65 protein-coding genes and 4 pseudogenes (2 of these 69 running past the window's edge) are annotated in these 55,661 nt (G+C 58.0%); 52 read left to right on the forward strand and 17 right to left on the reverse strand.

Annotated elements, in window-relative coordinates:
* The 4 genes from AWB69_RS13440 to AWB69_RS13455 all read left to right on the forward strand — a co-directional run.
* Positions 1–266 carry the 3' portion of an alcohol dehydrogenase gene (locus AWB69_RS13440; RefSeq protein WP_062085398.1) on the forward strand. Its footprint begins 796 nt before the window's first position, so the window shows 266 of its 1,062 coding nt (coding positions 797–1,062); the start codon falls outside the window, past its left edge; it ends in the stop codon at positions 264–266.
* A gap of 69 nt (positions 267–335) precedes the next feature.
* Positions 336–1,730 carry an OmpP1/FadL family transporter gene (locus tag AWB69_RS13445; RefSeq protein ID WP_062085367.1) on the forward strand — a complete coding sequence of 465 codons (1,395 nt, stop codon included), beginning with the start codon at positions 336–338 and terminating at the stop codon, positions 1,728–1,730.
* A 254-nt stretch (positions 1,731–1,984) separates the two neighbouring features.
* Positions 1,985–2,815: an alpha/beta fold hydrolase gene (locus AWB69_RS13450; protein WP_062085399.1), complete on the forward strand. Its 831-nt coding sequence runs from the start codon at positions 1,985–1,987 to the stop codon at positions 2,813–2,815.
* Between the two features lie 164 nt (positions 2,816–2,979).
* A complete protein-coding gene (locus tag AWB69_RS13455; protein ID WP_075643908.1) occupies positions 2,980–4,803 on the forward strand; it encodes a sigma-54-dependent Fis family transcriptional regulator in 1,824 nt (607 codons plus the stop codon).
* A 107-nt stretch (positions 4,804–4,910) separates the two neighbouring features.
* Here the strand turns inward: AWB69_RS13455 and AWB69_RS48655 are convergent, their stop codons facing one another.
* The 5 genes and pseudogenes from AWB69_RS48655 to AWB69_RS13475 all read right to left on the reverse strand — a co-directional run.
* Entirely contained in the window at positions 4,911–5,300 is a 390-nt protein-coding gene (locus AWB69_RS48655; RefSeq protein ID WP_197500226.1) for a hypothetical protein, read from the reverse strand.
* Positions 5,297–5,752: a hypothetical protein gene (locus tag AWB69_RS48660; RefSeq protein ID WP_062085400.1), complete on the reverse strand. Its 456-nt coding sequence runs from the start codon at positions 5,750–5,752 to the stop codon at positions 5,297–5,299. Before AWB69_RS48660 ends, AWB69_RS48655 begins: the two co-directional genes overlap by 4 nt.
* Positions 5,753–5,785: 33 nt before the next feature.
* Positions 5,786–7,564 (reverse strand): annotated as a pseudogene (locus tag AWB69_RS13465) (Tn3 family transposase); the annotation flags it as partial.
* A 9-nt stretch (positions 7,565–7,573) separates the two neighbouring features.
* Positions 7,574–8,659, reverse strand: coding sequence for an IS630-like element ISBmu8 family transposase (locus AWB69_RS13470; protein ID WP_062085401.1), 1,086 nt, complete (start codon positions 8,657–8,659; stop codon positions 7,574–7,576).
* A gap of 69 nt (positions 8,660–8,728) precedes the next feature.
* A pseudogene (locus AWB69_RS13475) lies at positions 8,729–9,922 on the reverse strand (DUF4158 domain-containing protein); the annotation flags it as partial.
* 150 nt (positions 9,923–10,072) lie between these two features.
* On the opposite strand from AWB69_RS13475, the pseudogene AWB69_RS13480 reads away from it, so the two are divergent.
* Positions 10,073–11,614, forward strand: a pseudogene (locus tag AWB69_RS13480) (phage integrase family protein); the annotation flags it as partial.
* A gap of 114 nt (positions 11,615–11,728) precedes the next feature.
* On the opposite strand, the gene AWB69_RS45720 reads toward AWB69_RS13480, so the two are convergent.
* From AWB69_RS45720 to AWB69_RS13495, 3 genes are all read right to left on the reverse strand, one after another.
* The gene (locus tag AWB69_RS45720; protein WP_331712671.1) at positions 11,729–12,640 is read right to left on the reverse strand and encodes a site-specific integrase; all 912 of its coding nucleotides are present in this window, start codon (positions 12,638–12,640) and stop codon (positions 11,729–11,731) included.
* An 83-nt stretch (positions 12,641–12,723) separates the two neighbouring features.
* Positions 12,724–13,668, reverse strand: coding sequence for a tyrosine-type recombinase/integrase (locus AWB69_RS13490; protein ID WP_062085404.1), 945 nt, complete (start codon positions 13,666–13,668; stop codon positions 12,724–12,726).
* A complete protein-coding gene (locus tag AWB69_RS13495) occupies positions 13,665–14,906 on the reverse strand; it encodes a site-specific integrase (protein ID WP_062085543.1) in 1,242 nt (413 codons plus the stop codon). The genes AWB69_RS13490 and AWB69_RS13495 overlap by 4 nt, the downstream gene beginning before the upstream one ends.
* Positions 14,907–15,061: 155 nt before the next feature.
* Between AWB69_RS13495 and AWB69_RS45725 the strand changes: the two are divergent.
* Positions 15,062–15,229: pseudogene (locus AWB69_RS45725) on the forward strand (tyrosine-type recombinase/integrase); the annotation flags it as partial.
* Positions 15,230–15,760: 531 nt separating this feature from the next.
* On the opposite strand, the gene AWB69_RS13500 reads toward AWB69_RS45725, so the two are convergent.
* The 4 genes from AWB69_RS13500 to AWB69_RS13515 all read right to left on the reverse strand — a co-directional run bounded on the left by AWB69_RS13500 (position 15,761) and on the right by AWB69_RS13515 (position 20,051).
* Positions 15,761–17,554, reverse strand: a complete 1,794-nt coding sequence (locus tag AWB69_RS13500; protein ID WP_062085406.1) for an ATP-binding protein — start codon at positions 17,552–17,554, stop codon at positions 15,761–15,763.
* The gene (locus tag AWB69_RS13505) at positions 17,551–18,744 is read right to left on the reverse strand and encodes an SIR2 family protein (protein WP_062085407.1); all 1,194 of its coding nucleotides are present in this window, start codon (positions 18,742–18,744) and stop codon (positions 17,551–17,553) included. Before AWB69_RS13505 ends, AWB69_RS13500 begins: the two co-directional genes overlap by 4 nt.
* A 647-nt stretch (positions 18,745–19,391) precedes the next feature.
* Positions 19,392–19,754, reverse strand: a complete 363-nt coding sequence (locus AWB69_RS50775) for a topoisomerase DNA-binding C4 zinc finger domain-containing protein (RefSeq protein WP_082913383.1) — start codon at positions 19,752–19,754, stop codon at positions 19,392–19,394.
* Between the two features lie 42 nt (positions 19,755–19,796).
* Positions 19,797–20,051, reverse strand: a complete 255-nt coding sequence (locus tag AWB69_RS13515; protein ID WP_062085409.1) for a hypothetical protein — start codon at positions 20,049–20,051, stop codon at positions 19,797–19,799.
* Positions 20,052–20,352: 301 nt separating this feature from the next.
* On the opposite strand from AWB69_RS13515, the gene AWB69_RS13520 reads away from it, so the two are divergent.
* The 9 genes from AWB69_RS13520 (at position 20,353) to AWB69_RS13560 (ending at position 26,843) form a co-directional block, all read left to right on the forward strand.
* The gene (locus tag AWB69_RS13520; RefSeq protein WP_062085410.1) at positions 20,353–20,640 is read left to right on the forward strand and encodes an HU family DNA-binding protein; all 288 of its coding nucleotides are present in this window, start codon (positions 20,353–20,355) and stop codon (positions 20,638–20,640) included.
* A gap of 183 nt (positions 20,641–20,823) precedes the next feature.
* Positions 20,824–21,654 (forward strand): hypothetical protein, encoded by an 831-nt coding sequence (locus AWB69_RS13525; RefSeq protein WP_062085411.1) that lies wholly within the window; start codon positions 20,824–20,826, stop codon positions 21,652–21,654.
* 371 nt (positions 21,655–22,025) lie between these two features.
* Positions 22,026–22,556 carry a hypothetical protein gene (locus AWB69_RS13530; RefSeq protein WP_062085412.1) on the forward strand — a complete coding sequence of 177 codons (531 nt, stop codon included), beginning with the start codon at positions 22,026–22,028 and terminating at the stop codon, positions 22,554–22,556.
* Between the two features lie 310 nt (positions 22,557–22,866).
* Positions 22,867–24,114, forward strand: coding sequence for a hypothetical protein (locus AWB69_RS13535; protein WP_156528837.1), 1,248 nt, complete (start codon positions 22,867–22,869; stop codon positions 24,112–24,114).
* Between the two features lie 107 nt (positions 24,115–24,221).
* Positions 24,222–24,638 carry a PAAR domain-containing protein gene (locus AWB69_RS13540; RefSeq protein WP_062085414.1) on the forward strand — a complete coding sequence of 139 codons (417 nt, stop codon included), beginning with the start codon at positions 24,222–24,224 and terminating at the stop codon, positions 24,636–24,638.
* Positions 24,639–24,641: 3 nt separating this feature from the next.
* The gene (locus AWB69_RS13545; RefSeq protein WP_062085415.1) at positions 24,642–25,145 is read left to right on the forward strand and encodes a DUF4123 domain-containing protein; all 504 of its coding nucleotides are present in this window, start codon (positions 24,642–24,644) and stop codon (positions 25,143–25,145) included.
* Entirely contained in the window at positions 25,138–25,605 is a 468-nt protein-coding gene (locus AWB69_RS13550; RefSeq protein WP_062085416.1) for a hypothetical protein, read from the forward strand. The genes AWB69_RS13545 and AWB69_RS13550 overlap by 8 nt, the downstream gene beginning before the upstream one ends.
* On the forward strand, positions 25,493–26,092 hold the full coding sequence (locus AWB69_RS13555; RefSeq protein ID WP_075643910.1) for a restriction endonuclease fold toxin 5 domain-containing protein: 600 nt from the start codon (positions 25,493–25,495) through the stop codon (positions 26,090–26,092). The genes AWB69_RS13550 and AWB69_RS13555 overlap by 113 nt, the downstream gene beginning before the upstream one ends.
* Before the next feature lie 94 nt (positions 26,093–26,186).
* The gene (locus tag AWB69_RS13560; protein ID WP_231937090.1) at positions 26,187–26,843 is read left to right on the forward strand and encodes an immunity 52 family protein; all 657 of its coding nucleotides are present in this window, start codon (positions 26,187–26,189) and stop codon (positions 26,841–26,843) included.
* A gap of 168 nt (positions 26,844–27,011) precedes the next feature.
* Here the strand turns inward: AWB69_RS13560 and AWB69_RS13565 are convergent, their stop codons facing one another.
* On the reverse strand, positions 27,012–27,323 hold the full coding sequence (locus tag AWB69_RS13565) for a hypothetical protein (protein ID WP_231937091.1): 312 nt from the start codon (positions 27,321–27,323) through the stop codon (positions 27,012–27,014).
* A gap of 138 nt (positions 27,324–27,461) precedes the next feature.
* On the opposite strand from AWB69_RS13565, the gene AWB69_RS13570 reads away from it, so the two are divergent.
* The 7 genes from AWB69_RS13570 to AWB69_RS13600 all read left to right on the forward strand — a co-directional run bounded on the left by AWB69_RS13570 (position 27,462) and on the right by AWB69_RS13600 (position 31,698).
* Positions 27,462–27,995 carry an antitoxin Xre-like helix-turn-helix domain-containing protein gene (locus AWB69_RS13570; RefSeq protein WP_062085423.1) on the forward strand — a complete coding sequence of 178 codons (534 nt, stop codon included), beginning with the start codon at positions 27,462–27,464 and terminating at the stop codon, positions 27,993–27,995.
* Entirely contained in the window at positions 27,992–28,471 is a 480-nt protein-coding gene (locus tag AWB69_RS13575; RefSeq protein ID WP_062085425.1) for an RES family NAD+ phosphorylase, read from the forward strand. Before AWB69_RS13570 ends, AWB69_RS13575 begins: the two co-directional genes overlap by 4 nt.
* Before the next feature lie 73 nt (positions 28,472–28,544).
* On the forward strand, positions 28,545–28,892 hold the full coding sequence (locus tag AWB69_RS13580) for a hypothetical protein (RefSeq protein ID WP_046565160.1): 348 nt from the start codon (positions 28,545–28,547) through the stop codon (positions 28,890–28,892).
* Positions 28,893–29,091: 199 nt separating this feature from the next.
* Positions 29,092–29,391 carry a hypothetical protein gene (locus AWB69_RS13585; protein WP_046565162.1) on the forward strand — a complete coding sequence of 100 codons (300 nt, stop codon included), beginning with the start codon at positions 29,092–29,094 and terminating at the stop codon, positions 29,389–29,391.
* Between the two features lie 26 nt (positions 29,392–29,417).
* A complete protein-coding gene (locus tag AWB69_RS13590; RefSeq protein WP_062085427.1) occupies positions 29,418–30,110 on the forward strand; it encodes an SOS response-associated peptidase in 693 nt (230 codons plus the stop codon).
* A 149-nt stretch (positions 30,111–30,259) separates the two neighbouring features.
* Complete coding sequence (locus tag AWB69_RS13595; protein ID WP_231937093.1) at positions 30,260–31,225, forward strand: hypothetical protein; 966 nt, start codon at positions 30,260–30,262, stop codon at positions 31,223–31,225.
* A gap of 2 nt (positions 31,226–31,227) precedes the next feature.
* On the forward strand, positions 31,228–31,698 hold the full coding sequence (locus AWB69_RS13600; RefSeq protein WP_231937094.1) for a hypothetical protein: 471 nt from the start codon (positions 31,228–31,230) through the stop codon (positions 31,696–31,698).
* Between the two features lie 257 nt (positions 31,699–31,955).
* Here the strand turns inward: AWB69_RS13600 and imuA are convergent, their stop codons facing one another.
* Positions 31,956–32,654, reverse strand: a complete 699-nt coding sequence (gene imuA / locus AWB69_RS13605) for a translesion DNA synthesis-associated protein ImuA (protein WP_062085432.1) — start codon at positions 32,652–32,654, stop codon at positions 31,956–31,958.
* A gap of 199 nt (positions 32,655–32,853) precedes the next feature.
* On the opposite strand from imuA, the gene AWB69_RS50325 reads away from it, so the two are divergent.
* From AWB69_RS50325 to AWB69_RS13675, 14 genes are all read left to right on the forward strand, one after another.
* Entirely contained in the window at positions 32,854–32,979 is a 126-nt protein-coding gene (locus tag AWB69_RS50325; RefSeq protein WP_269447479.1) for a hypothetical protein, read from the forward strand.
* A 286-nt stretch (positions 32,980–33,265) separates the two neighbouring features.
* Positions 33,266–33,865: a hypothetical protein gene (locus tag AWB69_RS13610; RefSeq protein ID WP_062085434.1), complete on the forward strand. Its 600-nt coding sequence runs from the start codon at positions 33,266–33,268 to the stop codon at positions 33,863–33,865.
* A gap of 30 nt (positions 33,866–33,895) precedes the next feature.
* Positions 33,896–34,090, forward strand: coding sequence for a hypothetical protein (locus AWB69_RS47665; protein ID WP_156528838.1), 195 nt, complete (start codon positions 33,896–33,898; stop codon positions 34,088–34,090).
* Positions 34,091–34,383: 293 nt separating this feature from the next.
* The gene (locus AWB69_RS13620; protein WP_062085438.1) at positions 34,384–34,590 is read left to right on the forward strand and encodes a hypothetical protein; all 207 of its coding nucleotides are present in this window, start codon (positions 34,384–34,386) and stop codon (positions 34,588–34,590) included.
* 4 nt (positions 34,591–34,594) lie between these two features.
* On the forward strand, positions 34,595–34,789 hold the full coding sequence (locus AWB69_RS13625) for a hypothetical protein (protein WP_062085440.1): 195 nt from the start codon (positions 34,595–34,597) through the stop codon (positions 34,787–34,789).
* Positions 34,790–35,305: 516 nt separating this feature from the next.
* Positions 35,306–35,560 (forward strand): hypothetical protein, encoded by a 255-nt coding sequence (locus AWB69_RS13635; protein ID WP_062085444.1) that lies wholly within the window; start codon positions 35,306–35,308, stop codon positions 35,558–35,560.
* 2 nt (positions 35,561–35,562) lie between these two features.
* Complete coding sequence (locus tag AWB69_RS13640; RefSeq protein ID WP_062085446.1) at positions 35,563–36,249, forward strand: hypothetical protein; 687 nt, start codon at positions 35,563–35,565, stop codon at positions 36,247–36,249.
* 408 nt (positions 36,250–36,657) lie between these two features.
* On the forward strand, positions 36,658–37,212 hold the full coding sequence (locus tag AWB69_RS13645; protein ID WP_062085448.1) for a hypothetical protein: 555 nt from the start codon (positions 36,658–36,660) through the stop codon (positions 37,210–37,212).
* Positions 37,213–37,260: 48 nt separating this feature from the next.
* Positions 37,261–37,752 carry a hypothetical protein gene (locus AWB69_RS13650; RefSeq protein ID WP_062085450.1) on the forward strand — a complete coding sequence of 164 codons (492 nt, stop codon included), beginning with the start codon at positions 37,261–37,263 and terminating at the stop codon, positions 37,750–37,752.
* Complete coding sequence (locus tag AWB69_RS13655; protein ID WP_062085452.1) at positions 37,749–37,976, forward strand: hypothetical protein; 228 nt, start codon at positions 37,749–37,751, stop codon at positions 37,974–37,976. Before AWB69_RS13650 ends, AWB69_RS13655 begins: the two co-directional genes overlap by 4 nt.
* Before the next feature lie 17 nt (positions 37,977–37,993).
* Positions 37,994–38,320 (forward strand): hypothetical protein, encoded by a 327-nt coding sequence (locus AWB69_RS13660; RefSeq protein ID WP_062085454.1) that lies wholly within the window; start codon positions 37,994–37,996, stop codon positions 38,318–38,320.
* A 14-nt stretch (positions 38,321–38,334) separates the two neighbouring features.
* Positions 38,335–38,619 (forward strand): hypothetical protein, encoded by a 285-nt coding sequence (locus tag AWB69_RS13665; RefSeq protein ID WP_062085456.1) that lies wholly within the window; start codon positions 38,335–38,337, stop codon positions 38,617–38,619.
* The gene (locus tag AWB69_RS13670; RefSeq protein WP_062085458.1) at positions 38,619–38,843 is read left to right on the forward strand and encodes a hypothetical protein; all 225 of its coding nucleotides are present in this window, start codon (positions 38,619–38,621) and stop codon (positions 38,841–38,843) included. Before AWB69_RS13665 ends, AWB69_RS13670 begins: the two co-directional genes overlap by 1 nt.
* A gap of 190 nt (positions 38,844–39,033) precedes the next feature.
* On the forward strand, positions 39,034–40,266 hold the full coding sequence (locus AWB69_RS13675) for an SGNH/GDSL hydrolase family protein (protein ID WP_062085460.1): 1,233 nt from the start codon (positions 39,034–39,036) through the stop codon (positions 40,264–40,266).
* Between the two features lie 89 nt (positions 40,267–40,355).
* Here AWB69_RS13675 and AWB69_RS49310 read toward each other — a convergent pair whose 3' ends face one another.
* From AWB69_RS49310 to AWB69_RS13690, 3 genes are all read right to left on the reverse strand, one after another.
* On the reverse strand, positions 40,356–40,889 hold the full coding sequence (locus tag AWB69_RS49310) for a hypothetical protein (RefSeq protein ID WP_062085463.1): 534 nt from the start codon (positions 40,887–40,889) through the stop codon (positions 40,356–40,358).
* Between the two features lie 79 nt (positions 40,890–40,968).
* Entirely contained in the window at positions 40,969–42,180 is a 1,212-nt protein-coding gene (locus tag AWB69_RS13685) for a DUF1173 domain-containing protein (protein WP_062085465.1), read from the reverse strand.
* Positions 42,181–42,250: 70 nt separating this feature from the next.
* The gene (locus AWB69_RS13690) at positions 42,251–43,519 is read right to left on the reverse strand and encodes a KfrB domain-containing protein (RefSeq protein WP_137954111.1); all 1,269 of its coding nucleotides are present in this window, start codon (positions 43,517–43,519) and stop codon (positions 42,251–42,253) included.
* A gap of 410 nt (positions 43,520–43,929) precedes the next feature.
* On the opposite strand from AWB69_RS13690, the gene AWB69_RS13695 reads away from it, so the two are divergent.
* The 16 genes from AWB69_RS13695 to AWB69_RS13770 form a co-directional block, all read left to right on the forward strand.
* Entirely contained in the window at positions 43,930–44,262 is a 333-nt protein-coding gene (locus AWB69_RS13695) for a DUF5658 family protein (protein ID WP_062085467.1), read from the forward strand.
* A gap of 147 nt (positions 44,263–44,409) precedes the next feature.
* Positions 44,410–44,670 carry a hypothetical protein gene (locus AWB69_RS13700; RefSeq protein WP_062085469.1) on the forward strand — a complete coding sequence of 87 codons (261 nt, stop codon included), beginning with the start codon at positions 44,410–44,412 and terminating at the stop codon, positions 44,668–44,670.
* A 7-nt stretch (positions 44,671–44,677) separates the two neighbouring features.
* Positions 44,678–45,454 (forward strand): DsbC family protein, encoded by a 777-nt coding sequence (locus AWB69_RS13705; protein ID WP_062085471.1) that lies wholly within the window; start codon positions 44,678–44,680, stop codon positions 45,452–45,454.
* Entirely contained in the window at positions 45,451–45,708 is a 258-nt protein-coding gene (locus tag AWB69_RS13710) for a hypothetical protein (RefSeq protein WP_062085472.1), read from the forward strand. Before AWB69_RS13705 ends, AWB69_RS13710 begins: the two co-directional genes overlap by 4 nt.
* On the forward strand, positions 45,708–46,229 hold the full coding sequence (locus tag AWB69_RS13715) for a lytic transglycosylase domain-containing protein (protein WP_062085473.1): 522 nt from the start codon (positions 45,708–45,710) through the stop codon (positions 46,227–46,229). Before AWB69_RS13710 ends, AWB69_RS13715 begins: the two co-directional genes overlap by 1 nt.
* The gene (locus AWB69_RS13720; protein WP_062085474.1) at positions 46,226–46,894 is read left to right on the forward strand and encodes a hypothetical protein; all 669 of its coding nucleotides are present in this window, start codon (positions 46,226–46,228) and stop codon (positions 46,892–46,894) included. The genes AWB69_RS13715 and AWB69_RS13720 overlap by 4 nt, the downstream gene beginning before the upstream one ends.
* The gene (locus tag AWB69_RS13725) at positions 46,891–47,916 is read left to right on the forward strand and encodes a TraU family protein (RefSeq protein ID WP_231937095.1); all 1,026 of its coding nucleotides are present in this window, start codon (positions 46,891–46,893) and stop codon (positions 47,914–47,916) included. The genes AWB69_RS13720 and AWB69_RS13725 overlap by 4 nt, the downstream gene beginning before the upstream one ends.
* Positions 47,917–47,926: 10 nt before the next feature.
* Positions 47,927–48,427, forward strand: coding sequence for a TrbC family F-type conjugative pilus assembly protein (locus AWB69_RS13730; protein WP_062085475.1), 501 nt, complete (start codon positions 47,927–47,929; stop codon positions 48,425–48,427).
* A 35-nt stretch (positions 48,428–48,462) separates the two neighbouring features.
* Entirely contained in the window at positions 48,463–48,933 is a 471-nt protein-coding gene (locus AWB69_RS13735; protein ID WP_062085476.1) for a hypothetical protein, read from the forward strand.
* Complete coding sequence (locus tag AWB69_RS13740) at positions 48,923–49,285, forward strand: hypothetical protein (RefSeq protein ID WP_062085477.1); 363 nt, start codon at positions 48,923–48,925, stop codon at positions 49,283–49,285. Before AWB69_RS13735 ends, AWB69_RS13740 begins: the two co-directional genes overlap by 11 nt.
* A gap of 12 nt (positions 49,286–49,297) precedes the next feature.
* Positions 49,298–49,897 (forward strand): TraE/TraK family type IV conjugative transfer system protein, encoded by a 600-nt coding sequence (locus AWB69_RS13745; RefSeq protein ID WP_062085478.1) that lies wholly within the window; start codon positions 49,298–49,300, stop codon positions 49,895–49,897.
* Entirely contained in the window at positions 49,894–50,844 is a 951-nt protein-coding gene (locus tag AWB69_RS13750; RefSeq protein ID WP_231937096.1) for a TraK domain-containing protein, read from the forward strand. Before AWB69_RS13745 ends, AWB69_RS13750 begins: the two co-directional genes overlap by 4 nt.
* Positions 50,845–50,846: 2 nt before the next feature.
* Positions 50,847–52,184 carry a TraB/VirB10 family protein gene (locus AWB69_RS13755; protein WP_062085480.1) on the forward strand — a complete coding sequence of 446 codons (1,338 nt, stop codon included), beginning with the start codon at positions 50,847–50,849 and terminating at the stop codon, positions 52,182–52,184.
* Positions 52,181–52,864: a TraV family lipoprotein gene (locus AWB69_RS13760; protein WP_062085482.1), complete on the forward strand. Its 684-nt coding sequence runs from the start codon at positions 52,181–52,183 to the stop codon at positions 52,862–52,864. Before AWB69_RS13755 ends, AWB69_RS13760 begins: the two co-directional genes overlap by 4 nt.
* Before the next feature lie 15 nt (positions 52,865–52,879).
* Positions 52,880–53,272 (forward strand): hypothetical protein, encoded by a 393-nt coding sequence (locus AWB69_RS13765; RefSeq protein ID WP_062085483.1) that lies wholly within the window; start codon positions 52,880–52,882, stop codon positions 53,270–53,272.
* 94 nt (positions 53,273–53,366) lie between these two features.
* Positions 53,367–55,661, forward strand: partial view of a TraC family protein gene (locus AWB69_RS13770; protein ID WP_062085485.1) — the 5' portion only. It continues 285 nt past the right edge of the window; 2,295 of the gene's 2,580 nt are visible here — the first part of the coding sequence; its start codon is at positions 53,367–53,369; its stop codon lies off the right edge, out of view.

A 55,661-nucleotide genomic window follows, 5' to 3' on the forward strand; every position in this document is an offset into this window, starting at 1 on the left:
GCACCGTAGCCGCTATAGGCGTTTTCTGCGACGCTACATTCAACCTTAATCTGGCCGATGTGTTCTTGCGCAACATTAGCCTGCACATGAACGGATTTGCTAGTGTTCGGCCATACATGTGGGAGGCCATGCGCATGATCGAACAAGGCGTGATCACTCCCGCTGCGTATTTTTCCCATACTTTCGAGCTGACGTCAGTAGATAAGGCGTTCTCTTTGTTTGATGAGAAGAAGGACGGCGTATCGAAAGTTCTGATTCGACCGTGAAGTAGTCCAACGCAGAGTGATTAGACTGCCGAGCGCTCGACACACAAAAAAATCCGACAGGAGACAAAGATGAAAAGCAACAACGTTTTTGCGGCTGTAAGGGGCTTGATGGGACTGTCGGTCGCGTTATCGACGATGACTAATGCCAACGCGACTGACGTTTTTAATCTCGAAGGCTATGGTCCGATCTCCCGTGCGATGGGGGGCACCGGGGTCGCCTACAATGTGGGAACGGCAGCAATGATGGAAAACCCCGCAACTCTGGGTTTGATGGAAGAAGGAAGTTATTTTGAACTGGGTGCTGACGTAATTAACCCGGATATCAGAGCTATCGATAAAAACACGGGCGAATCTGTTTTATCCAAAAATCATGGAAACAACAATGGTCCGTACTTTGCTCCTGAATTAGCGTACGTCTACCGCCACAAAGACTACGCATTTGGAATTGGCGCGTTTGCCGGAGGGGGCCTGGGTACTCAATTCGGTGGAAGTAGTTTTCTCTCGCGAACCACAACCAACGATATTGATACGGGACTCGATAATTTCTCGAGATTGCTAGTGCTTCGTATTCCTTTTTCAATCGCTTATAAAGTCACTGATAAATTGACGCTGGGCGGCTCGGTTGAAGCGGTATGGACGTCACTAAATTTGGGACTACTGCTCGACACGTCGCAGATTGGCAATCTCGCGTCCCAGGGTCGAATTAACGGATCGCTGGTTCCGACACTATTGGGCGTACCCGGACTATCTGGCGGTTATTTTAACTTCTCTCACAGTGGCATCGTCGGAGGCGGAGCAAGCGCTTGGGGCATCGGAGGCAAGCTGGGCTTGACCTATCAAATTGCACCGGACACCCGGCTCGGAGTTGCTTATAATTTCAAGGCGGATGTTGGGGATCTGTCTGGCGGCGCCAATCTGACAGCAGTGAGTTCAGTTGCCGGGAACATTCCATTGAGCGGCCGCATCGTCGTCCGAGATTTTCAGATGCCAGCGCAATTGTCGATCGGAATTAATCATAAATTCAGCGACCAGCTTTCGGTTTCCCTAGAGTATCAGCGTGTCTTTTGGGCCGATGCCTTCAAAAACATAAATGTTGGTTTTGTACAAAACGGAACCGGAGCTAACCTTAACGTACTGCTTCCCCAAAATTATCGAGATATCAACGTCTTCGCGCTTGGTGCAGAATACCGTTATAACGATAAGTGGACCTTCCGCGGGGGTGCCCAATATGCTCAGGAAGCTATACCAAATAACACGCTCTTAACTATAGCACCAGCAATACCCACGACGCATCTTAGCGGCGGCGTCTCTTATGCCTTTAATAAAGATAACGTTCTCGCTTTTGCAATGTCAGTAGGATTGCAGAAGACAGTGTCTAACGATAGCCAACCGAATACCGCAGTTCCGATTAAAGTAACGCACTCTCAGGTGAATTTGCTGCTGAACTATCAACGACGGTTTTAGATCGCAAGTTATTTTACGCAGATACTGTTCGGTTCCTCTAAGCAGCGTATCAACCGTCATTAATTACAATTTTATTTAATGGAGAATGCCGGTGCACTGAAACCGTGAGCGGTAGTTCGATGACTGAGATTGATCAGGTCGCAGCAATGCAGATGAGAATATCTTTGGCAATAAGTCGAGAAGCTTTTGTTGGGAATTTTGGTCCGAAAGCTGTGGCGCGATTTTTAACAAATAGGTATGCTGAAAGGAGTTCTATGTCTGAGTCAGTAGAGATTGCGAACAATATTAATGCAGACGGCATTAATACCAACTACCACGACTGCGGCTCTGGAGTGCCCGTCCTCTTGATTCACGGATCAGGCCCGGGCGTTACTGCGTGGGCGAACTGGCGACTTACTATACCCGATCTTTCGACACGATTTCGGGTGATTGCTCCGGACATGGTTGGCTTCGGCTACACGGAGCGACCGCCGGGCATCCGTTATGACATGGGTACTTGGGTGAAACATGCTCTCGGACTGTTAGACGCGTTGGAGATCGACAAAGTGCATGTCGTCGGCAACTCTTTCGGCGGCGCACTCGCTCTTGCAATGGCAATCAGTGCTCCCGATCGCGTGCGTAGACTCGTACTAATGGGTAGCGTGGGCGTAAGCTTTCCCATCACGGATGGGCTAGATCGAGTGTGGGGGTATACGCCATCGATTGAAAATATGCGCGGGCTGCTCGACGTGTTTGCTTACGACCGCAACCTGGTGAACGACGAACTTGCGCGACTGCGGTATGAAGCAAGCATACGTCCGAACTTTCAAGAGGCGTTCTCGAGCATGTTTCCTGCACCGCGTCAGCGATGGGTGGATGCGATGGCAAGCCGGGAGGAGGATATCCGTTCATTACCTCACGAAACCCTTATCGTACACGGGCGCGAAGATAGGGTTATTCCGCTGTCGAACTCTGAGAAGTTGTTCGAGATGATTCCGCATGCTCAGTTTCATGCATTCGGTGGTTGTGGGCATTGGACGCAAATTGAGCACGGGCGGCGTTTTAACCGCCTGGTCGGCGACTTTTTCGATGAGGGTGCAACTTAGTCCGTCTGACGAAGCAAATTGCGGTTGAAGTTTAGGGAGGTATGGGGCGCCTCCCTATTTGAATCAACGCCTGCTTGGATCAAACTGAAGAGCTTGGATGGACGTAACACGCAGTCGAGCGCAAAAATGGAAGGGGCGGTTTGACCGTCTCTTGAGGCGGAGGCATGGAGCACAACAACGAAAAGACGGGTGGCACGGTCGAAAGAGGGATTCCACTCTTCGTCCCTGACGTGGTAGCAGATCTGCATTTTCCAAATATCCGCGATTTAGCGGAAAGGCTCCGCTTCAACCCGATGGACGGGCGTATTTGGCTTGACGACCGCCGCATGGTTTTGATCCACACGGAGGCGTTTGGATCTTTGAGGCAGGAACTCATTGAAGCGCTCGGTACCGAGGCAGCGCGCGGGTTGTTGACGCGGATGGGCTATATATCGGGCTCGCGAGACGCAGCGCTTGCACGTAAAATTCGCGGTGACGACAGCGCTTTCGACGCGTTTGCGGTGGGACCACAACTTCATGCGCTTGAGGGCATTGTTCTGGTGGAGCCGGTCAAGGTCGAAATCGACAGCACTACGGGCCATTACTACGGCGAATTCCTTTGGAAGGATTCGTCGGAAGACGAGGCTCATGTCGCTATCTACGGTATCGGCGCGGACCCCGCATGTTGGATGCAGACGGGTTACGCATGCGGTTATACAAGCGCCTTCATGGGAAGGCGAATCCTGTATCGAGAAATTGAATGCCGCGCACTGGGCAACGCCGCGTGTCGGATCGTGGGCAAGCCCGCGGAAGAATGGGAGGATGCCGACTCGGACTTAAAGTATCTTGCACCTCAATCAAAAGGTAGTCGCCGTGTCGCGGCAACGAGTACCTACGAGGTCGCGCCTGCTGGTAAGCTCGATGAAACGCCGCTTTCAGGCCATGCTGACGACAAGCTACTCCAAGAAGGTCCTATAGGTTCGTCCGCCGCCTACAACGCTGTCTTGCATAAGATATTTCGGGTCGCGGCTACAAAAGCAACAGTTTTATTAACTGGGGAAAGTGGCGTCGGTAAGAGCATGTTCGCTCGTGAAGTCCACCGTAGAAGCTCTCGAGCAACCAAACCTTTCGTTGAGATCAATTGCGCAGCTATCCCCGAGTCCTTAATGGAATCTGAGCTATTTGGTGCAGAAAAAGGGGCCTTTACTGGCGCATTCGCGTCGCGAGCTGGCAAGTTCGAGAGTGCCAACGAAGGGACAATTTTTTTGGATGAAATTAGCTCGTTGAGTTTGACCGCGCAAGCCAAGCTTCTCAAAGTCTTACAGATTGGAGAGCTTGAGCACCTCGGCAGCTCGACGACGATACAGGTAGACGTACGGGTGATAGCGGCAACCAACGACAATCTCAAAAGCGCGATTAAAAACGGACTTTTTCGAGAAGATCTTTTTTATCGGCTCAACGTCTTTCCTATTTTGATCCCCTCGTTAAGAGCTAGAAAAGACGATATTCCACTGTTGATCGAACACTTCATAAAGAAATTTTCGCAGCGGCATTGTCGACATCTACGCGGCATTTCGAGTAGGGCGCTCCATCTAATGTTGGACTATGCGTGGCCCGGAAATATTAGGGAGCTCGAAAACGTGCTTGAACGAGGCGTAATTCTTGCTGACGAGTTCGGGACACTGGAGGTATCTCACTTGTTGAGCAGTGACGATGCCCTGGAATCTAAAGGCGCCTTCGGATTAAGCGATTTGGGTTCGCTCGTTCCCGATTCAATCAGCACTGATGTTCAAGTCGATCGGCGCACAAAACCGAATGAGCCGTCCTATGGGCTGGACGACTGGGCGGCGCAAGCAGTAAAAATGAACAAAGCGACTCTTGGCGAAGTGGACGACGCTCTTGTTCGCGCGGCACTTTCAGCAGCGAAAGGCAATATTTCAGAGGCGGCCCGTCTGCTCGGATTGACGCGTGCACAGTTGGACTACCGGGTGAAAAAGTCGAATGGCTGACTCCCATGATCGGTAAGCAGCCCGCGAAGCTTGCAATTACCCACAATGTTCCTGTGCAAGCTCATAGCCAAGCTGAATGTCAATCAGGCGCCGAATGCCGCGCCACATCACGGTATTGCCGGGCGGCGGGTCGTTGGCCCGTGCAAGGTAACCACCGAGTTGCGCAAGCTTGATGAGGCTGGTGGCGGCGCCCGAGTAGTGCGAGGCGTGTCCTTGACGATCCGATCGAGGAGCTCGACCTCGGTTTGTGTGAGGGCCAACTGGGCGGGGGCGTGGGCGGCGCACCGGTTGAGCATGGTCAGCCAGAAGATACGCCAACTCAGGATACAGAACACTGAGATGAGATTGGCCAAGCGATCAGCGGTACGCAATTTTGATTCTTCAGTCTCCCCCGACTTCAGAATCTTATGGAAGGTCTCAATTTTCCAGCGCATCGCGTACCAGTCGAGCTTCTCGATGGCGTCCGCACGAGATTTGATTGACAGATCAGTGATCAACTTCCACTCGTCGGAGGCCGACCGGCGGGAGCGGTCGTTTCCTGAGCATGAATGACGGTCAGACGTAGCTCGGGATAGCGACGCTGCTTGTAGAGAGGTGGTAGTACCGTGATGCGGCGATACCAAATCGCAAGGAAGGCTTCGTCGGGACAGCCTTTCGAATCGCGAAGCTCGACACAATGGAAACCCCTGATCTTCGTCTCGGCCATCTCGTCGGCGATTGTATGCTCTCCGTCGCCAGCCAGGCGGTCAACGCATGTGCGCACCAGGAAGTTGCCCAGCTCATGCGCTTCACAGAACAGCTCGTAAATATCGCTTTCGCGATCGCCGATATGTACGCAGCGTTCCGGTTCGCCCAGTAATGCCGTGGATTGCCTCAGGTTTTCCAGCCAGCGATAGCTCTCCTTCTCTTCAATTGGCACGCGGGTAGGGTTGATGACCTTGCGCTTCAAGGGGCGGCTTCAGAAAACGGAATTTAAAGCACGCTAAGCTTCCCTCGATGGACGAAGCGGCCTAAATTTCCCCTGTTCGGGCTTCTGATTTCTTAACCATAGGTAATCTCCCGCGAGGTTGATGTGCTCCCAACCCAGTGGCGATAGGTATGTCAGCAAGTCGTCGCCGATCAACATGCCTTTGGCGTGCAATGCTTGAACGGTTCGCTCGAGGTAGACCGTGTTCCACAAGACGATAGCCGCGGTCACCAGATTCAAGCCGCTGGCCCGAAATCGCTGTTGGTCGAAGCTGCGGTCTCGGATTTCGCCAAGGCGGTAAAAGAATACGGCACGTGCCAGCGCATTGCGTGCTTCGCCTTTGTTGAGTCCCGCGTGCACGCGCCGGCGAAGTTCAATGCTTTGTAGCCAGTCGAGGATGAACAAGGTCCGCTCGATGCGGCCGAGCTCACGCAACGCCACCGCTAACCCATTCTGACGGGGGTAGCTACCCAACTTTCGCAGCATGAGCGATGCTGTCACGGTTCCTTGCTTGATCGATGCAGCAAGACGCAAAATCTCGTCCCAGTGTTCGCGAATGCATTTTTCATTGATGGTGCCGCCGATCATTGCCGCAAGTGCGGGATAGTCGCTCGACTTGCCGGGAACGTAAAGCTTCGTGTCACCAAGATCCCGGATCCGCGGAGCGAACCGATATCCGAGGAAATGCATTAGCGCAAAGACATGATCGGTGAAACCATTCGTATCGGTGTAATGCTCTTCGATCCGCAAATCGGATTCGTGATACAGCAGGCCGTCCAGGACATATGTCGAATCTCGCACGCCAACGTTGACGAGTTTCATATTGAAAGGCGCGTACTGATCGGAGATGTGTGTGTAAAACATCCTTCCAGGCTCGGCCCCGTATTTCGGATTGATGTGACCGGTACTTTCAGCGCGTCCACCGACTTTGAATCGCTGGCCATCTGAGGACGACGTACTCCCATCACCCCAATGAGCCGCGAACGCTTGCGACGATTGCGCATTGACCAATGCCGCCAATCCCTGAGAGTATGTGTCGTCGCGGATATGCCAAGCCTGTAGCCACGACAACCTCGCATACGTAGCCCCGGGGCAAGAGTCCGCCATTTTGGTCAACCCGAGATTTATCCCATCGGCCAGAATGGCAGACAGCAGCATTGTCTTGTCCTTGGCGGTCTCGCCGCTCTTGAGATGCGTAAAGTGTCGCGTGAAGTCCGTCCACTCGTCGACTTCCATCAGCAGCTCGGTAATCTTCACGCGCGGCAGCATCATCGACGTTTGGTCGATTAGCGCCTGAGCCTGGCTGGGCACCAGCGCGTCCAGGGGCGTAATTTTTAAGCCCGATTCCGTGATGATCGCGTCAGGCAGATCGTTTGCAGCCGCCATGCGATTAACGGTTTCGAGTTGCTGTGCCAGACGCTCTCGTCGCTCATTCAAATAATGGTCACAGTCGGTTTCGATGGGAAGTGGCAAGCTGCCGACGGACTTAAGTTCGGTATACTTTTCGGTAGGTATCAAGTATTCGTCGAAGTCCTTGAACTGCCGAGATCCTTGCACCCAAATATCGCCGGAGCGCAGAGCGTTGCGCAGTTCCGATAACGCGCAAAGCTCGTAGTAGCGCCGATCGATGCCGTCGTCGTTGATTACCAACCCTTTCCATCGAGTTTTGACGAACGCGACGGGCGCATTCGGAGGCATCTTGCGGGCACTATTCGAATTCATGTCGCGGATGACATCCACAGCGTCGATGAGATTTTTTGCTGCCGGCGCCGCTCTCAGCTTCAATACTTCTAGTGGTCTGCGTCAAACAGATTGCATCTTATTCAGTTTGGCCCTGGCACGCGTGACTTTCGCGAGGATGTCGGAGGCTTTTGCTGTCCAGATGAATGGTTTCGGATGACGATTGTGCTTCTGCACGTACTGTTCGATTGTGCTGACCAATTCGGGTACCGAGCGGAACGCCGCACGTCGTAACTGGTTCACTGATAAGTCACGAAAGAAGCGTTCGACCATGTTGAGCCAAGAGGCACTGGTGGGCGTGAAATGCATGTGGAATCGCGGGTGCTTGGCAAGCCATGCCTGTACTTCGGGGTGCTTCTGGGTTGCATAGTTGTCAGCGATCAAATGCAGCTCCTTGTCCTTGGGCGTGTTGCGATCGATCTTGCGCAAGAAGCTCAGCCACTCCTGGTGACGATGTTTAGTCTGGCACTGGCCAATGACACTGCCATCGAGCGTGTTCATCGCGGCAAACAGCGTCGTCACACCATGGCGCTTGTAATCGTGCGTCATCGTTTGAGCGCGACCTCGCTTGAGCGGCAAGCCCGGCTGGGTCCGATCAAGCGCCTGGATCTGGGACTTCTCATCGCAGCACAGGACCAAGGCGTGCTCCGGGGGATCGAGATACAGCCCGACGATGTCCTCGAGTTTCTCGGCAAAGTGCTTGTCGTTCGATACCTTGAAGCTCTCTAACCGATGCGGCTTGAGGCCATGCGCCTGCCAGATGCGCCGCACGCTCGCCTCACTTATGCCGGCCACCGCTGCCATGCTGCGTGTGCTCCAATGCGTCGCGTTATCCGGACGTTGCTGCGTCGTCAGTGCCACAACGGTCTTGACCTTGCGCGCGGAGATCTTCGGCTTGCGCCCGGGTCGCGTCTCATCCCGCTCGATCCCCGTCACACCGTCAGCTATAAAGCGAGCGCGCCAGCGTGCTACTGTGCCTCGCCAGATAGCCAGGTCCGCACCGATCTCTTTGTCTGTCTTTCCCTGCGCTGCGAGCAAAATCATCTTGGCGCGCTCAGCCAGTCGAACCGGAATCGTCCGGCCAGTAGCCCACGTCTTTAACTGTTTGCGCTGTGCTTCACTTAGCTCAACTTTCGCCGCGATTCGCATGAGTTCTCCCTCCGTATCAAGGAGACTCGTAAATCGCGATTAAGTTGCATTATTTGTGACGCACTACACTAGCAGTTCGGGAGCATAGCGTCGTAGGGTCGCGTAGTGCTCGCCAAGGTGATGCAGAAAATCGAAAGATTCGGGTTGTGCAAGCTTTTGGGCTTCGACAACACTCTTTGTGAATGCATCCCACGACATGACTGATTCAATCGCTGCAAAGGCATCGCCGCCACTCTTCTTGGCTTCTAGCAAAGCGTTGCCCACCTTCCAGTATTGTCGTACCTTGTCATTGATGGACCTCCCTGACTGCTGAAACTGGCTTTGGTGTTTCTTCTTCGCGAAATTGAAAAGCTTTCCGATGATGCGATCGTGTAGATCCACAATTTCGTCGATGACGGTCGCCATGCCTTCCGTCGCCAAGGCAACGAGTGTCGCGTACCGACGCTCCGGCTCGAATTTGGCGAGATCGGCCGGTGTCATCTGCGCGCCTTCGCGAGCCATCTTCAGCAAGCGGTTTTGGTGTATCAACCGATCGATTTCCAGAGGTAGGTCAAGTGCCTGGAAGATTTTGAGACGCTGTATGTGCTGGACCATCTGGCGCGAGTTTGGCTTGCCCGGCGACAAGCGCAACCAAGCCAGCCAGGTCATCCGGCTATCGGGCTTTCGTTGTAGCAGCAGTTGATCGAGCTTTTTCCGATGGTCTTCCGACAGGGGCTCGTTCAATGTCCGATAAATGCGTCGGGTAGCTCGCGTGATGGCCTCGGAGCAGATTCGTTCGATGACATTTACGCTAGGCAGCAAGATCGATTGTCTTCGCAAATGCTCCATCAATTCGCCGGCGAGGACGATGCCCCTGTCGGTTTGCGCGGCCAATTCAAGTAGCCATTGAATGGCCGAGCGGTAGTGCGTCGTCGTGAATGGTGCTACACAAAGGATAATTTGCAGTTCCAGAAGATGTTCCCGGCGCGTCTGGTCCCGTCGACCATATTCGGTCCAATGCTCCGGCGGAAGTTGCAGTTGCTGTGCGATGGTATCCAATAGAAGTTGAGGCGGCGATTCGCCCGCAGCTAGCATGATCCCGGGGAATCGCATATAGCAAAGCTGGACGGCGAAACCAAATCGATTAGCAGCCCCTCGGCGCTGTCGAATCAGGGAGAGGTCAGACTCGCTGAACGTGTAGTAGCGAATCAGGTCATCGCGACTTTGTGGCAACGCGAGGAGATTCTCGCGCTCGGTGGCGGACAAGATTGATCGACGGGGCATCTACGTCCTCGGCAGCGATAGGGATGGTGTGACGTCTGTTTCACACCGATTCCAGGAGTCTGGCGACTCAGCGAAGTGGCAGTTTAATCGAAGCTATTTAAATAATCGGCATTATCAAACTACGGTCGTTTTAACGATAAACTGGCTTCCATGAAAACGCGTCAGTCTTCGGACCCAACCCCGCTCGAACCGGAATTTCCAGATCCAGCGTCACTCATGGCATTGCGCGGTTGGTACGCAGGCCTTAGCTCTCGCAACGCTGTCGCCCGTTATCTACCGGGTAGCAAAGCTGCAGGCCAGTCTGCCCGGGGCATCCTGGGCCGCATCCGGCGACAACTGATTGCGTTTGCGTACAGCCGTCAACGCGACGACCTGGCGGTGGTGTTCGACCACTCGATTAGTGCCCGTGCAGACCGCGCCAGTGCGGTTGAACGCGCCATCGAAGTGTTGCGCTTGGTACCGGTGCCGCAACCACAGATCAGCGACGATATTGGCCTATGGCTCGCGCCGCGCGCGGTGCAAGCGTTACGTGCATACGGCATCAATACGCTGGCTGATCTAACCGTGCGCATTCCGCGCCGACGCGGCTGGTGGAAAGTCATTGACGGTTTAGGACCGGCGAGCGCGCGAAACATCGAGGCGTTCTTCGCTTCTCGTCCCCAACTGACTGAGCGAGCTCGCGCCTTGATCGTGGCATCGCGGCACGCCGCGCTCGTTCCGTGGGAGGAGTTACGCTTGCCGCAAGAGCTCAACGGTTCGCAGGGCAATTTCCGCGCGCCGCTTCACTCCTGCACGCTCAATGCGACGAATGACTATCAAGCGGTGCAGGCGTGGCTTGCGCTAAATGAGACTCCCGCGACGCAACGCGCCTATCGCAAGGAAGCGGAGCGGCTGATCTTGTGGGCGATTGTCGAGCGCAACAGGGCCTTGTCGTCGCTTACCACCGACGATGCGATCGCATACCGTAGTTTTTTGCGACGGCCAACGCCCCGTGATAAATGGATCGGTCCGTTACGCCCCCGCAATTCGGCCGAGTGGCGCCCGTTTGTAGGCGGCCTATCAGCGCGCTCAAGCGCGTATGCGTTGTCGGTGCTTGGCGCGCTGTTTCGCTGGCTCATTGAGCAGCGCTATATCCTTGCCAACCCATTCGCTGGCGTCAAGGTGCGCGGAAACGCCGGCGTTGCGATGCTGGACACTTCACGTGGCTTCAGCGAAGGCGAATGGTTGTTGCTACGCGCGCTCGCCGACGGACTCGAATGGTCCTATGGTTGGGGGGCTCCTGCCGCCCAACGACTGCGTTTCCTGCTCGATTTCGGATACGCAACCGGCTTACGTGCCAACGAACTGGTCGGCGCAACTCTGGGCAGCATCAAAACAGACGGACGCGACGACCATTGGCTCCATCTAGTCGGCAAGGGAAGCAAGGCCGGCAAAGTGGCACTTCCACCGCTGGCGCGCACGGCGCTTGATCAATATCTGCTGAGCCGTGGGCTATCGGTCACGCCAGCGCGTTGGAATCCAAAGACCCCGTTGATTGGAAGTCTCGATCAAGATTCCACAGATGGTATTACGGGCGCACGGCTGTGGCACGTTATGCGGCGGTTCTTCTTGCAAGCGGCCGACGTGATTAAAGCGGAGCAACCAGCGACGGCCGAAAAGCTGAGGCGGGCAAGCCCGCATTGGATGAGGCACTATATGCCGTTCCGGATTATGTCGGGTTACGCGATTGAGCTCCGACGATCGACCGAAGATTGCGGGTCGTCCAGCAGATGTGCTCAAGCAATCACCCGACATAATTCGCAGGGTTTAAAGACTGTTCAGAAAGTCGAGGAGCTCGTCCGTCGGTTTGAAACGTCCTGGCTTGCCCTGTCGCGGAGTTGCCTTCTCAAGTGCCTGTTCCTTCATCGCAAGAGTCGCTTCGACATAAATCTCGGTGGTTTCCACCGATTCATGCCCGAGCCACAACGCGATGACCGAGCGACAAACACCTTGCTGCAGAAGGTCCATGGCCATGGTGTGTCTCAAACAGTGGACAGTGACCCGCTTCTGCTTCAATGAGGGGCAAACTTCACACGCGGTCTTGCGGTGCTTGTTTAGCAGGTACTGCACACCATGGACACTGAGGCGTTCACCCCGCTCGCTGGGAAACAGGACTGTGCCATCACCGCGTTGTGGTTCCCGCAACCACGCTTTCAGTACGGCACGTGTGGATCTGGCGATAGGTGAACAGCGCTCCTTTCGACCTTTACCGATCACCCGCACGTGAGCGCCCGCCCCTAGGATCAGATCCTCGCGATTGAGCCCGGTCATCTCGGATAGGCGCAGACCGGTCTGTACGGCGACCAATAGAAAGGCGTGGTCGCGCCGGCCAGACCAGGTGCCCTGATCAGGGGCGGCAAGCAAGGCGTCGACTTCCGGAGGCGTCAGGAAGTGGATCAACGTACGGGTGAAGCGCTTGCTGGGGATGGCAAGCACCCGCTGGATCTGGGCAGAATTGGCTGGTGCTTCGAAAGCGGCGTAACGAAAGAAGGAATGGATTGCCGCGAGGCGCAGATTGCGAGTGCGAATGCTAACGCCCTGGTGCTTCTCTAGCTCATCGAGGAACGAGGCAATCAGGGGAGCATCGATGTCCTCGAAGTTCAGCCGGGACGGTGGCTTATGCAGGCGCTGCTGCACGAACTTAAGAAATTGCCGAAACGTGTCGCGATAGGAACTGATGGTGTGAGGACTTGCCTGGCGCTGCTGCATCAGGCGCTGCGTGAAGAAACGTTCCAGTAACGGAGCAAAGGTAGCAAAAGTAGTCATGGCCGGTCCCCCCAGCGCTGTTCGAGTCGGCGCATCGCCTCACGCATCAGTTCGGGCGAGCCGTTCAGATACCACTGCGTATCCTCTACGTGAGCATGGCCGAGGTAGGCTGACAGGATTGGCAGACGGCGCTCCGGGTCATCTCCAGACTTGTACCAGCGTACAAGTGTGTTCGTCGCGAAAACGTGCCTCATGTCGTGCAGACGCGGGCCGTGACTGTCGGATGCGCCGCGCAAGCCGATTTGCCGCGACAACGCATAGAAAGCGCGGTGAATTTGTCCAGTGTCCATCGGGTTTCCCCAACTCGAAACGAACAGGTAGGAAGACACCGGCCGCCCCGCCCAATGATGCTCGCGTCGTGCGATATAGTCTGCGAGCACCTTGCAGGTCGAGGCATGCAAAGGAACGAATCTCGACTTGCCTAGCTTCGCGCCACGGATCGTCAGTATCCCCGCCGTCAGATCCACGTCCTGTATCTCGAGATTGCGCACCTCGCCCAGGCGCATTCCTGATACGCTCAGTAGCCCGAACAAACAATGATAGGTCAACGGCAGAAGCGCTTCCCCTTCATTGCGGTATGGCATCTCAAGCGCAGCCTGCAATAATGCGCGGATCTCGCTGGCCGAATATAAGTACGGTCGAGCCCTCTTGGGTTGGAACGGTAACAAACCCGGCGCTGGTATCTCGGTGCGAAGATCGGTGGCACTGCGATGGCGCGCAAACTGGCGCACATAGCACAGTCGTCGCGCCCATTCCGCGGGTTGGACATTCAATGGCTGTCGAGCCCACGCGAGAGCCAACGCCTGAGTAACGTAAGAAGCGCGATGCCGTTCCATGAACGCGACGAAATCTGGTAGCGCCCTGCCTGCCTCCTTCAGCTTGAATCCCAGGCTGCGCCTCAGATCGAGGTAATCCTGCACGGCTTTGCGGAGCGTGTTCATCGCACACCTCCCGGCCAGGGCAAAGCGAGTGTGCGCAACGCCTTGATGTCCACCTTGCAATATATCTTCGTGGTCTGTGGACAACGATGCCCCAACACCCCGCCGATCTCGCTGATCGAGGCGCCGTGATTTAACATCTGGGTGGCCAGGCCATGTCGGAACTGATGGGCACCCGTCGTGGGCGCGTCGATGCCAGCGCGCTGAAGCGAACGCCGGACGAGCGAGCCGACGCCATTTGGTCCAAAGCCTGTGATAGGCGCTCTTGCACTTAAAAATACGCGGCGACTGGCGCTAGGAGGACGCCCGTTCTGCAAGTATCCGGCGATTGCCTTGCCGACGTCTGCGGGTAAGGGTAGCTCATTGCGTTGTCCACTCTTGCCACGCACGTTCAACTGGCCCGAGCCCCAGTCGATATCATCGAGCTCGAGAAAGGCCACCTCACCAGAGCGCAATCCCAGTCGCGCGAGCAGGAGCAGGATGGCGTAGTTCCGGCGACCGACTGCAGTGTGTCGATCGATGCTAGCCAGCAGCTGTCGCGTCTGGTCAGCAGAAATCGCACGAGGAATTGATGGCATCGACCAGTTGGCGACGACCGGAACGGCGGCAGCCAGGTCCAGCGTAACGTCGCCACGAGAGCGCACGTAGCGTAGAAAAGATCGCAGGGCAGTGGTCATGAGTTTCGCGCGCTTTAAATGCAGACGTGGTGCGTTAAGCTGCACAAAACCCACGACATCTGCGGCACGTAGTCGCGAAAGCGTGACCTTCCCGTCACCGAAACAATAGTGAAGAAAATCGCGAACGAACGGCACGTAGTTAATGATCGTTACTGCGACGAGAGCCTGTGCGTCACGCAAGTATTCTGCGTATGCCTGTGCACAGATCTCAGCCGGTGGCACCCGACGGGTCGCTGCCTTCTCGACAGCAATCACGCCCTCACTCCGCAAAAAATCGATGAGATGCCTGAGCGCAGCCCGATCGTTAACGCATGATTGGCCTCGGACATGCCGGATGCGATAACGTAAGTACAGTATCGTGTGGTCGAAGCGGATGTCCCGTGCACCTACGCCTCTCTGCTTTAGCCATTGGCTAAAGCGTGCGGCGATTCGGACCTGCACCTTCAGTCGCTCCACGCTGTATCCCTGCGCGCCGAGCGCATTCGCAAAGGCTACCAAATAAGCTGCGAGCGGACCTTCCGGTGCTCGCGCGAGAACGACCTGATTATGAATGACGTACTTCACGATGACCTCCTTCCCCGACATGGGGAGCGGGTGGAAGGAGTCAAGATTATCTCTATTCGGAGTCGCCCGTTTGCCCTGAAAACCGCACCGTCGCGCGATTACAAGACATAATCCGGAAGGGCATATAGTGCCTCTTATATCGCCGGGTAGATAAGCGGCATTCACACGCCACTCATGCCCTGGCCCGGGGCGCCGATCTCACAAGCGTGCGCGACAACCTTCGTCACGCATCCATCGCAACCACGTCTATTTACCTTCACAGCGACGAGATCAAGCGCGCGCGGCAGATGGGCGCAGCTTTTGCCGCGCGCGCATCGCCGTAACGACGGCACAAATTGCCTTAACGTGCTTTAAATTCCGTTTTCTGAAGCCGCCCCTTCTACGGCGCCGCGGATGTCGAAACCTGCCTGGGCGAAGTCCGTGCGCCGGTCGGTGCGCATGGTGTGGCCGCTGCATTCGAAATCACACGCGAACTGCAGTTGCTTGACATCGCTGCACTTGCCCGCGTCAAGGCGCACAACATGGGGTAGCTTGAGAATTCGGAATTTAAAGCACGATAGCTGCGGCGCACAATCAATGGAATCAAATGTTTAGACGCTGCACATCTGATCAACCTCGTCTGCGGAAAGCGCGATGTGCGCAAGGCAAGCAGGACAAGGCTCTCCGGACTGCTGGCGTGCGATTTTTCCCGAATTCTCAAGCCACCCCTACGTCAGCAATGTGGCGGATTGCTGACGGTGGCAGCGTCGAGCAGTTTGACGGCGGCTTCCTGCATCGGCGAACTCACACTCCCGACCATGAGCGGTCGTTCGCTTGATTAAGGCCCATCTATAGTGAAAGGATATGAAGGCCGCTCACTCCTCAGCAGCCGGTGGCGGACTCCAAAGCCTCTCTAGGTCGACGTCCTCACTAGCTGGCTGCTTGTTGTTCGGCAAGCGGTCCACCTGAATCACCATCGGCAGCTCGAATGCCGTACCCGTCACCACACAGCATCCTTGGGACAACCCCGGGATGAGCCCGCGCGAGAGCGCGTCCAGCGTCGAGATAGTGTTATCAATCAAATACAAGTCTCGGTCATTCACTAGCCGATGGATAAAAAAGTTGTGTAGTTGGGAAACGATCGTAGGCGAGATGTCGGCCGGCCGCTGGCTGGCGATGGTGATGAACATTCCGAACTTGCGTCCCTCCTTGATAATTTCTTCGAACTGCTCCAGCCGATAGTCCTTCCAAGTTTCGCTCTCGCGCGTGGACTGGTCGGACAGAATGTTGTGCGCCTCGTCTACTATGAGATGGATGGTGCGGTCGGGCGGATTGGAGACCGTAGCTTTGTGACTGTTGTAGTAGTGTTTCGCGAACAGCAACGGCAAGACCTTTTTGACCTCGTTGTTGCAGCGACGCATCGAGATTACCGTGAGCAGACGCTCGACTGGTGGAGCATCCGAGATCGACAAGACCTTGCGAAGACTGAGCAAGGAGGACTCGACGCGTTTGAGAAGTGGTTGGATGTGTTCGAACTGAACGTAGCCGGCATTCAGGTCTGACATCAGTTGCAGATTGACGCGCAGCACGAGTTGGTCGAATTCGTCGAGCCCCAGGACGTCAAGTGTGTCGACAGTTGGCGCAATGCGCGCGGTGTACTGAACACCATCGGGGTCGATGAACGCACCGTGGTAGTTGAAGCGACCGTTGCGGTACCAAGTAACATCTGCCAGCAGATCCAACAGCGCCTGGTTTCCCATGCGCCGTGCCACGGTTCGCATCAGGTCCAGCGTTGCGGGCTTGACTTCGCCAGCGCAGAACGACTGCTGGAATTTCATCTTTGCGTAGTTGGCCAGCGCCCCCGGGTTGGCTCCGAACCTAAGCTTGCCCGTGATGACGCGATTGAGAAATGGGCGCTGCGTGTTGGGCGTGGCCTGGAAAAGCAGCGACATCGTCTCAAGCTCCCAGAACTCCTGCGGTGCTAGGGGAAAACGGGCCGTTGGATCGTTCAGGTCTGGATCTGTTTGCGTGGACAGTTGGTAGACCGTCTTGTGGTTCGCTGGAGCTAGCTGCTCACCACCGTACTCGCCATTGAAGTCTAAGATAATGAAGCGGCTTTTTCCCGCGATGAGCGGCAGCTTGAGATCGAAGAGGACGGTATGAAGCTTGGCCAGAGTGTTCGACTTGCCGCTGCCAGTGTTGCCGAATATGCCGATGTGGCTGTTGAAGAGACGCTTCCACGGCAGCCCGACCGCGATCTCCTCCTTGAGCATGCGCCCGATCCTAAATTCGCTGTCCGCCCCGCGGTCGAAGATAGACCGGATGCGCTCCTCGGGAAGCAGGTAAGCCGCGTCCTGGATCATCGGCAGATACTTAATACCTTGAGTGAACCCAGTGCGGTCGAAGAAGCCAATCGGCCTGGCCTCGACCTTCCGCACAAACGTCGTCCTGCCGTCACGGGTCTCTATCCGGCTCTCGTCCAGAAACTCGCCCTCGACCATACAGATGATGTCGCGGAACCCGCGCTGAATCGACAGGTACTCGCGGATCGAAACCCCCTTGTACTTGTCGCCCGCGTGGAAGAGAGTTTCCTTGCTCGATTGCTCGTCGATCTTCAGGACCACCTTGGTGCCATGGACGGCGATGACTTCTCCCACGCGGATGCTCATACCAGGCCTTCGACGCCCGCATCGTCGGCCGCCGGTGCCACGGGCTCTGCAGGGGGAACTGTAAGCGCGGCGGATGTAGATTCGAGCGCCTCTGGCCAGGCCAGCACCTGCTCATTGAAGGAGGTGAAGTCCATCACCCCTTCGTCGAGCACCACGCACTGGACGTTGCGGTGACCTTTGAACTTGCCCTCCGTCGCAGTATGACCCGACTTATTGAAGCAGCATACGAATACCTGCAAGCCGGGGTTGGAAAGGGAACGCATGACGAGGTTAAGGATGTGCTCGTCGGCGAACGAGAAACCAAAGGTGATAAGTACTGCGTTGGGCTTTTCGAGCTCGTAGCTTAGCAGCCGCAACATCTGGTAGTAGTGCTCCTCATAAACCGTCTCGTGGAACTTCCACTTCGTCGGGTTCACGATGGGCATCTGCTCATACTTTGTCCAGAACGCCTTCATCGCCTCGTCGGTAAACCCTGTTTCAGGGAGGTCTGCATGCGTGAAGGCTGGATTGTCGAGGGCAGCGGAAAATGGTTGCAGCAACGCGGTCGCTTCGCCATCAAGCAGAGTCTCACGTGCCGACAGGTCGTAGCCAACCTGAATCGCGGCGCCTAACTTGCTCCAGTACACTGACCCGTGCAGGTGGATCAGGTTGATCTGCGGGATGCTGCTCTGATAACGGCCAAAGACACCAGCCTGGCAAAGGTAGGCTCCGAAGTTCCTGGCCTGCAGAATGCGCTGAGTGAAGCCCCGCGCTCCGTCGTTCAGCACGAAGTCAATCTGGCCTTCTCTGATGAGGGCATCAGCCACGAGCGGGAAGCAGCCATCGTAGTTCGTCGTGAACACGTTACAGCGGCGGTCCAACGCCTTGCGGCGTTTCACCATCTCCAGCGCCGTCATCAGGAAGGTGCGGTAGTTCTTGATGACTGTGGCGCCTGAATCAGTAGCCATCGCGCCATCCAGGCTGAGCCGTTCAGCAGGCAGGATGCAGTTCGCGTAGTAGTGCATGAACAGCGGGATCAAGCGCCGGTCGTTCTCCCGCTCAAACTTGGTCGCAAGCTCTTCCAGGGTGTAACGGGCGTCGCCGTCGCCGGTTCGTAGCTGCAACTGCAGGGTCGGTAACAGGCCGAATGACGCACCCGATCCAAACAAGAAGTTGATGTCCTTGTCATAGATGTCGCTGATTGAAATCACTGTCCCTCCTTTGCCGACCACTGCTTGACATGCGAATCGTGCAAGGAGATGACGCTTGTGGACATTGCTCCCCGCGTAGCGCGACGCTTCGTATATGTTGCTCGCAAGCAGACAAGTGCTCGCTTCTGATGCTGCTTTATTACTATCGTGCTGGTTGGGCAATGATACTTGATTGCTGTGCTGGCGCACGCCTGACCTTCGGCCCGTAACGGGATGGCAACGTTCGCCAGAAGCCGCTGGTCGAGCGACAATGCCCGGATTGACACCCCCTTGTAGTAGGGCCGCGCTACGTCCGGTTCGGGTCGAAAGTACGAATTCAGCTGCCGTGAAACCGGCCACTCGCGCCGGTCGACCTACGAACGTCGGGAAAGCGCGCCATAGCCGCCTGACCAACGCCGATGCCTGAATGACCGCAATGGCCGATGATTTGCCGGATCGCTTTTATACGTGAATGACCGGCACTTGGCCGCAGCCAACGTTCGAATGTCCGTGCGAATGTATGAGCCTATGACTGTAGATGGCCGAACTCGGCCCTTCCGGTCCAACAGAGCCCCCTCTGCGACATTTGAAGATAGCGGCGCCTACGACATTTCAATTCAGCGTTGAGAGGATGTTGCCCATGCTACGTGCGCCAATTAGCGAAGTCCTCAATTCCCCAGCCAACTGAAAAACCGGCACCGCGGAAAACGCGTGCATCCGATGAACGGCTTGCCGGTGCGACTCAGCGTCTTCAGGACCAGAAAGCCTTTGCCGCAGTCGGGACAATGATCACCGACCCGTGCAGATGCTACCGAGCGCGGCGACGGGTTCTCCGGACGTCGACCCGCAGCGCCGGCGTTGCCAGCCAGGTCCGGAGGCGGGGCTGGTCGGCCATCGTCATCCGCCTGCGTGTACGAACAGACTGGCGCCATCGAACATTCCCAACGTGGCGGCAAAAGATCGTCGAGCCGACGCATTGGTTTGCGGCACTTTGGGCACAAATAGATTCCGCGTCCCGGTGACTGTGCCATCGCTCCATTCTCCCGGGCCCGGTCCAGGGGGGGCACGCTTCGTCAGAACAGCGTCGCGATTGGCATCCCGTCACTTCGCGCCGGCCGCACCGTCGGCGATCGCGCACGGCGCGTCCGACCACGGTATGTCGCGTTGGCGAGCAATGAGCGCACGCCGTTCAATCGCCGGTCGAGCTCCGACCAGTCGGCTGGCCGCAGCGACGGCGCGCCGACCAGCACAGGCAGTGCTGTTTCGAGCTGGTCCAGCAGCATGGAGAGCTTTGCCGGTGCTGCCTCTTGCCGAAGATCGCGATTCATTAACGCCTCCTCCTTTGATGCAGAATCCAGCAGGCCGTCGCGCACCACGTGTGCGACGGTGGCAGGCTGATTATCGCGACTCTTCGATCAGTTTCTCCGCGTCGCTGTGCGTTTTCATTTGTTCCACCTTGTCCTTCGTTGCCCAACCGGTCGGTGGTGCGGCTTCGACCAGCTTTTCCTTCTGTGCAGTCCGATCTTACCCGTGCAGGGGGGAGCACGCACGCCGCAGACCATCGTCAGGTCCGGCTCTTCGTTAGAATAATCGCGCGGCACCCATTTTGACGACAGGAGAAACCGCAACATGAACAAGAGCAAACTGATTGACGCTATCGCTACGCAAACCGATGCGAGCAAGGCGCAGACCGGCGAAATCCTCGACGCCACGATCGAAGCAATCACTAAAGCGGTTGCCGACGGGGAGACGGTGCAGTTGATCGGCTTCGGCAGCTTCAGCTCCGGGAATCGCGCCGCACGCACCGGTCGCAACCCGACGACAGGCGCAGAGATCAAGATCCCGGCCGCAAGGACCGTCAAGTTCGCGGCGGGGAAGGCGTTCAAGGATGCCGTCAACGGCGCAAAGAAAATGTAAGCTGACGTCCGGCCGTTGGGTCTGCGATCCGTCGGGCGGCACCCTCCCAACCGAAGATTTTCGACTCCCTGCCGTTTCACCATGTCACGTTCGTCATCCCGCCGGGCCACACGAAAACCCCTCCCGCAAGCCGCTGACCGTGGAAGGTGGGCGTTTAACTATGACCCTTGCATAACTCGCAGCATGTCAAAAAAGCTCCTACTCACAGATTTTCGGGCGGTCCGCAGTAAGCTCGAGCCTCACGACTTTGCGATCAGCGAAGGGCAGGATGTGCCACCCTCCGATTTGATCGATAAGGATGTTTGGGACGGGATCATGCACATTCCCGAGGATGTCTCGATAAGGATCTCGGACCATAACGGCAAGCGGCTTCGTCTCATGCACGGGCTTTGGCGAGATTGGATCGAGGCGATCGGCGATCCAAGCCGACCAGACGAGATGTATAACTGCCTGCTTGATGCTGCGGACTGCTTTCAGTGCGCGAACTTCAATTTCCTGCACGGCTTCTACCGGGCCGCGATTGCCGAATTGCGCACGGTGCTCGAACTCGTGATGATCGGGATATACGGAAGCCTCAATCCAAACAATAAAGATTACGTTGACTGGAAGGCAGGAAAAAAATCGGATTTGGGTTTTGGTCGATGCCGAAGGGGGATATCGGGCAGCCTGAGAAAAGAACAAGCGAAATGGATGTTCAAAGATGACGATCTGCTCGCTGCGGCGTATCAAACGCTGTGCAACTACAGCCATTCCCGGCCGGATGCGAGTGACGGTGCTCTTTGGCAAAGCAATGGTCCCGTCTACAACAACGAAGCCATAACGCTGGCCTTCGTCACGACCTTGTCGGTTTATGCGCTGAGCTATCTCTTGGTGCGTCTCGCGCGGCGCGATTTCATCATGCCAGAAGATAGCGACATACTTTTCGAACTCGATTGGATGCCAGATCACGAAGCCCTGGTACGGGCCTTTTCGGACTTGTATGGCAAGGTTCCGAAGCGGCCGCCGATCGACTGACCTCCTGGGCTGACGGCCCCTCTTGGCCGGCTGCGGTCTTTCTGCGAGCCTCGTAACAGGAGCCGCCGCGACTGCAACGGGAACCGCAATAGGCATCGGCCGCACGTCCCGGTTGGCGCGAAAGCGACCAATGTGCAAAGAAATACTGATCGTTTGGGCAAAGTGCAAAAATATGCCTGCAAACAAGCTTTCGCTTTTGAGGTGCGGCCTTATCGCGCCACCACCTGACGGGTGCAAAATATGATTGCGGCATACTGCAAAAATATTCTTCCCGTCTCACGTCAGGTGAGCTGGCAAGACCAGCGCTATTTCGCATGCGAAACGGGGAGCGACGACGGCTCCGGAAAACAACAACCGAGAGGGAATGGCGTTTGAATATTGTCTCCATTGATGCTGTCGGCGGACTTCTTCCACTGGCCGTGTCGCTCCTGTATCTGCCGCGCACCGTACGTGCATTGGGGTGGTTCTACGGTGCGATCTTCGGCCTCTCCATGCTGGTCTCGACGCGCTTCTCCTTTTGCGACAGCAACGCCGTTCACGTCGCTCCCGGCACTATCCTGCTGTGCGTTGCCCTCTGGCTACCCAGGGCGCGCGGGCGCAATTTGGAAGTGCCGGCCGCGGCCATCTTCACGCTCGCATTCATCGCGGGCTTTCCCGTGGACGTCTATCTTGGTTATGTTTGCCATGCTGCGAATGGAACCGCTCGCGTCGGCGGAGCAGGCCTGTCCGATGGGCTGATTGTGGGACCTGCAAGTCTTGCCCTTGTACACCTCGGCATCTACTATTTCTGCGAGCTGGACGAGAAAGGAAAAGTCCCGCTTGGAGATTTTCTGAAGACGCATTTTGCGGTGACCCGCTCGTCCGCCAACCGGCCTGCGTCCACCATTGCTGAGCCATCATGATCCGCATCTCGTCTAGCAGCGCGTTGCGGTCGGCGGGGCTTTGGCCGCGTCGATAGCTGCGGTATACTCACCACGCACTCCAGACAACGAGTGCCGGGTTTGGCGACCCGATTCATACAAGCGCACGGCCGCGCTATGCGGCTTTTTTGTGCGTATTGCCTCTGCGCGCCGACTTCTATGGGCGGGCCTTGGTGGGGAGACCTTCGGGTCTGCCGGCTGCTTGTGTGACCGGTTCGCCAACCCTGCCATGCGCCCGCTCACCTCATTTGGCGATGAGAAGTCGGGTAACGCTCACACAAGAGGCCGCACCGTGCATCAACATTCCATCCTTCCGCTCAAGTCGCTGCTTTCCCCCACGCTCATGCAATCGGCGCCGGCATCGGCCGACCACACAATGAACCCCGTCGATGTCGCCTGTGTCGCGACTGTGCGCCGCGCACCTGCTCGCGCTGCCTCGGCGCTGAGACGGTGTGCTGCAGCGCTCGCGATGGCCACGACTGGTACATCTGCATGCGTATCATTCCTCGCCTCATGGGAGCGCGGTGGCCAGTTATCCGAACGGCTCGTTTGGGTTGGCGTGGGTCTAGTTCTGCTGCTCGGCGCGCATCTCCTGCCAGCACTCGCGCGATCCGCACCGCTGATGCTGCGTGTTCCTGCGCTCATGCTGTGGATCCTGTCGATGCTCGCAACCGGATACGGTCACGCCACATTTTTCATGCAGGCGCAGCGGCATGCCGGTGAGCTTCGTGCGGCAGCCGTTGACGCGCGCGCCTCGATCGCCACGTCTCCGGTTTCAATCGGGCCGGACCTGACGACAATAGCCAGTGAACGTGCGCGGGTTGCGACAGAACTAGCCAACGCGACGGCGCGGAAATGTGTCGACCGTTGCACAGCTCAAACGCTACGCCGTGTGGCGCTGTCGTCCCGGCTGGACGCACTGAACATCGCGCTGGAGGAAGCCCGCCGTCATGAACGTGCGGACGACAAGCTGAGCGTGGCCCGCGATCGGCAGGCGGCTCTGCGAGCGGATGCAATGAGCGATCCGGTAACCAGTCGCGTTGCTCTTCTTCTAGGTACGTCAACGGACACAATCAATCTGGTTGTGGGTCTTGGATTCGGCGCGGTGCTTGAGTGCATCGCATGTCTTGGCTGGTTGCTCGCGTTGCACGGCTCTCCGATCACCGACGCGCCTTCGACGGCTCATAGTAACGCGGCAGTCGTGCCGAGTAACGTCACGCATCGCGCTGGTAACAACGGGACGTCAGTCTTGGCTGACGGCGTTCCTGCAGGTAACTCCGCCATTCCCGCCAGTAACGCATCGGTCGCAACGGGTCACAACGACGGGCAACTGACGAGAGATCAGGATCAGACCGTAGCGGTGATGGTAGCGAAGACCGTTAGCGCGGATCTTGCGATGCTCGCCACGGAAGTGGCCGCAGGTCGAACGCGCGCTACCGTCGCCGAGATCCGTAAGTTGTTCCGGTGCTCTCAGGCTAGGGCGATGGCGCTGCGCCGGCAATTCGCAGAAGCGATGCTGGAGCAGGCACGCGCGGCCTGACCGGATGGCGGAACGGCGGGCCAACTGTTCGCACCCTGCCAATCTAGGCAGGTAGCGTAACTGCCGCTGTTGTGGCAGGCTGGCCCTTTGTCTGAGGAATACGGCAAGTGGGAAAGCGCGCCATTATTCGGGCTGGCGACACCACGTCGCACGGCGGCAGGGTGCTGGAAGGCACCGAGACAGCCAACATTGACGGCAAAGCGATCGTCGGCGTCGGGCACATGGTCCTGTGCCCACAGTGCAAGGGCACCTTTCCGATTCTCCCCGACGTGCTGGGCCGCCGTTATCCGCACCGGATCCACGATCGCGATACCGCCGTTGAGGGCATGCGTACCGCGTGCGGCGCCGTGCTCATCGCCTCTCAGTCGACCGCAACAATTGAAGATACCGGCGACGGCGATCCGAGCCACGGGACCAGCGCTGCAGCGATCGCCGCACTGCCGCTCGCGGCGAGTCCAACGCTGTGCCTCGAATGCCTGAAGGCCGCGGCCGAAAGCGGTGCTACGACCGTGATGCGAGGGTAGGCCGTGCAGCCGTTGAAGATAGAAAGCTACCTCGCGGAGCGTCAGGCGCACGCCTCCTTGCCAGTAAGGCTTTACGCGCTGGTAGACGCGCTGCTTTATGCAGGCACGCCCAGCGCGTCGACGCTGGAACGTTCTTCGGCCGCGATCGCCCTGTTCGACGGCACGCCTGACGCGTCATTGGCCGATGCAGGTCCCTGGCTGATCGACTTCGAACAGGCCTCGAGCGCCACGCGACGGACTCTGCTTGACCTCGCTGCCGGCGCATCGGGCCTGTCGTGGCTCATCAGCGCGTACCCTTTCATGTCACTCGCCCAGGAGCTGCGCGAACGGCTCGACGTCCGGATGCCGAACGGCAACACCGCACTGCTGCGCTTCTACGACGCACGCATCGTCGGCGACATCGCAGACCTGTTGTCGTTTTCGCAGCGCGCGGAGTTTTTTGTATCGACCTTCGACTGGCTAGTCCAGATCAACGACGAACTGACCAGGGTGCAGCCGCATGCTTGATCTGACTCCCGACCAGGTTGCGGCCCTTGCAGATATTGATGCCAAAGGTTTCGTCGAGCGCGTACGGCAGGACCTTGTGAAGGACGATCCGAAACTTGCAGCAGACCCAGCCCTCGCGGAGCGATTGCGGCGAGCGTTGCGGGCCGCGCGTGCGCTCGGTATCACGGAAGACACTAACCTCGTCGCGTTCCTTCGCGTCGAGGCCTACGCGCCGGGCTTCTACGAGAAGCCGGCGACGCGTACATGGCTTATGCGCCCAGGGCGCTCGGCCGACGAACGGTTTCACGATTATCTGCGCGTGATGCGCTGGCGAATTGAACACCCTGAATATGTGGGAGGATTGAGCTATGGCGGTGGTACTCGCACCGGTAGTGGAGGCAGCAGTCACGGAGCTTGGGCCAATCTTGGCACGCGCTGGCGCCGCCTTGTTGGGAGGGGCGGCGACGGCAGCGGCCGGTAGTCTGTCAGGCGATACAACGAAAGATGACAGCAAAGCCGCACCTGTCGCGCGCACACTGCCGCGCACCGATGAGAGCTGCAAGAAGTGTCCTCCGGAAGCAGGTAGGAAAGTCCGCGAAAATCATGGCGTAAACTGGCCATCGTATCGCTATCAGGCCCGGATAACCGGCTTTGCATTTGATGCGGAAGAGTGCCGCTGGAGTGACGAGTGGGCATGGCTCGGACTGGACTTTGACGGTTTCCAGCAAGGGGAGTGCCTCCTGCAGGAAACGAAAGGGAACTACGATCAGTTCCTGGACGAGGACGATGAGCCAAAGTTTTTCTTCGGCGGCTTCACCGACATGCAGAGACAGATTGTCCGGCAGTCGGTCGTGGTCAACTCCAATCCACCGGCAAAATTGATGTGGTATTTCATGACCCCGAAAGCGCGAGAGTACATGTTGCCCGTGCTGAACCGCGCCCGCGTGCCTTCCGTCTACCAGCCTTAAGACCATGCAATTCATTGCCCAATACCAGGACAGTAAGGACATCGGATTATCCGATTTTCAGTTTCAGCTGACGCGGCTGTGGCCAGTCATAAGCGTGCTTGCCTCCAAGGATCCGCGGCTGGCCGAATGGTTTCTCCAAGGCGCGAACGAAAAGGACGCGCAGCTCTATCCGGTCTACGACGCGAAGGCGACGCCATCGCCGGCGGCAATGGCGGTGCTCAAGGAGCAATACCGGAATGAAAAAGCACTCGCGAAAACGATCGGCATGTGGAACGGACAGACCGTCAAAAAAGACGGCGCCTCGATCGTCGTGACCTTCGACACGGCTCCCATGCCGGGGGACGTCGACATATCGATCGGAGAAGAAAGCGCGACATCGTCCCGCCTTGGAGACGGCGACGCGATAGCGCAAATCGTGGCGGCGGTTGCTCATGCATATGCGCCGGCTTATGTGACCGCAGCACCGCGCAAATACATGGCGAAACAGGTCTTCGACGACAAGCCGGGCGTCGGCTGGATGCTATACCTGCCAAAGGTCATTACCGCGCAGCAGATTCCAGAGGCCCGCGCCCTGATTCCGGTGTACGCCGCCGGCAACAGGCAAACCGGCACGATCATCGTGAGCGTGACGGACGCGGTTTTTTCCCTGGCCAATCCCGAACACGTCGAGATTGCCAACCGTATCGAGGTACGCCTTGTTGATCAGGATCTGTTGCCTCGGTACTCGGATATTTCTGGTTCGCACGGCTGATGTAGGGGCATGGCGAGCAAACTCTTTCGCATGCGAAAAAAGGGACGAAATGGCGCGGCCGGAGTGCTGGCATAATTCAGCCTCTCTCAGGTTCTGCTACGGCCCTCGGAATTGGCAGAATCTTTTAGCCGACCATTGCGGTCGGCTTTTTTTCGCCGGTCCTCCTTACTAACGGCTTGATGCCTCGTCGAAAGGCGGTGTGTCTTTCAGCCAGTTCATCACTTCGTCTCGCACGCTAAATCTCGGTGCTGCGATCCATGCGGCGAACTCGGGTTGGAGGTCGAGCCAAACGCAGTCCAACAGATCGAATTCTTCTTCGATCTGTTCGGGACAGTCGTCCCGCAAATACGCGTACACCACGCGTCGCCCGTCCCAATACGCGACCGCGAAATCCGTCAATTCGGCAACCGTGCCGCGCGGCAAGTCCCGCAACAGCATCCCGATCTGGTCATTACATGCTTCCGGGGTCAGATCGCTCACGATTCTCTCGCCGTGCGCTCGTGTGACATAAAGCATAGATGCTGCCGAACCCGCCGACCCGAAAACGCACAATCCGAAGAACACCCGTTGTTGCTCATTTGATCTATACTAAATGCTCATATGCGGAGAAACGAAATCATGACCGTTACTATCCAGCGTGCCAAACGACCCTCCACCCGGAAAACGGCGGCCGCCGTTGTCGCGCAGGCAGCGCGGCCGGCCATCGGCCGCACGCCCCGAACGATCGGCGACTTCGTGCAGATTTACGAAGCGGGTCCAATGGAACGGATCGAGTTGATCAAAAGCGGAATCAGCGCCGATGGGCTTGTTGATCTGGCGACGTCGATGCATACGACAAAGGATCAGCTCTTCAAGCGGCTTGGGCTTCCGCGCGCGACGGTCGACCGGAAAGCACGTAACAAGCAGAATCTCTCGCAGGAGCAGTCAGAGCGCGTCATTGGCCTGATGAAGCTCGTCGGCCAGGTGAAGACGATGGTCGAGCAGTCGGGCGAGCCGGAAGGCTTTGACGCCGCTCAATGGGTTGGGCAGTGGCTTGAGCAAGCGAACGGCGCACTCGGGGGCATGCCTCCCGCCGAGCTGATGGACACGGTTCAAGGACAGGAAGTGATCTCCGGCCTTCTCGCTAAGATGCAGAGCGGGGCATACGCATGACGGTGGCGATCTGGCGGATCGCCACTGACACTCCCGATTACACCGCCGATGACCTGTCTGGCGAGGGCGCCAAGCGAACCGGAGGACGATGGAACAGGGCAGGTATGCCGGTGCTGTACTGCGCGTCGAGCATTGCGTTGGCCTGCCTTGAAACGGTTGTGCATTGGAATGCCGGGGGCCTGCCTTTGAACCGGTATCTCGTCCGGATAGATGTGCCGGATGACGTTTGGAACGCAGCGACGATCGTGACGGCCGACGCGGGTCCGGTGGGTTGGGACGCCATACCTGAAGGCAAGGTAAGTCTGGACCTCGGCGACGGCTGGGTCAGCGCGAAGAAGTCTGCGCTTTTGCTGGTGCCATCAGTGATCGTTCCGGAAGAATTCAACGCGCTTGTCAATCCGTTGCATCCGGACGCCGCCACGTTGACCGCGACGAAGCTGCGCAAATGGCTCTATGACAGCCGAATCAAGAAGTAGGAATGTTGCCAACGCATGAGTCACCTGAGCAACGTGGATAGACAACAGGACCGAGAAACGGAGCGGATGCAGTATGAATCACCTTGAAGCGAAATCGACCCTTGAGACGCTCGCGCGCGGCGTCGATCCTGCTACGGGAGAGATCCTTTCCGAACAGAGCCCGTTCAATAACCCGCAGGTGATCCGGGCATTGTTTCTTGCCGTGACCGAACTCGACAAGCTCATCCAACCGGATCCGGCTGGGAAAGCGGAGCGTGAGCGGCCGCAGAACGCCGGTCGGGCGTGGCCGCCGGAAGAAGACCAGGCGTTGTTGAGGGACTTCGACGCCGGCATGTCGCCGAAGCAGCTCGCCGCGAAGCACGGTCGCACCAAAGGCGCGATCGACTCCCGGTTGGTGCGTCTCGGACGCGTCGAGCATTGAGCGCCCGAGACTGCAACCGGGTTGCCTGGATGCTTGGGCCGGATCGGCGGGCGAGAGGGCGTCCAGTGGGGTGGCTTGAAAAGCTGATAGTTAGTTGCGTTTGTCCATCGAGCCGCTAACGACAATTTTCAGGAATCGGGAGCTTTCATGATCGAGATTGGTCGCACGAGATTCATCACGCGCCACGCAGGGGTGACCCATGGAGCGGCTTGAATCGTTCGGTTTGCCCGACAGTTTCCCAGCCTACCTGATGCCAGCGGCAGGGGCTCAGTTCGTACGGGACTGCGTGAAGGGCATAGGCCGGGCAGACATGACCAGGATGGCCCGTGATCGGGGCTTCATGCCGAGCTGGAAGCGGCTGACTCACCTTGGTCCCGGGGTCTACGGATTGAGTCTGACGATCGACCGCATGGGCGTGCCGCTGATGGTCCGTATGAGCGAGCCCGGCAAGACACAAAAGCCGGTTACACGTCCGTCCGAACAGCCGTCGCTCTTCTAGAAAACTGCCGTCGCCGGAGGTTCATCATGTGTGGGCGTTATTCTCGCGGTCAGAAAGATCTGTTCTACGTCGAGCCACTGATGTCTGACGCTGGCGATCAGCGATTTCCGCGCCACGCGGAGATCTTCCGGCCGAGCTGGAACGTTTCCCCGGGCACAAAACAGCCGATCATCGGCCCGGACGGCCCGCGGCTTGAAATATGGGGATTCCGGCCCGCATGGGCGGTGGCCAGAAAGACCAAAATGATGGTCAACGCGCGGATGGACAAAGCTGGATCGAGTACGTGGAAATGGATGTTCAGCTCGGGGCGGGTCTTGGTTCCCGCTGACGGTTGGTACGAATGGGTAACTGTTGAAGGCAGAAAGCAGCCCTATTTCATCAAATCGAATGACGGGCCTCCTGTCTATTTTGCCGGGCTAAGCAGCGTGCGGCCGGACGCAGCTCCGTCAGAAACGCCCGGGGTTGTGTTCGGGTTTGTTATCGTCACCGCAGCGGCCGATAGCGGCATGCTCGACGTTCACGACCGGCGCCCTCTTGTGCTGACGCTCGAAGAGGCCAAAGTGTGGCTCGACCCCGCGACGACGTTCGAGGAAGCCGTACATCTTGCAAATACCGCCGGGAAGTCCGCTGACGATTTTCATTGGCACAAGGTCACGCCCGGCTTGAATCGTACGGGCGGCGATAGTCCAACGTTCAACGACCCCATCGACGACAAGTAGGCACGAATAAAGGCACAGACATGAAGCACGAATACTGCGTCCAGACGGATGTCCTCGAAACCATCGTGGCCTCCGCCCGGGTCGAGCCGCGCCATGCCGCACTGCTTGCCACGCTTGCTACACGCAGCGAGTACAGGTCGGCCGCGTACGTGACGTCGCGCGACACGTATGCGGCACATCCTGGCGCTGTCTTTGACGCGTCCGGAGTGAGGATCGGGGAGAGCTATCGCGATTGGGTCAAGGCCGAGATCGAGGTGCACAACGGCGACGTCGCCGCAGTGTGGGAGCACAACAAGGACAAGGGCTATCTGCTGTCCGAAGTCCAGCCTGTATTGCATTTCTTCGCCCATGACCGCGGCGGCTCCCTGGACAACTTTACGCAGTTGCGCATCTTCACAGAGACCGAGGCGATCACCAGAAACCTCTTCACAACCGCCGACTGGCGGCGGCCGCAGAGCCCGAATGATCTTCTGGTGTATCACGACTATCTCGGGGACCCGATCGAGCCGCGTCCGTTGGGCGCGGAACGATACCGCCTCTACGACGCGATCGACATGCAGATATTCCTTCGTGTGGCCGCGGCGTGTGCTGATGAGGAACGTCGCGTCGCAGCAGCTCGTCGCCTCAAATTCACTAATTTGCAGACAGGCGAATCCGGGACACAATCGTTTGCCGAATTTCATCCGGGATTCGACAAATATCCGAACAAATCGCAACGCTTCTTTGACGACTGGTCTGAGTCCAGCGCGGGCAGCGGCGGCGAACGGATCTGCCGGCGATGGATATTTGAACCACAGGATTCACAGGGCTACCAAGCCGACAAGAGCCAGCCGCGTCATCTGTACTTCATCCCGCAGTGGGGCCACAACCGTAAGGTCGCGGCCGTCGAAAAGATCCGCAATATGGACGACTATGCGCTGTATGGCCGGTTGAACAAGTTCGATGAGCGTATTGGCGTGCCGTTCAGCTGGTATTTCTATGGCCTGCACGGCAACCTGGTGAAAGCCGGCGCGCTCGAACGCATCGTTTCCGCGGCCGAAGACGGCCTGATCGTGTTGCCGGAACATGATTACCGCGTGCTGAAACGCTGGCAGGAACAACCATACGGATTCTGAGAATGCCAACAAAAATGCTGCCGCCTGTGCCTGACGGCGTGTCGATGTACTTTTACATGAAGTTCGCCGCGGGCAATGAAACGTTCGGCGACGAGTGGTATAGGTTCGAAGCGATGGAGGACCTGCCGCCGTGCCTCAAGCACGACTATCCGACGCTTGATATTGAGTTCCGTGTGCCTCCGATCTGCAGGGACTTCCAGCTCGTCACAATCGACCTGCGGAGTGCTCTGGACACGATGCTGGCGAGCGAACGCCTGCACCTGAATCCCGCACGCTGGAGCCGGGTTCGGCGCGACCTCAGCGAAGGATGGTGCTACACGCCGTACATGGGAGTTGAGCAGGGCAAGGCCACGCTGACTGATGGCCGTCACCGGATTGTCGCAATGATGAAGTTCCTGCAACTCGAGTACGCGACGTTCTCAGTGCCGCCCAAACACGTCGAGACTGTACGTGCGCAACTGAAGACCCGATAGACAGCAGCCAGCGGAGGAAAGTGCAATGTCCGATCGGAGCGATGTTCTGTACACATATCGTTGCAAAGCGTGCGGGCATAGCGGTCAACGACGGCTCCCCGATGAAGCGCATGACGGCGAAGAAACGACGTGCGATGTCTGCAGCGCCCCTGTGACCCTGGAATGGGACGATGGCGTGAAGTTCAACCTTCCTGACTGAGCGTAGCAATCGCTGCGTGCGAAACTGTCATCCTTGCGCGCCGACCACTGGAACCCGTTCAGGCTCGTTCGTTGACCAACGCCATTGCCGCCCCCGGCGTCACGCGCGCTGCGCGACGGTGCGGGCTGAGAAGAAGCGGCGACGGACGCAGTTCGATCGTCACGTTGCCCGCCATTGATGGCCCCTTGCGCTTGATCACCTCGACCGTAACGCCCTCCGCGCTTGGGCGGACGGTCAGCCTTAGCTCCGCCGGCGATGGATCTGTAGCCCGGATCAGCGGTCTGACCACGAAAAAGAGAGTGTGCCCTGAGCGAGCCGCGAGTTGAAGACGCCGCAACGACTCCGCGCGGATCGCCTCTTGCCAGAAAATGAGTGCGCCGCAGCTACCGGCCTTCAGGATCTGCTCGGCCGACCACAACGCGTCGGCGCTGAGCCTCGGGCGCAACAACAGGACCTTGTCGACCGGCACGCCTATGTGCGGGAGCGCTATGGCATTCAGCTGCTGCGGCGGCCGCAGGAAGGCAAGTGCGCGGGAGCCAACGGTGGCCAGCGCCGGCGCGAGCAGCCGAAGCTCACCAATGCCAGTCTGCTGGACCAACAGTTCGACAAGCGCACCTTCGGGCCAGCCTCCGCCCGGAAGCTCGGCAGACAGCGCCGCATAGCCCGTCTCAACCGTGCGCCCGCTGGCTCGGCCGAGTTGGGAGGCTCGCCAGAGCCCTGGGTGTATCGCGTCGAGGGATGCGGGGAGAGCGCCCATATCAAGACCTGTATATCCATACAGTATTATGTTCCTTTGAGCGAGCGGTGCAATCCTCGTCCGAGAAATCGCCGAAACTCTGCTGATACCCCGCGCCTGACCTGCCTCGCCGACGAATCCCCACGCGCTCTGGCGCACCTGCTTATGTACACCTGTTTGACATAGCCTCTCTGCAACGAACCCATCAAAGGAGGTAACGATGTTGCAGATTCTCTTTGTTTCGGCTGGACTGGTGGCGTGCCTATGCGGTGCGATTCGGCAAGAGTACCGGGGCAGCCTCATGCTCGCTGCTTCGCTGATGTTGATCGGCTTCCTACTGAAGTAAAAGCAGCGCGCGCCGGGGGAGGCGCGCGCTTTTCCTATGACGCTTGAGGCGACCCGCCGCTATCGGCGATTGCAAGCCCGCGGCAGCGATCCGCCTCGTACCGACGTCCTCTCGCGCCACAGACTATGCGATCAAGGTTTTGGCTGGAATTGCCGATATTGAGGTTCGAGGGGCGTTTCCGTCAGCAGATTTCGAATGCCAAGCCGGTCAATCACCGATGGCAATTCCTCTTGAACATACGTCTTTGTAGGCGTATATTCATACTTAAATTAAATCAGTACAAAGCATGATTAAAATCAACAAACAAAACGGCCACGCACGTATGACGATTCGTTCAAAGACCTACTTCGCAGCGCTTTCCTGCGCTGCGGCTTTCACTCTCGCGGGCTGCGGCAAACCCGCTCACATTGAGCTGCTGGGCGTCCACCCTGGTATGACTCGGGATGCGGTTAAGACAGCATCACCTTCCGGATCGTCCTTGTATTGTCGTGGAGATGGCGACACCGCATTTGATCAGGTCTCAGGCCTCCCGCCGAGCACTACGCTCACGTTCTGCACGTGGACCAGTCTCGATGCCGCAGGGGCGCGAGTCCGTTCCCAGGTCACTATTGGGAACTCCACGAGTGCGGAGCAGCAGTTTGCATTCGATAATTCGGATGGCACTCTAAAGAGTTTCTCGGTTGAGATCGCCGGTAATGCGTTCGATCCGATCGTGACGAGCCTGACCGAGAAATTGGGATCGCCTAAATCCACGTCAGGTTTGCCCGGGATCATTGGTGGCATTCATTGGGAAGCTAAGGACGGGACGCTGACAGCCACCACCGACGAACAGCGCCCGTACATGACGCTCCTGATGCTGCAAGCGTCCATTGCCAAGCCCAGCTGAATCCGCAACCAAAACGTCTAGAAAATGACGATGCAGATCGAGCCCGGTATGACCTTTGCCGAATGGACAGTAGAAGCGGAAGCAGACGCCCGCCGCGTGCTCGACCGCACGACTGGCGATGTGACGTGGCTGCTCGGTAGTTCGGACGATATGCGACAGGTGTTTAACGAAGGCTACAGTCCGGCCGACTATGTTCAGTCCCAGCTCGCCAGGAGCGTTGAATAACTCGAAGGAAAAGGACAACCATGCGAATCAAAGACAGGCATGTTGCGCTCGGTATTCGGGCCCTCTTGGCAATCGGTGGGTGCGTCGTGGTTCAGTTCGTCGCGGGGAAAGCGGCCGTCCTTGCCAATATCGACATGCCTGACTCAGTAGCCGCTGTCGCAGGTGTCATGGCGGGAGTTCTTGCAGTCAGGTTGTTCGCTGAACCGCTGCTTACGCGGTATGTTCTCTGGAGAGCACGTCGCCTGATGTCGCGACAGTGGTCCCGATAAACCTCTCAATCAAGGGTAAGAAAAGTGACGAGTGAAGAGCTGCAGGTGGCCAGCAAGGACGTGATCGTGGGCGACGCGATCCGACTAGCCACGGTGCACAGCGGCAGCGCGTGTGGCCGGCTGGCTAACGTGGTCGGAGTAACGGTGATTGGTGTCAATGTGAAGATCGACACGGACCTCGGCGTAAGCGAGTTTCTGCCAGTCAATCGAAGCATCACCGTCTGGAGGTAACGAAATGGCGATGCTCCCAAAACTCGTCGTGTTGAGACTTCACTACGAAATGATGCGCGCAGCAGCTCACATTGCTGCGCCGGTCATGCGCCTTACTGGCTTTCGTTTCTCTAAGGCTTGGCGCGGGAACAAAATCATTAGTCATGTTGAGGCCAACCTGCTGGCCGATGGCATCAAGCCCGACCGGATTCGCTTCTAACCTGCCGGAGTCTGCCGAATGAAAAGCAGTCTGCTGGTTGCAATTGTTTGGGGATTCGGCGACATGTTTGTACTCATCGCACTGCTTGCGGTGACGTGCGGAGCACGCTAAGGCGGATCGAGATCGCTTCATTGACGTAACACGTCGCCGGCGGGCCGGATACGCGGAAGGCCAGCTCGAGACACTTTCTGACCGCTCAGATGGCTTTGTTGTAGGTGAATGAATCAAATGACAGGCGAGCAATTCGATGTGCTCACAATACTGCTCGGCGGCGACCCGGATAGCCCGGCAAACCATGCCGCTAGGGCAGTACTCGTTGACGGAATGACACAGGCTGACGCAATGCGATTTACCGGGGCCACGCGCTCGACAGTTCACGATGCTGTAAAGCGTTACGGCTCACGCGATGAGCTGATTCGCGGGGCATATCTGTCCAAGTCGCAATCCGAGTAACAATTTTCTGTACGCCCACTAGGCCATATATCTACCTCCTGCAGTCACACGAAAGGAACTACTGTGAAGTCGAGAAAACCGATTGAAATTGCCGCATCGAAATACGGTCGCAACTGTGCGATCGCCACATTCATTGCGTGGGTCATCGTTCAGGAGCTGCTCATGGCGCATTTTTATGGCTGGCACACCAAGGCGACGCCGAGAGATTTGCTTGCGTCGGGTACGCTATTACTGATCGGGGCCTTTGTCGCGATGTACGTCGGGAAGCTGGCCGACGCTCGTTACAAGCGTAATAAGGGCGCGGAAGCGGCACACTGACCATGGTCTTTCTCCCCGTTTTTCTCTTTGCGGCCTATGCGAATCTGATTCTTGCGGTGCGCGGTCTTTTGGCCCAGGGGCGAGCGGCCGTCGTCGCCCAAGCTCACTTCATCGTGTGTATGGTTGGGGCGCTTGGATTGCTCCTTGGATTTGAACTGGTGCCGGACCCCAGGAAGGGCATTGCCGGTGACGCGTACAACTGGTCCGTCGTCGCGTTCTTCATGTTTGGCCTGCTTACAGTTCTCATGTTCGGCGCGCGGCTTGTCGGACTGGCCCGCGACAGATCTGCGCACAAGGGCGTCGCGTTACGTTTCGGACTGGCGATTTGGGCAGTCATTGCGGGCCTCTATATTTGCGGTACTGTCGCCGATCACTGGCTGTTCTTCCGGCATCCGGAGCAAGCGGGCGTGGTCGACCCCTCGTTCGTCGGTCCCTCTGTCAAGTGCGAAACGGCAGTCCTCGTTCGGCTCGACGGCGACAAGGCTATCTACCGTTGCCCGCACTCTGTCGAGTTTGGTAGGGACTACAGCGAACCTTTTCTGCCCTGGCCTTCGTTCACCCAAGGCGAGGCTGACGGCAGGCAACTGAAACGTGAGTCCGAGAGCGCGAGCGCGGCTGTCGCTGCATCGAAAGGTGGAGTCGTCGTCGCCATCCCCGCGAGCGAGATTCGCGTGATGCCGGCGCAGTAGTTTCGGGCTGTCTAGGGGTGTCCGCATACACCCCTGCTCGGTCTATGTGAGCCCGTCGATTACCCTGACCGCGGTGGCTGTCAAGCACTCTTGAAGCGGCGCCCGCTCGCGCCATTTGCCCGCAGCCTCACTCGCCGAGCCTCCTAAAATTGCCCTTCCGACCGCGCGTTCGAGTCTCCACGCGCGGCGAAATATAGGCAATCGAACACGCTTCAATATTGATTGTGCTCACTCATTTAACTGATTAAAATTATGTTTGTTCGTTGTAGTTCCGGACGCACGCAATCCGAGTCCAACACAAAACGCCAGCCTGTTCCGGGGTAATTCGCGCAAGGCTTCGCTCGCAGAGCTGGAAAGAACGTGATTGGCAATGGCCAATACCAACAAACCAACGACTGACCAATCCAAATGACGACCCAAACCATCGCCCACGCGCTGCTCACCATGTCGCAGCAGGAATCCTTCCTCTTCTTTGCCTCAATCGCAGCTACGGTTTACTCGGTCCCACGCTTCTTCCGTCGCTTGAAGCACAAGCAAAATGCCGGTACGGCGACACAGCAACACAACATCGCGTTCGTCCTCGCGATCGCGGGCTGGATCGCGCTCTGTGTCAATTTCCCGTTCAATCTCGTGCTTCGTGAAGACACGTTCGACTGGATGTCTGCCTGTGTTGTCCTTGTGGGAACGTGCTGGGTGGCGATTGGCGCGGTGATGACGAAGAAAGAAGAGAGCAACATGCTCGCCCTGCTGACTCCGCCCCCTGGAGCTGCGCAGCCGACCGCTATCGAGACATTGACCGTCAAGGCCCTAGTGAACGCCTCGACGTACTGCCGTAGCGGCCTGGTCGTCATCGCATTGGGCACGCTGATCCAGATGGCTCATCTGGTGGATAGGGCGCATCCAAACCTTTTCGCGATGTCACAGCACACACAAGCCCAGGCGCAAGCGGGATCCGCCGAATGACTTGGCGTCACCTTCGGCACACCGACATGACCACACCGAGGCGATGGAATGCCTAGCCCTGAACACATCAGGCTGACCACACTGGGAGCCCGCTGGATGAAGCGGCAGGGCTTCGACGTCGTCGGAACGGAGATCATTGCCGCCGGAAGTCGCGAACAGCCAGACGTAATTGGTTTTCGCTCCCTCTGCTCGGCCTTGATCGAGGTCAAGATAAGCCGCGGCGACTTTCTCGCGGACGCCTTGAAACCAGAACGACAGACGGCTGGCTCGGGGTTGGGTGTGTACCGGTTCTACCTCTGCCCGCTCGGGCTGATCGCAGTCGACGAGTTGCCGCCAAGATGGGGGCTGCTCTACGCGGTAGGGCACACCATACGGGAAGTCGTGCGGCCGCAGGGAAACATCTGGCCCGGACCGAACACCGCTGTAGGCAGCTGGGCAGAATTTACCCATACGCCCGATGCGGACAAGGAACGGGCCGTCCTGTTCTCGATCGCGAGACGGCTCACCAACGGACAACCCGTCTCAATGACACAGCCATGAAACTACTCCGAGACAGACGCGCGTGGCGCCGATTCCTGCTGAACGACCTAAGCATGCCGAAGGGGGACGCGGACAACGAACGGGAGCCGAAGGAATATCCCTGCTTTGCGTACGCTTACATTCGCTCGTTTGGCTACGAAGAACTCGGACCGGTCTATCTGTACGGCAGGGACGTGGAAAAGATGGTGGAACGGTTGAGCGCCGCTCGACCTACCGCCGCTTGATGTGGAGCAGGACGTATATGCACGCCGAGAAACAATCCGCGGCCCGTGTGCCTCGCGAAATCAACGTGACGGACGTTGAGATCGCTGGCAACTGGATGCCATGCGAGTACCTAAAGGATCGCGCGGGTCGTGTGCGCGTCGTCATGCTTGCCGACGTCGACTTTGAGGAACCCGCGCGTAGTGCGGTCTGGCATTCGACCCTCGCAGCAGCAGCTGCGTACCGCTTCGAACAGATCGAGCCATGCCGCAAGATGACGCTGCGCGTACCACGCGCGGATCGACCCATTGCTGACTGTGCCTTTCAGCAGCGTCTGAAGCGTCACCTCGTTGCACGCGACGAATAGGATCGGACTCAGCGATGGGACAGTGGAAGATCGAGAACGAGTACTACATGTCGCATCCCAGCGGATGGACTATCGCGAAATACAACGTAAGCGATGCGCCCGTTTACATGCTGTGGCAGGGCGACACGCCCCGCGGTAAGCGCGACAGCGTCCGTGATGCAATGAGCTTGCACACGCAGCTTGTCGGCGCGGAAGTTGCACCTACGCAGGCTGTTGCACTGGCACCATCGAACTCCCCTGCAGCATCACCATTGGTCGATAGCAGCGGGCAGCCTTCAACGAAGTCCGGGAATCTGTAATGAAAACACTGTTCGGGGTGGGTGGCATCGTGGGGATCGGCGCCGCCCTTGGGCCGCTTGGCTGGCTACTCTGGTATCTGAGTCACGGTCCCCTCAGCGAAACGTCGATGTACCAGTTGACGATCGCGATACTCGTAGCGTTGCTTTTCGGCGTCAGTTCCCTGTTGGGCAGAAGTCTTGTCGGCGGTACTCGTCGCCGACCTCGCATCACGTTGGGGGAGTAGAACGGTTGTTGTTTTTTCTTTTGAAGAACGTTTCTTCTAAAACATCAAAATATCGTTTTTGATGTTTTGATGTTACAATGTTAAACACAATGCGACGTAGTTTTGCTCTGACGCTGCGGCCGCATCAATGACTCAAATCAAATAACTTGGACGGCTAGACCGTCGCCACACAAAACGAGGACATGACCCGATGAAGTCGATCAATCAAACCAATATTCAGACCGGTTCGGACCGCAACGCGCTCGCGCGCTTCGCGCAACTGGCGATCGCCGGCGCTGCTTTCGCGATGCTGGCAGCATGCGGCGGTGGTGGCGGCGGTGGTAGCAGCAACACCAGCTCGGCCAACACCAGCACGCCGACAGGCGGCGTCAACCTTCAGGTCGTTTCGTTCGGTGACAGCCTCTCCGATGTCGGCACCTATGCTCCGGTCATTACCGCGAGCTTCGGTGGTGGCCGTTTCACGACGAACCCCGGCGAAGTGTGGACCCAAAAGGTCGCGGAATATTACGGTGGTACGCTCAGCTCGGCCTACCTCGGCGGCTTCGGCCAGCCTCTCGCGGCGTCGACCGGCCTTGGTTACGCACAGGGCGGGGCGCGCGTGCAGGATCCGGTTGGCGAAGGGCATGCGCCGGTCGGCACCGCCAATGCGGACTACTCGGCCGCGACAACCGTTCCTGTCACGCAGCAGCTACAGAACTACCTCGCCGCTCATGGCAGCTTCAACGCGAACCAGCTCGTGCTGATCAACGGCGGCGCCAATGACATTTTCGAACTGGAATCCACCATCCAAGCGGCCGTCACTGCTGACGTAGCCGGCGGCATGGACCCTGCCACCGCGATCCAGAACGAGGCGACTGCCAGCCTCGGTCCGGTCGCACAGACCTTCGCCGGGGTGATCCAGCAGATCGTAGCGGCCGGCGCCTCACACGTTGTCGTTTCGAACGTTCCGGACATCGGGCAGACTCCGCTCGGCGTCACGGGCGGATCGTCCGCGCAGCAACTGCTCACCGCGCTCTCGAGCGTCTATAACGCCGCGCTTACCCAGGCGATCCAGGGCCTTGGACTGCCGGCCAGCAAGGTGATCCAGATCGACGCCTTCAGCTGGCAGGACGGCATCAACGCGAGCTATCAGACGAACGGCTTCACCGTGTCGAACACTGGCACTGCGTGCAATCTGCAGTCGATGGCGGCCAATGCGACCGCATACGGTACGCAGAATCCGAGCGTGCTGAATGGATTGACCCCCGCCCAATACGGCGCTTCGTTCGCCTCGGCGCTGTTCTGCTCGCCCCAAACCTACACCGTGGCCGGGGCTGACCAGACGTACATGTTTGCAGACAACGTGCACCCGTCGACGCATCTGCACGCGCTATTCGCTCAGTACGTCGAGCAGCAAGTCGCCAAAAGCGGGCTGGGCAAGTAGTCCTCTCGGTGGGGGTGGAGTAGGGTAACAATCAGGCTGTCAAAAAAAGGGGCGCTCCATGAGCGCCCCTTTTGCATTCCATGCCCGGACTAACCGGGTGCAAGACCGTGGGAATAGTAGTGAAGCCATAAAGCTCCGAACGCGGTGAGCAACAGCGGCCATGATTTCAGGGAGAGACGCCAGTCCACCGTCGACGGCCACGCTGCGAAGATCAACTGCGCGAGAGCTACCCATACGGCCAGGTCCCACGACGAGAACGTGTAGCCGCTTCGCAGGCGCATCATCGCGACCGCCGCCGCTATGGCATAGCCAAGCATAGGGGCAAGGCTTGCGGGCGCTGCGTTCCACCAACGCAGATTCTCAAACAGGACTTCACCCAGCACGTATGAGCCGCCCTGTGTGCGTTGTGGCCACACCGACAGGCTCACCGGCCGCGCAAGTGTCACGAATCCAACCAGGAAGTGCAGAAGCTCATGGGCGAGCGTGCCGGGCAGGGCGATGAGGGCGAACAGAGCGTTGCCCCGCGCGCACCGAGCAAGCAGAAGCGCGCCGAGAACTGCCGGCGTGAGGTAGGCCGCGATCGGGCGAATCGCAACATGGTCAAGAGCTGGGAAGTGGATCACCGGAAATGCGAGTCAACCGCAAGAGGACTGAGACAGGGTAGGACAGTCTTTCGCATGCGAAAGACTGCTATCTCGACCATTACGCGGCGCGTGAGGGAGCGGCAGCGGGCGGGATTGCAGGCATGATGTCGCCTGCGATCCAACGCACGTGCTCCAGATCGCTCTTATCCGTCAGATCGTTCAGGGCCATCATATAGTCCTCTGACGCGTTCGACGGCACCAGATACATCGCCGTGTGCTTGCCCTGCGTGTCGCTCAGGATGACACTAGCAAGCGGCTTCGAAGCGGCCAGATTGTATCGCAGCCCCTTCACAAACCTCCGTTGCGAGCCGATCAGCGACTCAATGAGGTTCTTTTCGTCGACGTTCGTAAAAGGGATCCACTGCTCCGTCATCACCATGAGTGCCATTTCCTCAATCTGCGCCACACCGGTTCGATCGACGCTAAACGTTGCGATCGTCACCAGGTGGATCTCTGGAAACGCATTCCACAGGCTGACCTCGTCCTTGAATACCTTCAGCTTCTTGTTCAGATCCTCGCTGATCATGAAAAAGAAGTCCGGAACCTGCTTCAGGACCATCTTTTTGCCATACCGGGCCGCAGTGACTTCCTTGACTTCGCCGATCACAATAAAAAGCTTCTGACCGGGTCGGTCCGACTGCTCGGCAGCCGCGATGAAGGCCTTCCGTCGCTGCGTGATTTCGTCTTTCCTGTCCACATAGAAGGGCTCCGGCACATAGAGTGTGGTTGGCAGGTGCAAGCCCTTGGTGAATTTTCCCTGCGCTGCGCGCGTCAGGTACTTGTGAACCGTCGCCCAGCTGCGCTTACCACCCATGCCCGGGTTCCAGTGTGTCAGGTGCGAGGCGTCCCACAGGAAATGCAGCAGTGACCTGATCGTCAGCTTGGAGCTATCCGCCTTGACGCTGCCGGGCTCCGAATCGGACGGGGCGGGCGGCGCCCGGCCCGCAATCTTGTTGAGGGCAAAGTCGAGTTTGAGCATGGTCTTGCCCTCCTCGGTGTCCTCCTTGATCGCGTGTCCCATCACCTCGCCCAGGCCGCTCAATTCGGCGGGCGGCTCGTACGAGTCGCAGTCCGCTGAGTGTTCTGCGCCTGACTCGGGCATCCGCTTGATCTGGAAGTGCCCGGAGACCTTAGAGACATACATCGGTGCCCCCGGCCTCACACACAGGCACAGCGGCCGGATCTTCGTGTGGTGTACGCGCCCCAGCGCTGCCTGCAGGCCCGGGTCATCCTCGGTATATATCTTCCCGTCGATCGAATATTGGTGCATCTCCACTTCCCCGTAGTGTTGCCGTTATCCGTGGGCCTCTGGTGACTCCGGCGGGCCCGCCTCACCGGATTCATAGCCCATCTATCGACCGCTTCTGCGTGTTCTGTTGCGTGGTGTCACGCTGACGGCTCTGATCGAGCTGCTGCGTCGATTGCTGCTGTCGGGTCTGCTCCGGCGTCTGCTTGCGCTCGTTCGCCCGGTATTCGAGTTCGACGCTCTTGCCTACATGCACCTCGCCACTCAATTGAGCCCGCGTGAAGCGCACGGCGTCCGTTCGACCCGTCTGCACCAGGACGTGGGTGTCCGTGACTTCCACGACCTTGCCCGCCACGCTCGCGCGTACCTGGCTCGCCTCGGTAATCCGTAACCGCGTCTGCGCAGACTGTGCCTGTCCGGCCTCGGCGGGGCGATCTGCTGCTAGAACAGCCTCTTCGCGACGTCCTGGCGTGCTTCCTCGTTCTCGTGCATCTCCTTGATGCCTTTCATCGCGCTGTTGATCCACTGCGAGGCGATCTCTCGGTGCGAGTCCAAGGGCTTGCCGGTAGGCGTCGTCGTTGATTCGTCCGGCTTCACGGTATTGCTCGACTCGGGCTTCGAGTCGTTGCTGGATGTGTTCATGGGTACCCTCTGATTTCAGAACATTGATGTTGTCGAATCCCTGCAGATTGACCGGATTTGCCCGATCGCGGACGTCGATGATGTCCAGCAGCAGGTTATTCCCAAAGTATGCGCCAAGTTGCTCCAGTGACACCGGCAGGCCACCCTGAATCTTGGCGATCGTCGCGACGCTCGAGCCGCGTCCTTCCTCGTAGAACCGCCGAAGCGTGTTGTCCAGTGCGTTCTCCGAGCGCGCGTGAACCACGATGATATGAGGAATGAACCCGGCGTCAATCGCTTGCTGGATCTTGTCGACGCTGGTCGCAAACGTTGACATCTGCCCCTCAAAAATCATGTGCGCGTCCGCCGGCAGAGCATTCTCCTTCAACACCATCGACGTCTTGCCCGCGCCTGGTGACCCGGTCAGAAAGTAGACGACGTCGCGCCCTGATTCACGGTTGCCCTGCAGATTCTCCGCGAACAGGGCGGAAGAAAGCACCGCAGCCGTGTTGTGGACCGGATTGTTGTAGCGGTTGCGCGATTCACGGGACGCGCTGAACTCCGGAAACGTCTCCTTGAACAGATCCGCAGCGACATACCGACCATCGAAAGACCGAGCATCCTGCCGGTATGCCTCGATGTATTTTTCCGGTTCGGCCTGCGCCGATTCAATCGCTTTCTCCTGCACAAGGCGTCTATCCGGTTCATCGAAATTCACATACCGAATATTTTCAAGCTGCATAGGCACACTCCGGTCATTGAGACCACTTAATGGCGGGACTTCTTCAATACAACACCGATTTTAAAAGCTGCTCTTTCCTTCAAGGCAAACACCCGATCCGCCGCACGAACTCGCCAACTATCCGCTCTCAAAGCGAACGGACAGCGGCGCTCAACTCTTGCGAATTTGTGGCTTCCATTGGCAGAAGTTGCGAGACGCCCCTCGTATCGACACACATTTCGGCCAGCTGATCGGGCTCACAAGAGGTCTCACGAACCTGTGAAATCGCGGATGCATATTTCTGACCGCATTTGCGAAGATTTCGTTGTGGTAAGGCTGCGTCAGGTAATGCAACTCATTGAAAATTAAATTATACTCACTACCGCGCATGATACAAGTTAAGCACTCGGCGCAGCCTATACGGGGGCAAAATGACACGAGACCAATCTCTAAAAACGGTTTTAGGGAACCGCACGCCGATCCTTCTCGGCGCAGTTGCGGTTCTTCAAGTGCTGGACTGGCATAGCACTCTCATCGCCCCCAGGGGGCGCTTCGAGACGAACAAGCTTTTGAACTGGCTCAGTCAGTGGATGGGCTTCGCGCTCGTGATTTCCATCGTCAAGCTGTTCTTCATCGCCATCCTTTTCGTGGGATTCCTCTACTGGCGCAAACACAAGGGCGTGTACGACTTCGAGTTCACGGTCTGCCTGTGCGTGTCGGCGCTGGTCTACAGCGCGGTGGTAGTCAATAACTACGCCTCATAACATCAATATTGATATTCTGATGTTGAGATGTGTATCATTGCTCTGACCTGACTCGTAAGGCTCCCCTCTCGGCACTGCAAAGGAGAAACGCCCGGCGTGCTGGCTCGCTTCGGTATCATTTCGGGATCTAGCAACCGGGAGCGAAAAATGACCGCCATTGTTGAACAGGATCTGAAGGACGCAGCTGCGGCCGGAACGATCAAGAATTTCGTAATCGAAGAAGCAGAGACGGGCTATGTCCTTCTCACCGTTTTTAACCGATCCAATGTCGAGCACACCCTGTACACGCAGCGTAATCGCGTACGCACATGGGCAAATGTGAACCCGCTCATTGAGTTCATCCTGCATTACAAACCCGAGCTGCCAGAGGTGACGATCCGCCTCATGAGGCGCTCTCACCCTACTTAGAGGATTCATGCGCTTCTTTGTCAAAGCATCCGCAGCACTGATTTTTGCCGGTTACACCCTGTTGGCTCACGCAGGGTTTCCCGATGATCTGGTCAAACGATTCCCTGCCGCTCAGGGCGCGAAGATCGAAAAGGCGTTTCCGGGGTTCTGGTCCGTCGTCAAAGGCAGCGAGGTTTTCTTCGTCCGCGACGACATGTCGGTCCTGATTTCTGGCAACGTCATCGACCTGAAGACCAACCACTCCATCACGAACGACCTCGAAGAAGCGAACCGTCCCAAGATCGACGTCTCGCAGCTCGACACCAAGGACGCAATCAAGTTCGGTAGCGGCTCCCGGCACCTCTACGTGTTCTCCGATCCGGATTGCCCTTACTGCCGGATGCTCGAAGGCAGCCTGACCAAGCTGACCGACGTCACGATCTACATCTTCCCCTTTCCGCTCGCCCAGCTACACCCGAACGCTCCGGGCGTTGCCGAAGCGATCTGGTGTCAGGCCGACCGCGTACAGGCGTGGCACGACTACCAGAACATGGCGCAGTTGGTCAAAGCCGATGCGCTGCTGCCTGCATGGCACGACTATCTCCATCAACACAAACAACCGGAACAACCGGTGTGCGACAACCCGATCGCCCGCAATCTCGCGTTCGGCGAAAAGTGGCATCTGAATGGCACGCCCGCGCTGGTCTTCGAAGACGGCACGCTAATCCCCGGCTCGGCCCCGGCTGAACGGATCGAGGCGCAACTCGCAAAGTCTCACGCCAACATCGCGACGGCCTCCAAATGAAGAACCTTCTTACCCGACTGCTTTCGCGGCTGGCCGTGCGTGGCCAGCACTCGGTCCTCCACGCCGGCGTGGTCACGCTCATTGCCACGGCGGTTTTCATGATGTACACGGCAGGTGAGATGGGGGCGATGGGTCCGCTGATCATAGCGATGTCTTTTTACGTCGTGTTCGCCGCGGTGATGATTGAGATCGTTCTCGGTGTGTTTGCCCTCGTCAGAAAATTCGCGCAGGGCGGCCTGCGTCGTTATTCGTGATGATTCGCTTTATTGCGCCTCTTTTAGTATTACTAATCGCAAGCAATGCAGCACGGGCGGACACTGACGAGTGTTTTGCCCATGCTGCGCAACGTCGGCACCTGAACGTCAACCTGCTGCGCGCGATCGCAAGGGTCGAGTCGAACTACAGGCCGTACGTGACGAACACGAAGACGTATGCGATCGGAGAGATGCAGATCATGCCGTTTCATCTGAACTGGCTGAAGAAGTACGGCATCTACGAGCGCGACCTGTACGACGCCTGCACGAACATCAATGTAGGCGCGTTCCTCTTGTCTGATTTCGTCCGGATGTACGGCAATACGTGGCGAGCAGTTGGCGCATACGGCGCTGGGATGGCGGCCGACAAGGAGCAGGCCCGGATCGGTTACGCCCAACTGGTGCAACAGGCGTACGACCGCATCACAAATCCCGCGCCGACCAAATCCGCCACAGCCCGCGTCTCCCGCGGCGCTGTCCGAGTAGAACCAGAAAGACCAACGATGGTGGTGCAGCAATGAAACAACGAATTCTGATTGCAGTCGCGCTCGCCGTCTCGGCAGTCGCCGGCGGAGCCCGCGCGGAAGACCTCGGGGTTAAGGCGCAGACCTATGCGCTCGACCGCGACGCCGCGGACCAGATCAAGGACGTGATGCGCCGCAAGAAGGCAAGCGGTGAAATGGACCAGTTCTGGAAGACCTATCGCGACCGCACGATTGCCGCGATCAAGAATCCGCCGTCTCTCGGTATCAAGACGGACTACACGGCGCACGCCGAGCTGCGTGCGCTGCAGTTCGCGATTCCGGAAGACTACAAGGATCAGAACGGGCGCGTGATTGTCAAGCGCGGCACCGTTGTCGAGCCGCTGAAGATCATGCCGCTGACGTACGGGTTGCTGTTTATTGACGGCAACGATCCCCGACAAGTCGAGTATGCGATCAAGCGCAGCGAGTCAGAGCCTCTGAAAATCGTTCTGACCGCTGGCTCGCCGTACCTCATGCGGATCAAGTACCGCAACGTTCCGTGGCATGGCGGCATGGGTGTGCCGTTTTACTTTGACCAGCGAAAGATGATCATCAGCACCCTCTCGAAACTCTACGGCGTCGAGATCAACAGCGTGCCGGCCGCGCTGTTCCAGCAGGGCGACAAGCTCGCGATCCAGTTTGGCATGGGAGCCTCAAATTGAAATATCTGATCCGTCTTTGGTTTGCCCTCGTTGTCGGCTTCGGGCTTTCTGGTGGCGCACAAGCCCAGGAGATCTGTAACGGCAGCTTTCCCAACCTGATTACCGACGTTTGTTACGACTGCATTTTCCCGATCTCGATCATGGGAGGGTTCATCAATCTCGGCGTGTCGGGCGATGACTACGATACGGGGGTGAGCGGGTCGCCGATCTGTATTTGCGCTAACAACCTTGCAATCGGTACGCCGGTCTCTTTTTGGGAGCCGCGGTACATGGTCGACACGACGACCAAGCCGGGCTGTATGCCACTCCTCGGCGGGATCGACATTGACACACCATACAACTCGGCTGAATACGGAAGCGAGAACTTCACGACCGCGCCACTAGGGGGCAAGCGAAAAGCCGCCTTCATGCAGGTCAACGAATACATAAACCCCGTAATGTCTGCGCTAGGCGTGGTGGTCAACAACCCATGTCTGGACAGCCGCTCGTTCGACGTGCCGTTCCTCAGCTGGGCCGATCCTACGTGGAACGATGACGCCCTGTCGCTAATGCTCACTCCCTACGCATATCCGTTCGCCGGGGTGGCGAGCGTAGCGGCAGAACTGCCCGACGCCATTTCCGCAACCTTTGGGTTTCCCATGGAAGTCCTTTTCTGGGTAGCCGGCGCCTGGGGGCCAATGTATCCGCTGGATGGCAATGTGGCGGTCGCCAATACGCAGGAACAAGTCTCTCACCTGATGGTGGCCCGCATCTTCGCCAAGCTTCATGCAGCAGGCGCACAGCAGACCTCGGCGGGACAGGATGCGCTGGACTCCTGCGGTGCGCTCGGCGTCCCGCAGCTCATCATGGACAAGCGCCAATACAAGACCAATCGAACCTTCCCGTTCCCGGACAACATGTGTACGCCGATCGGTCGACCGTTGGCCTTTCAGGAGATTGGCGCGTCGCGGCCGCAGGACAAGGATTACGGCTACTTCGTCTTCCAGCGCAAGGACTGCTGCGCAACCACGACCATCCAATAAAGGCACACGCATGAAAAAGCTGTTCGCATTTCTCGCACTCGCTGCCGCATCAATGGGCACGCACGCTGATACTCCGCTCGTGGACGCAATGACGGCCCGCTGGAACACGTTCATCTTCATTTCGACGCAAATGCCGCGACAGACTGTGCTTGAACTCGCCCGTGAGGCAAGCCAGGCCCACGCCGTCATCGTGCTGACCGGCTTTGGCGGCCCCGGCAACACGCTGACGTCGACGCAAAAGTTCGCGGCCGACGTCAACGCGGTTTGCTGCGGCAAGCAGCCCGCGCGCTGGATCATCGATCCGAATCTCACGAAGCGCTATGGCGTAACTGCTGCGCCGACTTTCGTGGTCGGTCACGGCAGCAGCGATAACCCGGGCGAATACTCGAAAGTCTCCGGCGAAATGAGCCTCGCACAGGCCCTGAAGTTCTTCGCGCAGGACTCAAAACTCATTTCCGCAAGCGACTATGCAAAGCGTGTCTATTACGCTGCATACGGCGACAAATATTAATTGTGATCAGTTCATCTAGTGATTAAAATAAAGATATGAACAAACACAAATTACTCATCTGGATCTGTGCCGCACTGCCCGCAAGCGCTTTCGCAGCACTGCCGAATGACGGGGTCACCTTCGTTACGCACGGACCATACGCCGCAGGGGCGGCCACGGTCCAGCCCGCGAACGGTGGTATGTACGTGTATTCATCCAAGCCCGTCGAGGATGGCCGTCGCCCGATGCGTTTCATGGTCGGGAAGCCGGCCCGGCAGACCTACGATCTTTTCAGCGCCGAGGAAGAAGCTGCGCTCTCTCAGGTGCGCGCCGATCAGATTGCCGCTGCAGCTCGCAACCGAGCCCGTCTGCGCCACGTGCGTTTTCATGCGCAACCGAAGCTGAACTGGCCCAAAGTGGTTCTGATGGGAGACAAGACCTGCGTGCCGCAGCTGCCGTTCGCCAGCTCGGCCGACTGGAAGGATCATCTCGTCTGCTGGAGCGCCGGAGACTCTCGTGTCGAATAGGTCATTCCATATTCCCAAGTACGGCGGTGCGGAAAGCGCGTTTCTAGGCGTCGAGTTTCAGGACACCTACATCCTGATCATCAGTGTCTTTGTCGCCCTGGTCGCTGGCCGGTTCTACGGAACGGGCGCATACCTCGGGATTCCCTTCGTCGGCTATCACGCGAACCGCAAGTATCTGGAATGGCGCAGTTCGCGTCTTCCAGGCTTCGTAACGGTGTTCCTTTTCAGGTTCGGTCTTGCCAAATACTCCAAGGGCTTCAACTCGCAGCGCACGGTGTACGTCGGAGACTCGAAAGTGATCAATCCCGGCTCTAAACGGCTGCTCAAACGAATCCTTCCTGACGGGGAGTAAGAGGAAAGTTATATGGATCTTCCAAATCGAAACAAGTCCGTCGCCGAACTGCGCAAGGACAACAACAAGCTGATCACCGCCGTGATGTGCATTGCCATCGCGGCGTTGCTCATCGCCGCAAAGTCTTTCTTCCAGTCAGACGTTGTTATCAATCAGGTTCCCGGCATGCCGGACGGCGCGAAGATCGAACGGAATGGTATGGACGCCGGCGCGATGCAGGCATACGCGTACGCCGTTACGAATGCGCTGGCGTCAATCAATCCGAGCAATGGCGATAGCGTGAAGAAGTTCGTTCAGCCATTTCTGTCGCCGGCCTGTTTCACCAAAGTCAGTCAGGCGATCGATAACAAGGTCGCGTTGCTCAGCTCGCAGCACGAACTCGGCAGTTACTACTTTGTTCTTCGGGGTTTTGAGGCCGACCCGAAGCTCGGCCGGGTCTTCGTGAAGGGAGAGCTACATACGGTCAACGCTGCGAAAGATACCTCCGAGCCCTACGTTTTCGAATATCCGGTGCATTTCGCTAACTACCAGATGATCTTCGACGACGTCACCTCCTACTCCGGTGACAGGGTGCACAACTCAACTTGGATCCAGGCGCAACAAAAGAAATGATGCAGACAACGAACCGTTATCTGGCCGCGCTGCTAACCGCGTCGATCGGCCTTTCAGTTGCCGGCACTGCCCAAGCAGACAGTGCCCCCGCCGCGGTTGATTTTGGTCAACCGGCCCCGACCGCACCCAAGAGTGCAGATGTAAAGCACAAGGTCGTGCATACAGTTCACCAGAAGGCGCGTGACCCGCTCGCCGTCGATCCCAGCGTTGCGGTGAAAGCGACCGCGCCGAAGGAGATCGATCTGCCGGGCGTGCTCAAGGTGCCGGGTGAGAGCATGGACGTGCTCGATCCGACCAAGGCGCGAAGGATCGCATGGACAAACGGCGGCTCGCAGACCGTTTACATGAGCATCAACGAGCCCAACCGCATCCAGCTGCCATTCAAGAACCCTTATATCGTTCAAACCAGCGATGTGAAGGTCGATCACCGCCCGGCCAGTAACAACATCTATGTGTACTGGCCTCAGCTGCCGGCGCAGGCGCGGCAGTTGTTCATCGAACCGCCGGACGGTGGGCCGACGCTCGGCCTTGAGCTGGTTCCGAAAGACATTCCGGGCCAGACCGTGATCGTGACGGACGACACCGGGATTGTGTCGGGACATCGGAAGTCGGAATCCAGCAGCAGCGACTACATCAGCCACGTGCAGGACGTCATGGCGACGGTCGCCCTCGGTCATGCGCCGGACGGATATTCACAGGTCGACGTGAATCTGCCGCCTATCGCAATGGACGGTCTTGCTGTCACCGTTGACGAACGTTATAGCGATCGCGACGGCGATATCTTCGTCTACAGCGTTCGCAATCCGGGGCAATCCCGTGCGCTTCTGAGGGAGCAGGAATTCGACGGGGCGAACGTCCTCGCCGTTTCGATTTTCCCCAAGCCGCTGCTGCAGCCTGGCGAGAGAACGAAGGTCATTGTGCTTGCCCGCAAGCGTGAGGAACAGTAAGCATGGAAATGCCATCATTCATTCAGCAGAAGCGGCAGGAGTGGGACGACATGGATCCCAAGTTCCGCTATCTGTTGATCGGCGTTACCGTTATCGGTACGGCCTTCATCATCTATCAGCGCATTATCCACCAGGCCCCTGCGCCGTCGACCGCCGCCGCATTGCCCGCGCAGGTAGTGCCGGCGACTGCAGCCGCTCCCGGCACGCCTGCACCGCAGCAACCGGGGTTTAACCAGAACATCAACGTTCTGCCTACGTCTCCGCGGAATCAGGGGCTGGAGGACCTGACGACGCAGATCGATTCGCTCAAGCAGCAGGTGGCGGCGTTGCAGCGCGGACAAGGCACGGGCAACGCGGGTGGCGGTTCGACGGGGTACGTCCATGTCGTCAGCCAGCCAACGAACGCCGCGGCTCCTGCTGCGGCAAGCGGCGCCGACACAGCATCGAACAATGGCCTTGGCAAGGATCTGCCCGCATCTGTGAGCTTCGACCAGCCCGGGTCGCGTGCTGGCAAAGCCGGGGCCGGTTCGCCGGACGGAGCCGCCGCACCGATGGACCCGCCTGTGCCCGTAGCGCCAGCACGTCCGATGATGGTCTCTGATCCAGTCCAAAAAACGTCGTCGGCTGACGATGCCAACCGTCGCCCCGATCTCGTTCTACCGATGTACACGGGCGTTGAGGCGGTCATGCTTTCTGGCATCAACGCTCGCCCGAGCGGATCGAGTGGTGGAGCGGTCGGCAGCGTGACCTCGGCGATCGACGTCGGCGCACCGTTCGTTTCGCGCGTGAAGGGCGTTGCGATCATGCCTAATTCCTGGAAGGCATCAGATCTCGAAAACTGCTTCATCGGTGGTTCCGCCACAGCTGTTCTGAGCGCCGAGCGGGCGTACGGCATTGCGGACCACATTAGCTGCATTTTCAAGAACGGCGACGTATACGAAGCGCCGATGAAGGCGTACGCGCTGGATGTGGACGGCACCCTCGGCCTCGCTGGCAAGGTGGTCAACAAACAGGGGGCCATGCTGATGCAGGCCGCACTAACCGGCGTGGCCGCCGGGCTCGGCTCGGCACTCTCACCCAGCTCGGTGCCTTCGTATAACACCAATGTTGGCAGCGGTTCGGAACAGAGCTTCACCTACCCGAGCCCGAGCTATCTGGCCGGCACTGCAGTAGGGCAAGGCATTAACCACGCCGCAACCGAGCTTTCGCAGTTTTACCTCAATTTCGCCAAAGAGACCTTCCCCGTCGTGGAGGTTACCGCGGGCACGCGTGTGACGTGGATCCTAAAGGAAGACATCGTGCTGAAGAAGCGGACCCCAAAGAAGGACACTGACCAATGAAGCAGATACGCCGCTCCAACATCCTGACCGCAACCGTGGCCGCTGGCCTGCTCGTGGCGCTCTCCGGCTGTTCGACAGCCTTTAACCCGATCGGGTCGAACTCGTACGACTGCAACCGCAAGCAAGACCCCAGCAGTAAGTACTGCCACAGCTTCAAGGCCGTCGAGTCTTCCACGAACGGAGAACTCCCCGACAGCCGGTTCGACGCCGAGCTGAAGTTCAGCCAGTACGACAAGGACACCGAGATCGCCCCCGTGGGCGACAAGTCGCATACGGGCATGAAGTCCGGTGGTGGCGAGGCACTCGTCATGGGTTCAGGTTCGCTTCCGCTACTCGGCGGCGCCGATCCCGCCCCGACAGATGGGGCCCCGGTTCGCCAAGGCCCGGTCGTACAGCGAACGTGGATCAAGCACTTCGTTGACGACAGCGACATGTTGACCAGCGACATGACCGTCTACAAAGAGATCGTGCCGACCCGTTGGGCTGGGTTCGATGGCGGCAATCCCGCCGGCGGCACGCAAGGCAACTACCCCCACAAGATCGCAGAGACAAAGATTGTTGCCGATACGAAGGCCGCACCCGATCCGTCTCCGCGTACCGATTTCATCCAGCCGGGCAGTCAAACGTCGGCTGGTGAAAGTAGCCCAGGCACCTCAATGCCGAATTCAATGCCACAGTAATAAGAGAGGAAACCAATGAAACAACAAGCCGCAGTAAGTCCGCTGACCACGTCTGTCCGCCCGTTTCGTCCCGCTGCTGTCATCGTTCTTGCCATGGGCGCAATGCTCATTTCCGTTGGCGCGCTGAACGGCGGTACCGCACTCGGGGCCAGCGCGTGGGACACACTCGTCTCAACCATCCAGAGCATGCTGGGCAGCACGCTGGTGATGGCGCTGGTGCTTCTTTCGTTGATCGTCACGATCTGGCAGCTGGCACACGGTCAAGGTTATCGAAACCTGACGGTTGTGCTGGGCATCCTCGCCGTTGCCCTCATCGGGCCGTCCCTTATGACCACGGTCGCGACGGCTACTGGCGTGCCTTCGACCGTCGACCAGGTGCAAATGAGCACCTTCGATCTCGCGCATTAAAACCCCGCGGCCTTTCGCATGCGAAAGGCCTTCAAAGCGCGGCGTGAGCCTTCCTGGTCACGCCGCGTTCCGCTGACGCCGAGAGAGATTCACCTTGACTGCTACCACCCAAAAGCTACAAAAGAAACCGGCCAGTGACATGGTCAATCTCGAGACCTACACTTCCGATACAAACCTTGTCATCAGCAAGGCGGAAGCGGAGAAGCCCTATGTGGGCGCGGTCTATCGGATGACACCTCTCGCCGGCGGCGGTGGAGAGTTCAGCACGGTTGTGCAAAACATCTTCAAGGCCGTTCCGGATGACTCTGTTATTCAGGTTAGTCTCGTCGTCCATCCCGATCACGAAGCCCCGGAAACGTTCGCCAAAGGAAAGCTATACGGTGGCCACGTCGTTCAGGATCTGATCGGCCGCCACAAGAAGCTGCTGCAGTCGGCTCTGACGACTGGATCGCTCGTCGACATGCCGATCCTGAACAAGCGTACCGTCGTTATCTCACTCGCATTCCCGAGCCGCAAGGTCGACAGCGATGTACTGGAAAACGCGGAACATCTGCACAACGAGTTCTATGCGAATCTGAAAGATTGTGGCTTCTATGACGCCGAAGTTCTGAGTGCACCCAAGCTCGTAGGGGTGTACCGACTGTTCGCCGATATCTTTGAACCGCAGACCGAGGTCGCACTCGACCAGCTCGTTGACCTGAAGTACCAGATCTACGGCCCCGACCAGAATTTTGATTTCCGGGATTCCCGTGTGGGAATCTTCAATGAGAAGACCTACTGCACGGTTGTAACCTGCAAGTCATACCCGGAAAAACCATTCCACGGGATCATGAATCTCGTCAGCGGTGCCCCCTTCAATAGCGGCACGACCAAGGAAGGCGGCGGTAAGCGTATCGACACACCGTATATCCTCACCACAACCGTGCGCGTCGCGAGCCAACGTAAGGAATGGACTCGCATGGAGAGCGCGATCAAGTCGCGCACCGCAACGCAAAACTTCCCGGTGAAGCTGGGCGTCGAAGACGCGGCCGCCAAGCTGAACGACCTCCTCGAGCTGAAGAAGCAGGCGGCCGAGGACGGCAACAAATTCGTCTACGCGTCCACCAACGTGTTCCTGTTCGGCAGGAAGCGTGAAGACGCAGTTCGCGCAGCTGCAACGGTTAAGGGGACGTTGAACAAGCTCGGTTTTGACGCGCGGGAAGTAGTAGGAAATGGGCTCGTGCGCTGGGCACAGTCACTGCCGCTGAATTTCTCGTCGGCTATCGCCAATAAGGTCGATGGCGAAGCGGTCATGGCGGCATCCGAGGTCGGGTGCCTCCTGCCGGTCTATGGCGACGCTCTTGGCAACGTCAACAATCGTTTTCCTACGACCGGCGCGTCCTACATTACGCGGCGGGGCAGCGCCCATTATTTTGACCCGTTCATCAGCAACTCCAACTTCTGTGGCGTCATGGCAGCGGAATCGGGTGCAGGCAAGTCCTTCAATCTGCAGTACATGATTGACTGTGACCTGGCTGAAGGCACGAACGTGGTCCTTTTCGACAATGGTCGAAGCTCCAAGAAGTATTGCTATTCGGTCGGCGGGGAATTCAACGAGTTCGGCGGTGCATCGGGTTTCAGGCCGTCTCTCAATCCGTTTACTGGCCTCACCGACGACGAGTTCGATGAGCAGCAGGAGACTATTACCGCCCTGCTGACGATGATGGCGTACGACAACGAGGAACAGGACCGTGGCTCCCGTATTGCGGCAAACGAAGCCGTCAAGGCTGCGTGGGGTCAACAGGGCAACAAGGCAGAAATTGCGACGGTCATCGACTGCCTTGAGCGCATCGTTGCATCTGCCATCGAGAATCCCATGAGAAGCGAGCCCGTCACGGCAGCTTTGAACCTGATTCCCCGCCTCAAGGCTTTTATCGAATCTCCGACCCGTGGAGTGTATTTCCGCGGCCCGAGCACGCTGAACCCCAAAAAGCAGCTGACCGTGTTCGAACTGGCCAGCCTGGGCGACGACGATCACCTGAAGCGTTGCGTGCTGTTTTGCTGCCTGAACGTCTTGATGACCCGAATCCGGACGGTGCGAGGGCGCAAACGGATCTACGTCGACGAAGCTCAGGATCTGATCAAGGTCCCGTCTGCTGCTGACGCCCTGGAGGGACTGTATCTGAAGGGGCGTAAGGAAGAGTTGGCGGTCTGGATCATTGTTCAGTCGCTCATGAAGGTTTCTATGTTCCCCGCCGGCTCGGTCATTCTCCGGCAGTCGGCATGGAAGGTCATCATGGCTCAGAAGTCTGAAGAAATTGACGCTGTGATCGACCAGAAGGTGATGACCGCTTTTGCCGAGGATGCGTATTTCAACCGTCTGCTGCGGAGCGTCGAATCCAAGAAGGGA

The organism is Caballeronia udeis, from assembly GCF_001544555.2.
Lineage (GTDB): Bacteria > Pseudomonadota > Gammaproteobacteria > Burkholderiales > Burkholderiaceae > Caballeronia > Caballeronia udeis.

Bases quoted from the DNA above. Each gene is read 5' to 3' on its own strand.
- AWB69_RS13705 (WP_062085471.1), top strand. From the start codon at position 44,678: ATGCGCTTCTTTGTCAAAGCATCCGCAGCACTGATTTTTGCCGGTTAC.
- AWB69_RS13655 (WP_062085452.1), top strand. From the start codon at position 37,749: ATGAAACTACTCCGAGACAGACGCGCGTGGCGCCGATTCCTGCTGAAC.
- AWB69_RS13585 (WP_046565162.1), top strand. From the start codon at position 29,092: ATGGAGCGGCTTGAATCGTTCGGTTTGCCCGACAGTTTCCCAGCCTAC.
- AWB69_RS13600 (WP_231937094.1), top strand. From the start codon at position 31,228: ATGCCAACAAAAATGCTGCCGCCTGTGCCTGACGGCGTGTCGATGTAC.
- AWB69_RS13690 (WP_137954111.1), bottom strand. From the start codon at position 43,519: ATGCAGCTTGAAAATATTCGGTATGTGAATTTCGATGAACCGGATAGA.
- AWB69_RS50325 (WP_269447479.1), top strand. From the start codon at position 32,854: ATGTTGCAGATTCTCTTTGTTTCGGCTGGACTGGTGGCGTGCCTATGC.
- AWB69_RS13650 (WP_062085450.1), top strand. From the start codon at position 37,261: ATGCCTAGCCCTGAACACATCAGGCTGACCACACTGGGAGCCCGCTGG.
- AWB69_RS13765 (WP_062085483.1), top strand. From the start codon at position 52,880: ATGAAACAACAAGCCGCAGTAAGTCCGCTGACCACGTCTGTCCGCCCG.
- AWB69_RS13580 (WP_046565160.1), top strand. From the start codon at position 28,545: ATGAATCACCTTGAAGCGAAATCGACCCTTGAGACGCTCGCGCGCGGC.
- AWB69_RS13750 (WP_231937096.1), top strand. From the start codon at position 49,894: ATGATGCAGACAACGAACCGTTATCTGGCCGCGCTGCTAACCGCGTCG.
- AWB69_RS13525 (WP_062085411.1), top strand. From the start codon at position 20,824: ATGTCAAAAAAGCTCCTACTCACAGATTTTCGGGCGGTCCGCAGTAAG.
- AWB69_RS13720 (WP_062085474.1), top strand. From the start codon at position 46,226: ATGAAACAACGAATTCTGATTGCAGTCGCGCTCGCCGTCTCGGCAGTC.
- AWB69_RS13640 (WP_062085446.1), top strand. From the start codon at position 35,563: ATGGTCTTTCTCCCCGTTTTTCTCTTTGCGGCCTATGCGAATCTGATT.
- AWB69_RS13450 (WP_062085399.1), top strand. From the start codon at position 1,985: ATGTCTGAGTCAGTAGAGATTGCGAACAATATTAATGCAGACGGCATT.
- AWB69_RS13665 (WP_062085456.1), top strand. From the start codon at position 38,335: ATGGGACAGTGGAAGATCGAGAACGAGTACTACATGTCGCATCCCAGC.
- AWB69_RS13555 (WP_075643910.1), top strand. From the start codon at position 25,493: ATGGCGGTGGTACTCGCACCGGTAGTGGAGGCAGCAGTCACGGAGCTT.
- AWB69_RS47665 (WP_156528838.1), top strand. From the start codon at position 33,896: ATGCAGATCGAGCCCGGTATGACCTTTGCCGAATGGACAGTAGAAGCG.
- AWB69_RS13500 (WP_062085406.1), bottom strand. From the start codon at position 17,554: ATGAGCATCCGCGTGGGAGAAGTCATCGCCGTCCATGGCACCAAGGTG.
- AWB69_RS13745 (WP_062085478.1), top strand. From the start codon at position 49,298: ATGGATCTTCCAAATCGAAACAAGTCCGTCGCCGAACTGCGCAAGGAC.
- AWB69_RS13710 (WP_062085472.1), top strand. From the start codon at position 45,451: ATGAAGAACCTTCTTACCCGACTGCTTTCGCGGCTGGCCGTGCGTGGC.
- AWB69_RS13755 (WP_062085480.1), top strand. From the start codon at position 50,847: ATGGAAATGCCATCATTCATTCAGCAGAAGCGGCAGGAGTGGGACGAC.
- AWB69_RS13570 (WP_062085423.1), top strand. From the start codon at position 27,462: ATGACCGTTACTATCCAGCGTGCCAAACGACCCTCCACCCGGAAAACG.
- AWB69_RS13670 (WP_062085458.1), top strand. From the start codon at position 38,619: ATGAAAACACTGTTCGGGGTGGGTGGCATCGTGGGGATCGGCGCCGCC.
- AWB69_RS13700 (WP_062085469.1), top strand. From the start codon at position 44,410: ATGACCGCCATTGTTGAACAGGATCTGAAGGACGCAGCTGCGGCCGGA.
- AWB69_RS13660 (WP_062085454.1), top strand. From the start codon at position 37,994: ATGCACGCCGAGAAACAATCCGCGGCCCGTGTGCCTCGCGAAATCAAC.
- AWB69_RS13760 (WP_062085482.1), top strand. From the start codon at position 52,181: ATGAAGCAGATACGCCGCTCCAACATCCTGACCGCAACCGTGGCCGCT.
- imuA (WP_062085432.1), bottom strand. From the start codon at position 32,654: ATGGGCGCTCTCCCCGCATCCCTCGACGCGATACACCCAGGGCTCTGG.
- AWB69_RS50775 (WP_082913383.1), bottom strand. From the start codon at position 19,754: ATGGCACAGTCACCGGGACGCGGAATCTATTTGTGCCCAAAGTGCCGC.
- AWB69_RS13675 (WP_062085460.1), top strand. From the start codon at position 39,034: ATGAAGTCGATCAATCAAACCAATATTCAGACCGGTTCGGACCGCAAC.
- AWB69_RS13455 (WP_075643908.1), top strand. From the start codon at position 2,980: ATGGAGCACAACAACGAAAAGACGGGTGGCACGGTCGAAAGAGGGATT.
- AWB69_RS13590 (WP_062085427.1), top strand. From the start codon at position 29,418: ATGTGTGGGCGTTATTCTCGCGGTCAGAAAGATCTGTTCTACGTCGAG.
- AWB69_RS13610 (WP_062085434.1), top strand. From the start codon at position 33,266: ATGATTAAAATCAACAAACAAAACGGCCACGCACGTATGACGATTCGT.
- AWB69_RS13735 (WP_062085476.1), top strand. From the start codon at position 48,463: ATGAACAAACACAAATTACTCATCTGGATCTGTGCCGCACTGCCCGCA.
- AWB69_RS13730 (WP_062085475.1), top strand. From the start codon at position 47,927: ATGAAAAAGCTGTTCGCATTTCTCGCACTCGCTGCCGCATCAATGGGC.
- AWB69_RS13520 (WP_062085410.1), top strand. From the start codon at position 20,353: ATGAACAAGAGCAAACTGATTGACGCTATCGCTACGCAAACCGATGCG.
- AWB69_RS13575 (WP_062085425.1), top strand. From the start codon at position 27,992: ATGACGGTGGCGATCTGGCGGATCGCCACTGACACTCCCGATTACACC.
- AWB69_RS13685 (WP_062085465.1), bottom strand. From the start codon at position 42,180: ATGCACCAATATTCGATCGACGGGAAGATATATACCGAGGATGACCCG.
- AWB69_RS13445 (WP_062085367.1), top strand. From the start codon at position 336: ATGAAAAGCAACAACGTTTTTGCGGCTGTAAGGGGCTTGATGGGACTG.
- AWB69_RS13470 (WP_062085401.1), bottom strand. From the start codon at position 8,659: ATGCGAATCGCGGCGAAAGTTGAGCTAAGTGAAGCACAGCGCAAACAG.
- AWB69_RS13490 (WP_062085404.1), bottom strand. From the start codon at position 13,668: ATGAACACGCTCCGCAAAGCCGTGCAGGATTACCTCGATCTGAGGCGC.
- AWB69_RS13695 (WP_062085467.1), top strand. From the start codon at position 43,930: ATGACACGAGACCAATCTCTAAAAACGGTTTTAGGGAACCGCACGCCG.
- AWB69_RS13645 (WP_062085448.1), top strand. From the start codon at position 36,658: ATGACGACCCAAACCATCGCCCACGCGCTGCTCACCATGTCGCAGCAG.
- AWB69_RS13715 (WP_062085473.1), top strand. From the start codon at position 45,708: ATGATTCGCTTTATTGCGCCTCTTTTAGTATTACTAATCGCAAGCAAT.
- AWB69_RS13515 (WP_062085409.1), bottom strand. From the start codon at position 20,051: ATGAATCGCGATCTTCGGCAAGAGGCAGCACCGGCAAAGCTCTCCATG.
- AWB69_RS13550 (WP_062085416.1), top strand. From the start codon at position 25,138: ATGCTTGATCTGACTCCCGACCAGGTTGCGGCCCTTGCAGATATTGAT.
- AWB69_RS13625 (WP_062085440.1), top strand. From the start codon at position 34,595: ATGGCGATGCTCCCAAAACTCGTCGTGTTGAGACTTCACTACGAAATG.